General features: G+C 59.5%; 55 protein-coding genes (2 of these 55 only partly in view). 28 read left to right on the top strand and 27 right to left on the bottom strand.

Annotated elements, in window-relative coordinates; genetic code table 11:
* A protein-coding gene (gene carB / locus I9184_RS00575; protein ID WP_171634390.1) for a carbamoyl-phosphate synthase large subunit crosses the window boundary here: on the bottom strand, positions 1-3,299 show its 5' portion. It extends 46 nt beyond the left edge of the window; only the first 3,299 of its 3,345 coding nucleotides appear in the window; its start codon is at positions 3,297-3,299; its stop codon lies beyond the left edge, outside the window.
* A gap of 177 nt (positions 3,300-3,476) precedes the next feature.
* Here carB and I9184_RS00580 point away from each other — a divergent pair, with 177 nt between their 5' ends.
* The 4 genes from I9184_RS00580 to aspS all read left to right on the top strand — a co-directional run bounded on the left by I9184_RS00580 (position 3,477) and on the right by aspS (position 7,730).
* On the top strand, positions 3,477-4,604 hold the full coding sequence (locus tag I9184_RS00580) for an aminodeoxychorismate synthase component I (protein WP_171634384.1): 1,128 nt from the start codon (positions 3,477-3,479) through the stop codon (positions 4,602-4,604).
* Complete coding sequence (locus I9184_RS00585; RefSeq protein WP_209832288.1) at positions 4,559-5,206, top strand: aminotransferase class IV family protein; 648 nt, start codon at positions 4,559-4,561, stop codon at positions 5,204-5,206. The genes I9184_RS00580 and I9184_RS00585 overlap by 46 nt, the downstream gene beginning before the upstream one ends.
* The gene (locus I9184_RS00590) at positions 5,203-5,874 is read left to right on the top strand and encodes a CPBP family intramembrane glutamic endopeptidase (protein WP_348539495.1); all 672 of its coding nucleotides are present in this window, start codon (positions 5,203-5,205) and stop codon (positions 5,872-5,874) included. Before I9184_RS00585 ends, I9184_RS00590 begins: the two co-directional genes overlap by 4 nt.
* Before the next feature lie 77 nt (positions 5,875-5,951).
* On the top strand, positions 5,952-7,730 hold the full coding sequence (aspS, locus tag I9184_RS00595; protein WP_209832290.1) for an aspartate--tRNA ligase: 1,779 nt from the start codon (positions 5,952-5,954) through the stop codon (positions 7,728-7,730).
* Positions 7,731-7,902: 172 nt separating this feature from the next.
* Here the strand turns inward: aspS and I9184_RS00600 are convergent, their stop codons facing one another.
* A complete protein-coding gene (locus tag I9184_RS00600) occupies positions 7,903-8,622 on the bottom strand; it encodes a response regulator (protein WP_171634374.1) in 720 nt (239 codons plus the stop codon).
* Between the two features lie 136 nt (positions 8,623-8,758).
* On the opposite strand from I9184_RS00600, the gene mce reads away from it, so the two are divergent.
* On the top strand, positions 8,759-9,163 hold the full coding sequence (gene mce, locus I9184_RS00605) for a methylmalonyl-CoA epimerase (protein ID WP_170346086.1): 405 nt from the start codon (positions 8,759-8,761) through the stop codon (positions 9,161-9,163).
* Between the two features lie 24 nt (positions 9,164-9,187).
* A complete protein-coding gene (locus I9184_RS00610; protein ID WP_117867937.1) occupies positions 9,188-9,460 on the top strand; it encodes a DUF1467 family protein in 273 nt (90 codons plus the stop codon).
* A gap of 6 nt (positions 9,461-9,466) precedes the next feature.
* Here I9184_RS00610 and I9184_RS00615 read toward each other — a convergent pair whose 3' ends face one another.
* Together I9184_RS00615 and I9184_RS00620 are read right to left on the bottom strand one after the other, a co-directional pair.
* Complete coding sequence (locus I9184_RS00615) at positions 9,467-10,165, bottom strand: EI24 domain-containing protein (RefSeq protein ID WP_171634371.1); 699 nt, start codon at positions 10,163-10,165, stop codon at positions 9,467-9,469.
* Positions 10,162-10,740 (bottom strand): nitroreductase family protein, encoded by a 579-nt coding sequence (locus I9184_RS00620; protein WP_171722766.1) that lies wholly within the window; start codon positions 10,738-10,740, stop codon positions 10,162-10,164. Before I9184_RS00620 ends, I9184_RS00615 begins: the two co-directional genes overlap by 4 nt.
* Before the next feature lie 135 nt (positions 10,741-10,875).
* On the opposite strand from I9184_RS00620, the gene I9184_RS00625 reads away from it, so the two are divergent.
* Entirely contained in the window at positions 10,876-11,151 is a 276-nt protein-coding gene (locus I9184_RS00625) for a DUF167 domain-containing protein (RefSeq protein WP_209832292.1), read from the top strand.
* Here I9184_RS00625 and I9184_RS00630 read toward each other — a convergent pair.
* Positions 11,139-11,387, bottom strand: a complete 249-nt coding sequence (locus I9184_RS00630; RefSeq protein ID WP_170346090.1) for a hypothetical protein — start codon at positions 11,385-11,387, stop codon at positions 11,139-11,141. The genes I9184_RS00625 and I9184_RS00630 overlap by 13 nt on opposite strands.
* A gap of 120 nt (positions 11,388-11,507) precedes the next feature.
* On the opposite strand from I9184_RS00630, the gene I9184_RS00635 reads away from it, so the two are divergent.
* The 5 genes from I9184_RS00635 (at position 11,508) to I9184_RS00655 (ending at position 13,445) form a co-directional block, all read left to right on the top strand.
* On the top strand, positions 11,508-12,215 hold the full coding sequence (locus I9184_RS00635; RefSeq protein WP_209832293.1) for a M48 family metallopeptidase: 708 nt from the start codon (positions 11,508-11,510) through the stop codon (positions 12,213-12,215).
* Entirely contained in the window at positions 12,212-12,580 is a 369-nt protein-coding gene (locus I9184_RS00640) for a YigZ family protein (protein ID WP_171206242.1), read from the top strand. Before I9184_RS00635 ends, I9184_RS00640 begins: the two co-directional genes overlap by 4 nt.
* Before the next feature lie 69 nt (positions 12,581-12,649).
* Complete coding sequence (locus I9184_RS00645) at positions 12,650-12,901, top strand: DUF6455 family protein (RefSeq protein WP_171634356.1); 252 nt, start codon at positions 12,650-12,652, stop codon at positions 12,899-12,901.
* A gap of 14 nt (positions 12,902-12,915) precedes the next feature.
* A complete protein-coding gene (locus I9184_RS00650) occupies positions 12,916-13,185 on the top strand; it encodes a DUF6455 family protein (protein WP_171634354.1) in 270 nt (89 codons plus the stop codon).
* Positions 13,185-13,445 (top strand): DUF6455 family protein, encoded by a 261-nt coding sequence (locus I9184_RS00655; RefSeq protein ID WP_171634351.1) that lies wholly within the window; start codon positions 13,185-13,187, stop codon positions 13,443-13,445. The genes I9184_RS00650 and I9184_RS00655 overlap by 1 nt, the downstream gene beginning before the upstream one ends.
* Here the strand turns inward: I9184_RS00655 and I9184_RS00660 are convergent, their stop codons facing one another.
* Positions 13,446-13,688 (bottom strand): CDGSH iron-sulfur domain-containing protein, encoded by a 243-nt coding sequence (locus I9184_RS00660; RefSeq protein WP_209832295.1) that lies wholly within the window; start codon positions 13,686-13,688, stop codon positions 13,446-13,448.
* Between the two features lie 229 nt (positions 13,689-13,917).
* On the opposite strand from I9184_RS00660, the gene I9184_RS00665 reads away from it, so the two are divergent.
* On the top strand, positions 13,918-14,106 hold the full coding sequence (locus tag I9184_RS00665) for a hypothetical protein (RefSeq protein WP_050604769.1): 189 nt from the start codon (positions 13,918-13,920) through the stop codon (positions 14,104-14,106).
* A 136-nt stretch (positions 14,107-14,242) separates the two neighbouring features.
* Here the strand turns inward: I9184_RS00665 and I9184_RS00670 are convergent, their stop codons facing one another.
* Both I9184_RS00670 and rimO read right to left on the bottom strand, forming a co-directional pair.
* On the bottom strand, positions 14,243-14,614 hold the full coding sequence (locus tag I9184_RS00670; protein WP_209832296.1) for a hypothetical protein: 372 nt from the start codon (positions 14,612-14,614) through the stop codon (positions 14,243-14,245).
* A gap of 100 nt (positions 14,615-14,714) precedes the next feature.
* A complete protein-coding gene (gene rimO, locus I9184_RS00675) occupies positions 14,715-16,103 on the bottom strand; it encodes a 30S ribosomal protein S12 methylthiotransferase RimO (RefSeq protein ID WP_171634341.1) in 1,389 nt (462 codons plus the stop codon).
* A 40-nt stretch (positions 16,104-16,143) separates the two neighbouring features.
* Here rimO and I9184_RS00680 point away from each other — a divergent pair, with 40 nt between their 5' ends.
* A complete protein-coding gene (locus tag I9184_RS00680; protein ID WP_245217953.1) occupies positions 16,144-18,153 on the top strand; it encodes an AsmA family protein in 2,010 nt (669 codons plus the stop codon).
* 47 nt (positions 18,154-18,200) lie between these two features.
* Here the strand turns inward: I9184_RS00680 and I9184_RS00685 are convergent, their stop codons facing one another.
* From I9184_RS00685 to I9184_RS00700, 4 genes are read right to left on the bottom strand one after another with little or no spacing between them, the layout of a single operon-like run.
* On the bottom strand, positions 18,201-19,697 hold the full coding sequence (locus I9184_RS00685) for a phosphomannomutase/phosphoglucomutase (RefSeq protein ID WP_209832298.1): 1,497 nt from the start codon (positions 19,695-19,697) through the stop codon (positions 18,201-18,203).
* A gap of 15 nt (positions 19,698-19,712) precedes the next feature.
* Positions 19,713-20,546, bottom strand: a complete 834-nt coding sequence (kdsA, locus tag I9184_RS00690) for a 3-deoxy-8-phosphooctulonate synthase (protein ID WP_171634335.1) — start codon at positions 20,544-20,546, stop codon at positions 19,713-19,715.
* Positions 20,547-20,551: 5 nt separating this feature from the next.
* Positions 20,552-22,129 (bottom strand): capsule biosynthesis protein, encoded by a 1,578-nt coding sequence (locus I9184_RS00695; RefSeq protein ID WP_209832299.1) that lies wholly within the window; start codon positions 22,127-22,129, stop codon positions 20,552-20,554.
* Positions 22,107-22,766: an ATP-binding cassette domain-containing protein gene (locus I9184_RS00700; RefSeq protein ID WP_152458943.1), complete on the bottom strand. Its 660-nt coding sequence runs from the start codon at positions 22,764-22,766 to the stop codon at positions 22,107-22,109. Before I9184_RS00700 ends, I9184_RS00695 begins: the two co-directional genes overlap by 23 nt.
* 248 nt (positions 22,767-23,014) lie before the next feature.
* Here I9184_RS00700 and I9184_RS00705 point away from each other — a divergent pair, with 248 nt between their 5' ends.
* Together I9184_RS00705 and I9184_RS00710 are read left to right on the top strand one after the other, a co-directional pair.
* The gene (locus tag I9184_RS00705) at positions 23,015-23,602 is read left to right on the top strand and encodes a uracil-DNA glycosylase family protein (protein WP_171634328.1); all 588 of its coding nucleotides are present in this window, start codon (positions 23,015-23,017) and stop codon (positions 23,600-23,602) included.
* Complete coding sequence (locus tag I9184_RS00710; protein WP_209832302.1) at positions 23,595-24,383, top strand: SseB family protein; 789 nt, start codon at positions 23,595-23,597, stop codon at positions 24,381-24,383. Before I9184_RS00705 ends, I9184_RS00710 begins: the two co-directional genes overlap by 8 nt.
* Before the next feature lie 60 nt (positions 24,384-24,443).
* Here I9184_RS00710 and yghU read toward each other — a convergent pair whose 3' ends face one another.
* Positions 24,444-25,322, bottom strand: coding sequence for a glutathione-dependent disulfide-bond oxidoreductase (gene yghU, locus I9184_RS00715; protein WP_209832304.1), 879 nt, complete (start codon positions 25,320-25,322; stop codon positions 24,444-24,446).
* 235 nt (positions 25,323-25,557) lie between these two features.
* Between yghU and I9184_RS00720 the strand changes: the two genes are divergently transcribed.
* The gene (locus I9184_RS00720; protein ID WP_171634317.1) at positions 25,558-26,076 is read left to right on the top strand and encodes a YHS domain-containing (seleno)protein; all 519 of its coding nucleotides are present in this window, start codon (positions 25,558-25,560) and stop codon (positions 26,074-26,076) included.
* 49 nt (positions 26,077-26,125) lie between these two features.
* Here I9184_RS00720 and I9184_RS00725 read toward each other — a convergent pair whose 3' ends face one another.
* Positions 26,126-26,791 (bottom strand): J domain-containing protein, encoded by a 666-nt coding sequence (locus I9184_RS00725; RefSeq protein WP_209832305.1) that lies wholly within the window; start codon positions 26,789-26,791, stop codon positions 26,126-26,128.
* 230 nt (positions 26,792-27,021) lie between these two features.
* The gene (metF, locus tag I9184_RS00730; protein ID WP_171722776.1) at positions 27,022-27,888 is read right to left on the bottom strand and encodes a methylenetetrahydrofolate reductase [NAD(P)H]; all 867 of its coding nucleotides are present in this window, start codon (positions 27,886-27,888) and stop codon (positions 27,022-27,024) included.
* A gap of 94 nt (positions 27,889-27,982) precedes the next feature.
* Between metF and I9184_RS00735 the strand changes: the two genes are divergently transcribed.
* Both I9184_RS00735 and I9184_RS00740 read left to right on the top strand, forming a co-directional pair.
* A complete protein-coding gene (locus I9184_RS00735; protein WP_171723621.1) occupies positions 27,983-28,888 on the top strand; it encodes a LysR family transcriptional regulator in 906 nt (301 codons plus the stop codon).
* A 98-nt stretch (positions 28,889-28,986) separates the two neighbouring features.
* Entirely contained in the window at positions 28,987-29,772 is a 786-nt protein-coding gene (locus tag I9184_RS00740; RefSeq protein WP_171722777.1) for an inositol monophosphatase family protein, read from the top strand.
* A gap of 17 nt (positions 29,773-29,789) precedes the next feature.
* On the opposite strand, the gene I9184_RS00745 is transcribed toward I9184_RS00740, so the two are convergent.
* Both I9184_RS00745 and putA read right to left on the bottom strand, forming a co-directional pair.
* Positions 29,790-30,533, bottom strand: coding sequence for a rhomboid family intramembrane serine protease (locus I9184_RS00745; protein ID WP_171634305.1), 744 nt, complete (start codon positions 30,531-30,533; stop codon positions 29,790-29,792).
* Positions 30,534-30,575: 42 nt separating this feature from the next.
* Complete coding sequence (gene putA / locus I9184_RS00750) at positions 30,576-33,974, bottom strand: bifunctional proline dehydrogenase/L-glutamate gamma-semialdehyde dehydrogenase PutA (protein ID WP_209832307.1); 3,399 nt, start codon at positions 33,972-33,974, stop codon at positions 30,576-30,578.
* Between the two features lie 108 nt (positions 33,975-34,082).
* Between putA and I9184_RS00755 the strand changes: the two genes are divergently transcribed.
* Both I9184_RS00755 and I9184_RS00760 read left to right on the top strand, forming a co-directional pair.
* The gene (locus I9184_RS00755; protein ID WP_171634300.1) at positions 34,083-34,565 is read left to right on the top strand and encodes an Lrp/AsnC ligand binding domain-containing protein; all 483 of its coding nucleotides are present in this window, start codon (positions 34,083-34,085) and stop codon (positions 34,563-34,565) included.
* A gap of 33 nt (positions 34,566-34,598) precedes the next feature.
* Positions 34,599-35,162, top strand: coding sequence for a hypothetical protein (locus tag I9184_RS00760; protein ID WP_209833672.1), 564 nt, complete (start codon positions 34,599-34,601; stop codon positions 35,160-35,162).
* 114 nt (positions 35,163-35,276) lie between these two features.
* Here I9184_RS00760 and I9184_RS00765 read toward each other — a convergent pair whose 3' ends face one another.
* Entirely contained in the window at positions 35,277-36,050 is a 774-nt protein-coding gene (locus I9184_RS00765) for a FadR/GntR family transcriptional regulator (RefSeq protein WP_209832309.1), read from the bottom strand.
* 334 nt (positions 36,051-36,384) lie between these two features.
* On the opposite strand from I9184_RS00765, the gene I9184_RS00770 reads away from it, so the two are divergent.
* The 4 genes from I9184_RS00770 (at position 36,385) to dld (ending at position 42,480) form a co-directional block, all read left to right on the top strand.
* Positions 36,385-37,434, top strand: a complete 1,050-nt coding sequence (locus I9184_RS00770) for a TRAP transporter substrate-binding protein (RefSeq protein WP_171634294.1) — start codon at positions 36,385-36,387, stop codon at positions 37,432-37,434.
* Between the two features lie 120 nt (positions 37,435-37,554).
* Entirely contained in the window at positions 37,555-39,618 is a 2,064-nt protein-coding gene (locus I9184_RS00775; RefSeq protein ID WP_209832310.1) for a TRAP transporter large permease subunit, read from the top strand.
* 12 nt (positions 39,619-39,630) lie between these two features.
* Positions 39,631-40,782, top strand: a complete 1,152-nt coding sequence (locus I9184_RS00780) for an alpha-hydroxy acid oxidase (protein ID WP_209832313.1) — start codon at positions 39,631-39,633, stop codon at positions 40,780-40,782.
* Between the two features lie 18 nt (positions 40,783-40,800).
* Positions 40,801-42,480, top strand: coding sequence for a D-lactate dehydrogenase (gene dld, locus I9184_RS00785; RefSeq protein ID WP_209832315.1), 1,680 nt, complete (start codon positions 40,801-40,803; stop codon positions 42,478-42,480).
* Between the two features lie 722 nt (positions 42,481-43,202).
* Here dld and gph read toward each other — a convergent pair.
* On the bottom strand, positions 43,203-43,862 hold the full coding sequence (gene gph, locus I9184_RS00790) for a phosphoglycolate phosphatase (protein ID WP_171722783.1): 660 nt from the start codon (positions 43,860-43,862) through the stop codon (positions 43,203-43,205).
* Positions 43,863-44,068: 206 nt separating this feature from the next.
* On the opposite strand from gph, the gene I9184_RS00795 reads away from it, so the two are divergent.
* The gene (locus I9184_RS00795) at positions 44,069-44,236 is read left to right on the top strand and encodes a hemin uptake protein HemP (protein ID WP_083445319.1); all 168 of its coding nucleotides are present in this window, start codon (positions 44,069-44,071) and stop codon (positions 44,234-44,236) included.
* Entirely contained in the window at positions 44,233-44,709 is a 477-nt protein-coding gene (locus I9184_RS00800) for a hypothetical protein (RefSeq protein WP_171228953.1), read from the top strand. The genes I9184_RS00795 and I9184_RS00800 overlap by 4 nt, the downstream gene beginning before the upstream one ends.
* Positions 44,710-44,759: 50 nt before the next feature.
* Here I9184_RS00800 and I9184_RS00805 read toward each other — a convergent pair whose 3' ends face one another.
* The 8 genes from I9184_RS00805 to I9184_RS00840 form a co-directional block, all read right to left on the bottom strand.
* Complete coding sequence (locus tag I9184_RS00805) at positions 44,760-47,825, bottom strand: aminotransferase class III-fold pyridoxal phosphate-dependent enzyme (RefSeq protein WP_209832317.1); 3,066 nt, start codon at positions 47,823-47,825, stop codon at positions 44,760-44,762.
* 104 nt (positions 47,826-47,929) lie between these two features.
* Positions 47,930-48,802, bottom strand: coding sequence for an NAD(P)-dependent oxidoreductase (locus tag I9184_RS00810; protein ID WP_171634271.1), 873 nt, complete (start codon positions 48,800-48,802; stop codon positions 47,930-47,932).
* Between the two features lie 101 nt (positions 48,803-48,903).
* On the bottom strand, positions 48,904-49,293 hold the full coding sequence (gene cueR, locus I9184_RS00815; RefSeq protein ID WP_209832319.1) for a Cu(I)-responsive transcriptional regulator: 390 nt from the start codon (positions 49,291-49,293) through the stop codon (positions 48,904-48,906).
* On the bottom strand, positions 49,290-51,758 hold the full coding sequence (locus tag I9184_RS00820; protein ID WP_209832321.1) for a heavy metal translocating P-type ATPase: 2,469 nt from the start codon (positions 51,756-51,758) through the stop codon (positions 49,290-49,292). The genes cueR and I9184_RS00820 overlap by 4 nt, the downstream gene beginning before the upstream one ends.
* A gap of 79 nt (positions 51,759-51,837) precedes the next feature.
* Positions 51,838-52,602 carry an SDR family NAD(P)-dependent oxidoreductase gene (locus I9184_RS00825; RefSeq protein ID WP_171634261.1) on the bottom strand — a complete coding sequence of 255 codons (765 nt, stop codon included), beginning with the start codon at positions 52,600-52,602 and terminating at the stop codon, positions 51,838-51,840.
* Entirely contained in the window at positions 52,599-53,531 is a 933-nt protein-coding gene (locus I9184_RS00830; protein WP_209832323.1) for an SDR family oxidoreductase, read from the bottom strand. The genes I9184_RS00825 and I9184_RS00830 overlap by 4 nt, the downstream gene beginning before the upstream one ends.
* Complete coding sequence (locus I9184_RS00835) at positions 53,528-54,430, bottom strand: bile acid:sodium symporter family protein (protein WP_171722787.1); 903 nt, start codon at positions 54,428-54,430, stop codon at positions 53,528-53,530. Before I9184_RS00835 ends, I9184_RS00830 begins: the two co-directional genes overlap by 4 nt.
* Positions 54,427-55,743, bottom strand: a complete 1,317-nt coding sequence (locus I9184_RS00840) for an NAD(P)-binding domain-containing protein (RefSeq protein WP_209832324.1) — start codon at positions 55,741-55,743, stop codon at positions 54,427-54,429. Before I9184_RS00840 ends, I9184_RS00835 begins: the two co-directional genes overlap by 4 nt.
* Before the next feature lie 65 nt (positions 55,744-55,808).
* Here I9184_RS00840 and I9184_RS00845 point away from each other — a divergent pair, with 65 nt between their 5' ends.
* Positions 55,809-55,903: the 5' end (the start) of a TetR/AcrR family transcriptional regulator gene (locus I9184_RS00845; RefSeq protein ID WP_171722789.1), read on the top strand. Its footprint extends 565 nt past the window's final position; 95 of the gene's 660 nt are visible here — the first part of the coding sequence; it begins with the start codon at positions 55,809-55,811; the stop codon falls past the right edge of the window.

The raw sequence follows: 55,903 nt of genomic DNA on the forward strand, positions 1-55,903 counted from the left end.
TTGATCGCCAGAGCGGCAGCATGGCTTGCAGCGGCCGTAGTGTAATACGGGATCTTGTCATAAAGCGCGATGGACCGGATGGCCTTGCTGTCCTCGACCGCCTGCGCGCCTTCGGTGGTGTTCATCAGCAGTTGAACCTGACCGTCTTTCAGCATGTCGACCACGTCCGGGCGGCCCTCATAGACCTTGTTGACCACGTCGCATGGCACACCCTGTTCCGCCAGCCAGCTTTGCGTGCCGCGGGTGGCGACCAGCGTGAAGCCTTGTTCGACCAGAACCTGTGCGGCCTCGAGCATCGCCGCGCCCTTGTCGGCATCCTTGATCGAAATAAAGGCCCGGCCCGAAGTCGGCAGCACCATGCCCGCGCCCATCTGCGCCTTGAGGAAGGCGCGCGGGAAATCGCGGTCCCAGCCCATGACCTCGCCGGTCGAGCGCATTTCCGGGCCAAGGATGGTATCGACGCCCGGGAAACGGGCGAAGGGCAGGACCGCCTCTTTCACCGAGAACCATGGCATGTCCGGGTCGGCCAGCGTCATCTGATCCGCGATCTTTGTGTCGTCCACGGTCTTGTAGGGCGGACGCTGCGGGAAGCTCGCCAGCTTTTCGCCTGCCATGACGCGCGCGGCGATGGACGCAATCGCGCTGTCGGTGGCCTTTGCCACGAACGGCACGGTGCGCGAGGCGCGCGGGTTGACCTCGATCAGGTAGATCTCATCATCCTTGATCGCGAACTGAACATTCATCAGGCCGACAACGTTCAGCGCCTTGGCCAGCTTGAACGCCTGATCCTTGATCTGCGCGATGATCTCTTTCGACAGCGAATAGGGCGGCAGCGAACAGGCCGAGTCGCCCGAGTGCACGCCGGCCTCTTCGATATGCTGCATGATGCCTGCCACATGCACATCGGTGCCGTCGCACAGCGCGTCCACGTCCAGCTCGACCGCGCCAGCCAGATAGCTGTCCAGCAGAACGGGGCTGTCGCCCGAGACCACCACGGCCTCGTTGATGTAGCGTCGCAGCTGGTCCATGTCGCGAACGATCTCCATCGCGCGGCCGCCCAGAACGTAGGACGGGCGGATCACCAGCGGAAAACCGATTTCCTCGGCGATTTCCAGCGCCTGCGCGTCGGTCGAGGCGATGCCGTTCTTGGGCTGTTTCAGCCCCAGTTCATTGACCAGCGCCTGAAAACGCTCGCGGTCTTCGGCCAGGTCAATCGCGTCAGGCGTGGTGCCCAGGATCGGGATGCCCTCGGCCTCGAGCGCGTTGGCCAGTTTCAGCGGTGTCTGTCCACCGAACTGAACAATGACGCCGTGCAGCGTGCCGTTTTCCTGTTCCTTCGTCAGGATTTCCATGACGTGTTCAAAGGTCAGCGGCTCGAAATACAAGCGATCCGAAGTGTCATAATCGGTCGAAACCGTCTCGGGGTTGCAGTTGATCATGATGGTTTCATACCCCGCTTCGGTCAGCGCGAAGCAGGCGTGGCAGCAGCAATAGTCGAACTCGATGCCCTGACCAATGCGGTTTGGGCCGCCGCCAAGAATGACGACCTTTTTGCGGTCGCTCGGGCGCGCCTCGCATTCGACCTCGCCCATCATGGGCGCTTCGTAGGTTGAGTACATGTAAGGTGTCTGCGCCTCGAACTCTGCGGCGCAGGTGTCGATGCGTTTGAACACCGCTGAAACGCCCAGATTGCGGCGCGCGCGGCGGACGTTGTCTTCGTCACGGCCCGTCAGCTTGCCCAGACGCGCATCGGTGAATCCCAGCATTTTCAGCTTGCGGATACCATCCTCGGTGACGGGCAGACCGTCCTTGCGGAGCTGACGCTCGGCCTCGACGATCTCGCGGATGCGAGCCAGGAACCAGGGGTCGAACTTGGTGACGCCGAAAATCTCGTCATCGCTCAGGCCATGGCGCATCGCTTGTGCTATGGTGCGCAGGCGGTCGGGTGTCTGCTGGCTGATCGCCTTGATCACGGCGGCCTTGTCGTCGGCCTCGTCCCAGAGGCCTACGTTCAGGCCGGGGATTTCGACCTCATCAAAGCCGGTCAGGCCCGATTCCATCGAGGCCAGTGCCTTCTGCATCGATTCGTGGATCGTACGGCCAATCGACATCGCCTCGCCCACCGACTTCATCGCGGTGGTCAGATAGGGTTCGGAACCGGGGAATTTCTCAAACGCGAATTTCGGAATTTTTGTCACGACATAGTCGATTGTCGGCTCGAACGAGGCGGGGGTGACTTTGGTGATGTCGTTGTCCAGCTCGTCCAGCGTATAGCCCACGGCCAGTTTTGCGGCGATCTTGGCAATCGGGAAACCGGTCGCCTTCGACGCCAGCGCCGACGAGCGCGACACGCGCGGGTTCATCTCGATCACGACCATGCGACCATCGACCGGGTTGATCGCCCATTGCACGTTTGAACCGCCGGTTTCGACACCGATTTCGCGCAGCACGGCAATCGAGTGATTGCGCATGATCTGGTATTCTTTGTCAGTGAGCGTCAGGGCAGGGGCCACGGTGATCGAGTCACCCGTATGCACGCCCATCGGATCGACGTTTTCGATGGAACACACGATGATGGCGTTGTCGGCAGTGTCGCGCACCACCTCCATTTCGTATTCTTTCCAGCCCAGAAGGCTTTCGTCGATCAGGATTTGACCCACGGGCGAGGCATCCATACCCGAGCGGCAAATGTGGATGTAATCCTCACGGTTATACGCCACGCCGCCACCGGTGCCGCCCAGTGTAAAGGCCGGGCGGATGATGGCAGGAAGCCCCACGGTTTCAAGGGTTTCAAGCGCCAGCGCCACGCCAGCGTCCAGGTCTTTCTTGCCGCTCTCGTCCTTGGGGGCGGTCACAATCTCGGCCTTGGGGTTTTCGATGCCCAGCCGGTCCATCGCCTCGCGGAACAGGGCGCGGTCTTCGGCCATTTCGATGGCATCGCGCTTGGCGCCGATCATCTCGACGCCGAACTTGTCCAGCACGCCCATTTCTTCCAGTGCCAGCGAGGTGTTCAGGCCGGTCTGTCCGCCCATGGTGGGCAACAGGGCGTCAGGGCGTTCTTTCTCGATGATCTTGGCGACCACTTCGGGTGTAATCGGCTCGATATAGGTGGCGTCGGCCAGACCGGGGTCGGTCATGATCGTCGCCGGGTTCGAGTTCACCAGAATGACCCGGTATCCTTCCTCGCGCAGGGCCTTGCAGGCCTGAGCACCGGAATAGTCGAATTCACAGGCCTGACCGATAACAATGGGGCCCGCCCCAATGATCATGATCGACTGGATGTCGGTTCTTCTCGGCATGGCCTTGTTCCTTCGATTGTCCGCGAGTCAGGGCACCGCCCCAGCGCCCAAATTGTCCTGCGTTATAGGGACCGCGCAAAAAGGTGCAAGAGGTATCGGAAACAGGGACGAAATTGCCGCTTTCCCCTCTTTCACTTGGCAGAGTATTCTCTATATGGCCCCTCACGGCAAATGAGGATGCAAGTGCGTATTCGTTTCGATCAGGGACCGGCTGGGCGAGGAACCCGGTTTCAGCGTCCGTCTCAGGTGATCCGCGCGGATGTGGCGGAGGACGTGCCCCAGGCTCTGGCGGCGCTGGACGAGGCGCGCGCAGGCGGTGCCTGGCTGGCAGGGTATGCCAGTTACGAGCTGGGCTATGCGCTTGAACCCCGGCTCAATGGTCTATTGCCGGAAGAACGACGCCTGCCTTTGTTGTGCTTTGGGGTCTATGATGCACCGGATCGTGTCGCCCTTCCGTCGCCTGCGGGTGAAGTGGGCGCATTCCGGCCGCGCTGGGATGAAGCGCGCTACGGCAAGGCCTTCAGGGCCGTGCATGACGCCATCGGTGCCGGCGACATCTATCAGGCCAATCTGACATTTCCGATTGATCTGTCCGTCTCGGGCAACAGCGAAACGCTCTATGCCGCGCTGGCGGTGGGGCAGCCAGTGGGCCACGGAGCACTGGTGCAGCAGGATGGGCTGCCCGATCTGCTCAGCCGCTCGCCGGAGTTGTTTTTCCGCACCGATGAGGGTGGGCGGATCGAAACCCGGCCGATGAAGGGCACGCAACCGCGCAGTGAAGACCCGGATGAGGATGCGCGCCGCCGAGCTTTTCTGAGCGCGGACGAAAAGAATCGGGCCGAGAACCTGATGATTGTTGATTTGCTGCGCAACGATATCAGCCGCGTCGCGCTGCCCGGATCCGTTCATGTGCCTGACCTGTTCCGGGTGGAAACCTATGCCACCGTACATCAGATGGTCTCGCTGGTGCGGGCGCAGCTGCACAAATGCGTGGGGTTGGGTGAAATTCTGACGGCACTGTTTCCCTGCGGGTCGATCACCGGAGCCCCCAAGATTCGCGCGATGGAAATTCTTGCGGAACTGGAGCCATGGGCGCGCGACATCTATTGCGGGACGATTGGCTGGGCCGCGCCTGATGGTCGGTCCGAGTTCAACGTGGCCATCCGCACCTTGATGCTTGAGGATGATCAGGCCACTCTGAACGTAGGTGGCGGTGTCGTTTGGGACAGCACCGCCCCGTCAGAGTATGAGGAGGCGTTATGGAAAGCCCGCTTCGCCCGCCAGCTGAACCTGATTTCAGCCTGATTGAAACACTGGCCTTCCGCCCAGATCAGGGCTTTGTCAGGCTGGACCGCCATCTTGCACGAATGGCCCGTACTGCGCGGGTGTTCGAGATTCCTTTCAGCCCCGATGAAGCGACCGCCCGACTGAATGGCGCTGCTTGTGACACCCCGCTGCGTTGCCGCCTTACGCTGGATGTGTCGGGATCGTTCGATCTGTCGACCGGCGAACTGGTGGACAATCCCAGAATCTGGCGCGTCGCTCTGTCGGATCAGCGTCTGGCTTCGAATGACCTGTGGTTGCGTCACAAGACCACGCGCCGTGCGCTCTATGATGCCGCGCGCGCAGCGCTGCCCGAGGGGGTGGACGAACTGTTGTTTCTGAATGAACTGGATGAGCTTTGTGAAGGCACCATTACGAACCTGTTTCTGGAAATGCCTGATGGCCGGGTTCTGACGCCCGCTCTGTCCTGTGGGCTCTTGCCGGGGATACTGCGCGAAGAACTGTTGGAAAATAAAGCGGTCACCGAAGCTGTGCTGACCTTGACCGACCTGAAAAATGCGCAAACTGTGCGGATCGGAAATTCACTGCGCGGACTGATCGAGGTGGAGCTGATAGACGGGTGACAAAAAACAGCACGATGATCGGACCGCCGGTTTCACTGTTGCGGCTGCGGCTGGAATTTGGCCTGTTCTATATTGGCTTGCCGCTGCTGATCGCTGTTCTTTTCCCTCCGAACTGGATGTTTCCGGCGCTTTTTGCGCTGACCGGGCTTGGTATCGTGCTATTGCACCGGACGCCCGGGTTTCAATGGGCCGAACTTCGTTATGACTGGGCCAACTGGACCCTGCGCGAGGTGGCTTTGTTCTCTGCCATCGTGGCTGCCTTTTGTGTTGGGTTGATTCAGATCACGCGCCCGGAGGCCGCGTTCTTCCTGCTTGTGCACCGCCCCGAAATGCTGGCCTTCATCTGGGTCGGCTACCCACTTTTGTCAGCGCTGCCGCAAGAGCTGCTGTTCCGTCCTCTGTTTTTTCGCCGCTATCACGCGATCCTACCGGATGGGCGTGCGGCCTATCTGCTGAACGCGGCCATATTCTCGTTCGCGCACCTGATGTACTGGAGCTGGATCGTCGCGCTGATGACATTCGCCGGCGGCCTGCTGTTCACATGGGCCTACCGGCAGCGTGGGTCATTCTTCTATGCGGTGTTGTTGCACGCGATTGCGGGCAATATCATTTTTGCGGTGGGGCTGGGCGTATATTTCTACTCGGGCAATGTGCAAAGGCCGTTTTGAAGGGGCAACCCGCCTTGACTTTCCGGGGCTGACAGGGTGTATCGGCGCGACGAATTCTGCGCCCGAAGGGATATTCCATGCACGCCTATCGCAGCCACACCTGCGCCGCCTTGACCGCCGCCAATGTCGGAGAAACCGTTCGCCTGTCCGGTTGGGTGCATCGGGTTCGAGATCATGGGGGCGTGCTGTTCATCGATCTTCGCGACCATTTCGGCGTAACCCAGATCCTGTGCGACGGCGACAGCGCCGCCTTTGCCGAGCTGGAAAAGGTGCGGTCCGAATGGTGCATCCGTATCGACGGCACCGTCAAAGCCCGTGACCCGGACTTGGTGAACCCGAAACTGCCCACCGGCGAGATCGAGGTTTACGTGCGCGAACTGGAAGTTCTGGGGGCCGCCGACGAATTGCCGCTGATGGTCTTCGGCGATCAGGAATACCCCGAGGAAACGCGTCTGCGCTATCGCTATCTGGACCTGCGCCGCGAGGCGATGCAGCGGAACATGACCCTGCGCTCGGACGTGGTAGCCTCCATGCGCAAGCGTATGTGGGATCAGGGCTTCCGCGAGTATCAGACGCCGATCATCACCGCCTCGTCGCCCGAAGGCGCGCGTGACTTCTTGGTGCCGTCGCGTCTGCACCCGGGCAAATTCTACGCGCTGCCACAGGCACCTCAGCAGTTCAAACAGCTGATCATGGTGTCGGGCTTCGACAAATACTTCCAGATTGCACCATGCTTCCGTGACGAAGACCCGCGCGCCGACCGCTCGCCCACCGATTTCTATCAGCTCGACCTCGAGATGTCCTTTGTTGAACAGCAGGACGTTTTCGACACGATCCAGCCCGTTCTGACCGGCGTGTTCGAAGAGTTTGGCGGTGGCCGCAAGGTTGATCAGGACTGGCCGCAAATTTCCTACAAGGACGCGGCGCTGTGGTACGGCACCGACAAGCCGGACCTGCGGAACCCCATCAAGATGCAGGTGGTCTCCGAGCATTTCCGCGGTTCCGGTTTCGCGATCTTCGCCAAGCTGCTTGAACAGGAAGGCACCGAGATCCGCGCGATCCCCGCGCCGACCGGTGGCAGCCGGAAGTTCTGTGACCGCATGAACGCCTTTGCCCAGAAGGAAGGTCTGCCCGGCATGGGCTATATCTTCTGGCGCGATCAGGGTGAGGGGATGGAGGCTGCGGGACCGCTGGCCAAGAACATCGGCCCCGAACGCACCGAGGCAATCCGTCAGCAACTGGGTCTGGGCGTTGGCGATGCGGCGTTTTTCCTGGGCGGCAAGCCAAAAGCCTTTGAAAAGGTTGCCGGCAAGGCGCGTGACGTGATCGGTGAGGAATTGAACCTGACCGAAAAAGACCGTTTTGCCTTTGCCTGGATCGTCGATTTCCCGATCTATGAGCAAGACGAGGAAACCGGCGCGATCGATTTCGAACACAACCCGTTTTCGATGCCGCAGGGCGGTATGGAGGCGTTGCAGGGCAACCCGCTGGATGTGCGCGGCTACCAGTATGATCTGGCGTGCAACGGGTACGAGCTGGTTTCAGGCGCGATCCGGAACCACAAGCCGGAAATCATGCTGAAGGCCTTTGAACTGGCGGGCTATGGCGAGGATGAAGTGAAATCCCGCTTTGGTGCCCTGTTCAATGCCTTCCACTACGGCGCCCCGCCACACGGTGGATGCGCGGCTGGTATCGACCGGATCGTGATGCTGTTGGCAGATGAGGCCAATATCCGCGAAGTCATGATGTTCCCGATGAACCAGCGAGCCGAAGATCTGATGATGGACGCACCTTCGGACCCGACCTCGGATCAGTTGATGGAGCTGGGTCTTCGCATTATCCCTCAGGACCAGTAAAAAAACCGCCCGCTTGTCGCGGGCGGTTTTTTTGCACGCAGGCAGTCTGTGTCAGTCCAGCGGGTCTTTCAGATTGGTTCGGTTGACGCGGATGGAACGCGCGGCCTGCCGTGTTTGGCGGTACAGCCAAATGCACAAAAGGGTTGCAGTGATGAAATACGCTGTCACCATTTCAAATCGCCTCTCGCTGTTCCAGTCGGTTCTGCACCATCCCGGCAACCTGCGCCGCCTGCGCCATGATCGGCGTCCCATTCGCGCGTGACAATGCCAGCTTTCGCGCTGCTTCCGCCAAGGGCCTGTCATTTGCTTCGCGCGCGACGCCGTGCAGGAACTGTGCGGCGTAGTCCAATGTACGGTGATCGTTGGGACCTGCGAGCACATCGGCGATATGGGCCATGTCGTCCTGATAGGCCAGAGGGTCCGGGCGGATGATTTCATCGCGCACGGCATGAAGCCCGCTGGGGCGCCGGTCCTCTGGCAGGCGTTCCAGAATGGATTTCTGAAAATGGGACATTGATTTTAGCGGCTTGGACAAAAAACCATCCGCGCCGGCCGCAAGAGCCATGTCTTCGCTGCCGTCATCGCCCGAAAGGCCCATGATGACACTGATACGGGGCGTGGCCTCGGCCAATTCGGCGATCAGGTCGGCGCCGGAACCGTCCGGCAGGCCCATATCGACCAGGATAACCGAAGGCCGATAGATCTGTAGGTGCCTTCGGGCCGATTTCAGGCAATCCGCACGGCGAATGCGCGCGCCGCTGTGCAGGCACATCAGGCGGATGGCATCGCAAGCGTACCGGCTGTCTTCGACAACCAATATGGTCTGACCCAGCAAGGGTCGAGTCGCGGTAGGCGCGGCGGCGGTGGTGGCAAGTAGGCCCGAATCGTCCATGGCAGCTCTCCTATGCAGCAGATGCTTCACGCTAGGAACTTCTGGCTAACACGACGTTAACGCGCGATTTGGCGCACTTGTCCTTTGGCGGATCAGCCCCCATAACCCATGCAACGCAGGACAGCAGGAGTGAGACATGATTGGACGTCTGAACCACGTCGCCATCGCCGTACCGGATCTTGAGGCGGCGTCTGAGCAATACCGCAACGCGCTGGGCGCCAAAGTCGGCGCGCCGCAGGACGAGCCGGATCATGGTGTCACGGTCGTGTTCATCGAACTGCCCAACACCAAGATCGAACTTCTGTATCCACTGGGTGACGACAGCCCGATCAACGGGTTCTTGGAAAAGAACCCGGCCGGCGGCATCCACCATGTATGTTACGAGGTCGAGGATATCATCGCGGCCCGTGATCATCTGAAAGCGACCGGAGCCCGGGTTTTGGGATCAGGTGAGCCCAAGATCGGTGCGCATGGCAAACCGGTTCTGTTTCTGCACCCCAAGGATTTCAACGGCTGCCTGGTCGAGCTGGAGCAGGTATAACTCCCCAGCCCCGGAGGGCCTGAAATGACCATTACTGCCGCGCTGGTGTTGTTCGCCGTCATCTGGTTCATGACGTTATTGGTGGTGCTGCCCATTCGCATCAAAACCCAGGGCGATCTGGGCGACATCGTTCCCGGCACGCATGCGGGCGCGCCGGAAGTGCATCACATGAAAAGAAAGATGTGGATCACCACCGGTATCTCTGTGGTTCTGTGGGCGATCATCGCCGGGATCATCCTGTCGGGCGTGATCTCGGTGCGGGATTTCGATTGGCTGAACCAGTTGGAGCCAAGGTAATCCCCGTCAGGCCTTTTGGCCTGACAAGGCATGATAGATATGGGTGAACGTGGCGGCCCCGATGATCGGGATCACGAGGTTCACCAGCGGCACTGAAAGCGGAATGGCCATCAGTGTGCCCGCCACCCAGATCGTCGTTGAATGTTTGGCCCGCAGTTTGCGCGCGCCGTCGCGCCCGATCCTTCGCATCGCGGCAAGGGTAAAATATTCACGCCCCAGCAAAAATCCGTTCATCGCCCAGAAGATGAAAGGCGCAAGCGGGGTGAAAATCGCATAGAGGATCAGCGCCAGCAGGTTTGCCACAATCAGAAGGCCAAGGAAGCTGAGACCGTCCATAAGCGCCTCTGACACCGGGATGCGCCGTGCGGGCGGCAATGTCGGAAAATGTTTGTCCTCAACCGCCTGGGCCACCTCGTCCAGAAAGATCGAGGTGATGGCCGACGCGACCGGCACCATCAGGAAAACGGGCAGGATCAGAACGAGCACGATACCGGAATAGTTCAGAACGTCGTTCAGCCACGGCACAGCTCCCACAAACGGCAGTGAGATTTCGCTGCCGGACAGCCAGTTGATCAACCAAATCGCACCTGCACAGGCCAGAACCAGCAGCAGAATGGTCAGGCCCACGCCGCGCAGCAATACGGCGCGAAACCTAGGGTCTCCGGTCTGGCCAAGTGCGCTGAAAAAGGCGTTCAGGATGATCATTCCGAAACCCACTCTGTCAACGCGGCCACGTTGGGCCGCGGGCGTTCCGGCGGGGTCGCTCCCTCGGTGGCGATATGAATCAAACCGGCCACGCGTTCGTTTTCGGCAAGCCCGAAAGCATCGACACAGAATTCGCGATCATGTGTTTGCCAACCCGACAGCCAATTGGCGCCCCAGCCCGCAGCCAGCGCGGCATTCAGCAGCGCCAGACAGACCGCGCCAGCAGAGTAGGATTGTTCGATGGCCGGAATCTTTTCGGATTGTTTGCGAACCTCGATGACCGCGACGGCCAGATGCCCCATATCGAACTGGCTGCGCGCTTTGGCGATGTCTTCCGGGCTCTTGTTCAGCCTTTGTCCGCAGGCCTCGGTCAGGGTCGCCAGGCGTGACATGGCGCCCTTTTCCAGAACGATAAATCGCCAGGGCTCCAGTTTGCCGTGATCGGGGCTGCGGGCTGCGGCCGTCAGCAACGGCAGCAACTCTTCCCGGGTTGGGGCCGGAGCAACCAGTGTCTTGGCCGGCCGGGACCGGCGCGACTGCAAAAACTCCAGAGCGGCGGGGTTTTTCAGGGACATATGTTAACTTCCTTTACATCGGGACTCTGTATCTTGGTCGGTATTCTGCCCGTTTCAAGGGCACGCCAATGGATTGCGTGGATCAATTTCATTACGACGTGCTTCGTGCAAGACTTTGAGAAAAAAGAGGAGACAATGGCGAAAACCAAACTGCGCGATCTGCCGGATCTCAGCGCGATGGCGCAGGCCGGGGCCGTGTTCAAACTGAAGGTGGCGCCCAAGGCGGCCCGCGATCGGGTGAGCGTCGAAGACGGGCAGATCAAGGTATCCGTTACGGCCCCGCCGGAAAACGGCAAGGCCAACAGGGCCGTGCAGTTGCTGCTTGCAGAATGTCTTGGCGTCGCGCCCTCGACCCTGACGCTGAAGCAGGGGCCAGCCGCACGGATCAAGCTGTTTTCCTATGACCCCTGAGGTCCGGTTTCGCGAATTTGATAAACACCTTCGGGCAGATCCAGCGCGGCCGCCAGATCCCGCACCTGCTCGGGTGACAACGTGATCTTCTGTATTTGATCGGTGCGGGGATCAAGTTGTTCCAGCGTGACGCATTCCGCGAAATTGTTGATCACCACATCTTCCTGCAAAGGTTGTTCACCTTCGTCCACAAGCGTAATGACCGTCGAGTCGAATTCATGCTCAATCGTAAACATGAGGCCAGAGTGCAAGCCGCTGGGGCGCAATGCAAGCCGTTCGTTTAACCGGTGGTGTGGTTTCGCCGGCACGGGCGTACTATGTTGAAATCACGGCCATTCGGTCTCAAAGGATATGACATGCACAGATGGTTTGTTTTATTGCTGTCCCTGCTGCTTGCGGCATGTGGAGGGGGGGCCTTGCGCGTCCAACCCGCCGAGGAATGGCTGGGGGACGAGCCAGAGGCCGAACCGATGGTGCAAACCTTCCGAGAGGTCAGTCGCGCTGTTGGAGCGGAAGCCCGCAGCCAGTGTCTGAAACAGACGACCGGGCAGAATTGCGACTTTCGGATTCTTGTCGACCTGAACCCTCGGGCTTCGGTCAATGCATTCCAGACGCTGGATGAAAACAAGCAGCCGGTGATCATATTCACCCGCTCGATGATCGAATCCACCCAGAACGCGGATGAACTGGCGTTTGTCATGGGGCATGAAGCAGCCCACCACGTGTTAGGGCATATCGGCAGGCAGAGTGAAATCGCCAGCGCCAGCGCGGCTGAGTTCGGGCGGGTGGCAGAGTTGCGCGGCGGGGATGCCGCCGCCATTGAAGAGGCACAAAAGCTGGGCGCGCAGGTTGGCGTTCAGGCTTATGTGAAAGACTTTGAGCTGGAGGCAGACCAGTTGGGAACCATCATCACGTATAATGCGGGATACAATCCGTTGGTCGGGGCAAGATTCTTTGATCGCATCCCGGATCCTGGTAACAGGTTTTTGGGAACCCACCCACCAAATGCACAACGTGTGCAGATCGTGCGGGAAACAGCAGAGCAATTGGGTTTGTCCCAATGACCGAACTTACATGCTTGGGTGTTGTCATGACGGATCGCGGCTCGAAATACGCGGTGTCCGGGGCGCAGGTCACGACGCGGGCTGAAATCGATGCCGTTCTGAACGATTTGAAATCCGACAAGAGCTATGCCAAGGCCACCCACAACACCTGGGCTGCGGCTTTGCCGACCGGCGCGTTGAAAGCTGATGATGGGGAAAGCGGCGCGGGCATGGTGATCCTTCGGATGATCGAACGCGCCGGGCTGAAAAATCACGTAATAATCGTGACGCGCTGGTATGGCGGCAAGAAACTGGGCGGGGACCGCTTTCGCCGTGTTCAGGATGCCACGCGAGCCTATCTGGATCACATCGGCGTCCAATCTTGACCTGAGTCAAAGTTTGCCTTCGCAGATGCGCTACCCTTTGGACACAGCGTGAAAGCGAAAGGAAACAGCATGCCCTCCCACGAGACCCTGCGGCTGCATGCCGGATTGGTGGACGATATGGCCAGAATGCTGGACATTGATCTTGAGGAAGCCGCCATTGACGGGTCCGTTTCCGTGGACCAGATTTCTGATGCTGTTTTGCGCTGTACCGACTGCCCGAACCCAGATCACTGCAAGAGTTTGCTGAACAATCCCGGATCTGCCCGGCGGACGCCCGAATACTGCCGAAATCAGGAATTGCTTCACAATCTCCTGCCTTGACACAAAGGTCTGCCATGACACATCTGGGCGAAATCATGACCCATCTGCGCTTGGTGTTGCGTATGGGGCAAACAACCGGAACCGATTTGGCTGCGGCCTATCGGAAAGGTCATCTGAAACAGCAAGAATGGGCTGAAATCGTGCAGCAGTGTCGCGGCTGTTCCTGGGCCAGGGACTGCCCGGAATGGTTGGAACGGCGCGAGCAGGTTGAACAGGCACCGACGACATGCCCGAATCGCAAGTACTTTACTGCCCTCAAAACCAAGCAGGTGGAGAACGCTTGATGTCTCAGGTCACGTTGGGGGAAATCGAAAAGCACTTTTGGCTTACGCGCTCGGTGTCACGCTGTATGGGCATTTCAATGACCGAAGCGATGGCCGAAGGACGTCTTTCACCCGAAAAATACGCCGAGCTTGTCACGCGGTGCCGTGCTGCCGGATGTGACGTACAATGCGAGTTTTGGCTTGCCCGGCAACAGGGCACAGCGACCACTGCCCCGGATTTTTGCCCCAATGCCGAGATACTGAATGGGTTGAAAACCTGATCAAAGCCCGTTGTGCGTTCCGTCGCACAAAGGCGGTTTCGAGCTTTGCTTGCACCCACAAAAGAAGGCCTTTTTGCTGTTTTCCGCAGTATATTTCACAGGCTCTAACCCGGTGCCTTTGTGCGATCCGTCGCAAAACGGCTGGCGGCTGGATTTGCCGCAGGCGCACCAGAAATAGGTTTTCCCTTCGACGACCTCGACCGGAAAAGGCGATTTTCGGGCAATGATGGGTGCGTTTGACATATGGCTTCTCCGTCTTTGGATGAATTCGCTGCAACAGTTTAGGGCGCCGGAGTCAGAAGGATAGGTTTTACGCCTCAAAGAACGTCATTGCGCCATTGGATTGGCATGGATTCGCTGTGACTCACGAAGACGTGATCGATTCAGTTGCCAGATTGTCGTTCAGCCCGTATTCTTAACCTGGCCCCGAAAAGCTGGGCAATATCAGAAAAGTAATAAAGGATTGACGGACATGAAACTGAAACTCGCTGCCGTTGGCGCATTTGCACTGATCCTGACTGCCTGTGCGCAGCAGGAAGAACCGACACCTGTTTACGTTCAGCCCAGCTATGACAAAGCCGGCACACCCAGCTGTCCAGGTGGTTATCAATTGGCCACAACCGAGGCTGGCCAAACGGTCTGTGACCCAATCACTCAGTAAGCCATTCGCAGGCGGCCCGGACCCGGACCGCCTGTACGCTTTCGGGAAAAACCGCCACCAGTTGTGGCGGTTTTTTCTTGCCTGCGATTTCTCGGCTATCGGACAGGTTGCGTTCTTCGCGTTGCGTGAACCCTGTTTAGTGCCTTTTGAAGCCGTAGGTATGCTTGAACTTGAATGACTTGAATTTCTGTCGCTTGACCGACCCGTAGGGGATATGCCCGATGACACGCCGTTTGGGGGCGGTGTATCGATAAACCGGGGCCGGCTTTTTGATATGCGCCTTGGGCCGCTTGGCATGTGACTTGGCCTTCGGGGCCACGTAATACCAGTTTATCTTGTGATGGCCGTTTTTCTGAAAGCTCAGGTGTTTGCCGCCAACCGTAATGAATCCGGTAGAGCCGACCTGTGTAGGCTGGGCGTAACCGGGAGTGGCCACGAAATGCGCGGCCATCAGGAAAACCACGCAATTCAGGCCAAGCTTGAAGATACGAGATATGAAAACCTCCATGATTGGCTTTCAATCCAAGATCGGGTCTGACCGCGTGTTCGGCCAATAAACTCGGTTCACGCTTTGCCCATATGCCGTGTGCTCGACGCGGTGTCAGACCTTAGACGGGTTTGCCCCACAAATCGTATTCTCCGGCCTCGTCCACTTCGACCGTGACGATGTCACCGGGCCTGAGGTTTTCGAACCCCTCATCGATGAACAGGTTACCGTCGATCTCGGGCGCGTCTGCTTTGGTGCGGCAGGTGGCGGCCTCGTCGTCGACCTCGTCCACGATCACCTCAAGCGTCTGTCCGACCTTCGCCCGCAACTTGGCCTCCGAGATCGCCTGTGCCTTTTCCATGAAGCGATCCCAGCGTTCTTGCTTGATTTCGGCCGGAACGTGATCGGGCAGGTCATTTGACCGCGCGCCATCGACGTTTTCATACTGAAAACACCCGACCCGATCCAGTTGAGCCTCGTCCATCCAGTCCAGCAGGGTCTGGAATTCCGACTCCGTCTCACCCGGATAGCCGACGATAAAGGTCGACCGCAGGGTGATATCCGGACAGATCGCGCGCCAGGCCTTGATTTCATCCAACGTTCTGGCCGACGCGGCCGGGCGGGCCATGCGTTTTAGCACATCCGGGTGGGCGTGTTGAAACGGGATATCCAGATAAGGCAGCACGTTGCACCCGGCATCCGCCATCAGTGGGATCAGGTCCCGCACATGCGGATAAGGGTACACATAGTGCAGCCGCACCCAGGCATCGAGCTGCCCCAGCTCGCGCGCCAGATCGGTGATATGGCTGCGCACTTCACCGTCTTTCCACGGGTTGATGTCGTATTTCCGGTCCAGCCCATAGGCCGAAGTGTCCTGGCTGATGACCAGCAATTCGCGCACGCCGTTTTGCACCAGTTTTTCCGCCTCGCGCAGAACCGCATGCGCCGGGCGGCTGGCCAGTTTTCCGCGCATGTCGGGGATGATGCAGAACTTGCACTTGTGGTTGCAGCCCTCGGAAATTTTCAGATAGCTGTAGTGGCGCGGCGTCAACTGCACACTGCTGGCGGGCAACAGGTCCACGAACGGATCAGGATCGGGGGGCACGGCGGCGTGCACCGCATCCAGCACCTGCTCGTATTGGTGTGGGCCGGTGACAGCCATGATGCGGGGGTGATGCTCGCGAATGTAATCCGGCTCGGCCCCCAAACAGCCGGTCACGATGACCTTGCCGTTTTCCACCAGCGCCTCTCCAATCGCGTCCAGCGATTCCGCTTTGGCGCTGTCGAGGAACCCGCAGGTGTTCACAATGACGGCATCGGCCCCGGCATAATCTGGCGAAATGCCGTATCCTTCGGCACGTAGTCGGGTCAGAATGCGTTCACTGTCGACCAACGCCTTCGGGCAGCCCAAAGACACCATGCCGATGGTTGGCTGGTTCGATTGGGGTGTCTCGGTGATCCGGGCAGAAGGCGCCAGGTCGGGGCGGAGGTTCGGAGGGTTTGTCGTCATGCGCGGCATATAGTCGGGAAAGCTTCCCCTTGCAAATGTGATGCGTGATTTGAATGATCACGGCAATGACAAGCCAAAAGGCGGAGAGCAGAAAATGAAATGGCTGATGCGCATCCTGTTTATCGTTGTCGCCGTGATCGCGTTGATCATCGGCGCGCTGTTGCTGATGCCGGGGGAAAAGCTTGCCGCGATTCTGGCCGAGCAGGTCAAAGCCCAGACCGGGCGTGATCTGACGCTGACCGGTGATGTGCGCATTTCCTTCTGGCCGGTGGTCGGGATGGAAACCGGGCCGGTGCGTTTCGGCAACGCAAGCTGGGCTGGACCGGAGCCGATGCTCAGCGCGGATAGCCTGGCCGTCGGGGTGGACGCTGCCGGGCTGTTGAATGGGGATCTGCGGATCAAACGTGTTTTTGCAGACAATCCCGTGTTGCGGCTGGAACGATCAGATGGTCGCGGCAATTGGGAATTGAGCGTCCCGACAACCGCGACAACTGCGGTCGCGACCGGGGGCACGACGCCCGCTGAGCATTCGGGGCAGGTCACGCTGGATCAGCTGGAACTGACGAATGCACGGCTGATTTACGTGGAAAACGGTTCGACGCAGATGGATTTCTCGGGCGTGACACTATCTGCGAGCTGGCCCGAGGTGGCGGCCCCGTTGGTGATGGAGGCCGCCATGCCAGTGCCCGGAGGTGCGGTTCAGGTTGACCTGAAAATCCCGGACTTGCCGGCATTTGCCGCCGGGTCAGTGACTGATCTGGAATTGGCTTTGACGGCCCCGGGCGGAGAGATCGGATTTGACGGGCGCGTCAATCTTGCGGGTGAAATGGATGGAACCACCAAGGTCGTAACGCGTGACACTGAAGGGATGCTTGCCGCCTTCGGTCAGGCTGGCACATCCGTACCGCCCGGATTGGGCGAGATTGCCGACATTTCAGCGCATATGACGTATACGCAGGATGGGCGGGTTTCCATGCGGAACATGGTTGCGCAATTGGATGACAACCGGTTCGTGGGTGAGGCGGATATAACCATTTCGGACCCGCCGCGTATCGTGGCCCGTCTGGAAGCCGGTGATCTGGATCTGTCGCGGATTTCCGAAACTGCTTCTGCCTCAGGCGGCACGTCTCAGGCAAACGCTCCTGCACCTGAGGGGTGGTCGACGGCCCCTATTGACGCATCCGCTCTGGCGCTAGCGAATGGTAAGATCCGCCTGACGGCGAACTCGATCGCCGTGCCCGGGATGACGTTCGGCAAAAGCGATCTGACCCTGTCGCTGGATCGGTCGCGGGCCGTTCTGGAAATGCACCCGGCCACGCTGTTCGCGGGTCAGTTGCACGGTCAGGTGGTGGCCAACAACCGCAACGGCCTGTCTGTGGGCGGCAACGTGACCGCCACCGGGATCGATCTGAAACAGGCACTGACCACGATGGCCGGGGTCAAACGCCTGTCGGGAACCGCTGCGGGAGCGTTTGAGTTTCTGGGTGTCGGCCAGTCCGAGGATCAGATCATGCGGTCCCTCAGCGGCAAGGGAAACCTGGATGTCGGTCCCGGAGTGATTTCCGGGCTCGATCTGGACCGATTGATGGGGCAGGGTACCGGATCAGGCGGAACCACCGTGTTCAACAGCCTGACGGCCAGTTTCACCATCGACCAGGGCGTGTTGACGAACAGCGATCTGCTAATGTCACTGAAGAATTTCCGCGCAGATGGCACCGGCACCGTGGATCTGGGGGCTCGCAACATCGACTATCTGTTCACGCCCGTGGCGCTGCGGGCCAATTCCGGGCAGGGGATATCGGTTCCCGTTCGCATCAAAGGCCCCTGGAGCGACCCGTCGATCAAGCCGGACCTGACCAAGGTGATCGAGGCGGCGGCGGATGTGAAGGTCAAAGAACTGGAAGACGACGCCAAACAGAAGGTTTTTGAAAAGGTCGGAAACGAATTGGATACGACGATCACCGACAGTGACCAGATCGAAGACGCCATCAAGAACAAGCTTGAAGAAGAGGCAAAAAAAGGTCTGCTCAAATTATTCGGCGGCGACTGAGCAACCATCGTGCTTGGGGCATCGGGATATGCCCCAAGCAGTTGTTTTCAGATGGTTTGGTCGTAATCGCCGACACCGGGCTCGGTTCGGATGACGGCGTCAATGTCCGCGAAGATGGCGCGCATCTCAGCCTCGCTTTCGCTGCTTTCACAGACGACGACCAGATTGGGGGTATTGGACGAAGCCCGCACCAGACCCCAGCTGCCGTTGTCCAGAATCACACGTGCGCCGTTCACCGTAACCACTTCTTTGATTGCGCGGCCTGCGAGTGTTTCGCCCGCATCTCCCTTGGCGACCAGCTTGTCGACCAGCCGCTGAAGGATATCATATTTCTGGGTATCGGCGGCGTGGGGTGACATCGTGGGCGTGGACCAGGTCTTGGGCAGGGCCTTGCGCAGGTCCGACATGCTCTTGCCCGGGTTGCGGTCCATCAGTTTGCAGATTTCGACCGCGACACGCATCCCGCAGTCGTATCCACGCCCGATCGGTTCGGCCAAAAAGTAGTGGCCTGATTTTTCGAACCCTGCCAGTGCCCCGATTTCCTTGACGCGGCGCTTCATGTGGCTGTGGCCGGTCTTCCAGTAATCGGCTTTGACGCTCAGGGCCTGCAACTCGGGGTCGCTGGCGAACAGACCGGTGGATTTCACATCCGCAACAAAGGTCGATCCGGGGTGAAGCTTGGCTAGGTCGCGGGCCATGATGACGCCAACCTTGTCGGCAAAGATCTCCTCACCCTCATCATCGACGACGCCGCAGCGGTCTCCGTCACCGTCAAACCCCAACGCCAGATCGGCACCGCTGGATTTCACCGTGGCGGCCATGTCGTGCAGCATCTCCATGGCTTCCGGGTTCGGGTTGTAGTTGGGGAAGGTATAGTCCAGCCGGTTATGGCTGGGCACGACCTCAACCCCGATCCGTTCGAAAATCTCGGGCGCAAAGGCCGAAGCCGTACCATTCCCGGTCGCGCAGACCACTTTCAGTGGACGGGACATTTTGAAATCCCCGACCAGGTCGTCGATATAGGCCTCTTTGACGCCATCGACGAACTCGTACGAGCCGCCTTCGCGCGCGACGCCCTCGCCGTTCAGAACGATGTCACGCAGTTCCGACATCTCATCCGGGCCATGGGTCAGCGGGCGGTCAAAACCCATTTTGACCCCGGTCCAGCCGTTCGGGTTGTGGCTGGCGGTGACCATGGCCACCGCAGGCACATCCAGATGGAACTGCGCAAAATAGGCCATGGGGCTGAGCGCAGGGCCGATGTCTTTGACGCGGATACCAGCCTGCATCAGGCCCAGCATCAGGGCATTTTTGATCGCCAGTGAATAATCGCGATAGTCGTTTCCGACCGCGATCACAGGCTCTATCCCGCGCCTGTGCATCTGTGTGCCAAGTCCCAGCCCAAGCGCGGTCATGCCGGGCAGGTTGATCTCTTCAGGATATTTCCAACGGGCGTCGTATTCACGGAACCCGGTGGGCGTGATCATCGCGTCGCGCAGAAAGGTCCAGCTGTTGGGTGTTACCTCGGTGAGGGGTTTGATCATAAGAAATCTCAATCGTTAAATCTGAATCGGATTCTCTTTAGCAAGCGCATCAAATTGCATCAATGTGTCAACAAGTTGGGGCATCTGATCGAGCGGGATCATATTTGGCCCGTCCGATGGGGCCGAGTCCGGATCCTGATGGGTTTCAATGAACACGGCCCCGACACCCAGAGAAACCGCGGCGCGGGCCATCACGGGTGCAAATTCGCGTTGTCCGCCCGAAGACCCGCCCTTGCCTCCGGGTTGCTGCACGGAATGGGTGGCGTCCATCACCACCGGATACCCGGTCTTCGCCATTTGGGGCAGCGCACGCATATCGGCAACCAGCGTGTTGTAGCCAAATGAGGTGCCACGTTCGGTCAGTAGGATATTCTGATTCCCGGTGCTTTCGATTTTGTCGACGATGTTGGTCATTTCCCAAGGTGCAAGGAATTGCCCCTTTTTCACATTGACCGCTTTTCCGGTGTTACCGGCCGCCAGCAGCATGTCGGTCTGACGGCACAGGAATGCCGGAATTTGCAGAACGTCCACCGCCTCGGCGGCGATGGCGCATTGCGCTTCGGTATGAACATCGGTCAGAACCGGGATGCCCATCGTTTTGCGGATGTCATCCAGTACCTTCAGCCCCGCATCAATGCCCATGCCACGCTTGCCCGACAGAGATGTCCGGTTCGCCTTGTCATAAGACGCCTTGAAGACATATTGCGCACCGGCTGCATCGCAGGCTTCTTTCATCTTGCCCGCAATCATCTGCGCATGGTCTGCCGTTTCAAGCTGACATGGCCCAGCTATGATGGTCAGTGGAAGGTTGTTGCCGACTGTCAGGTCGGAGATTTTAACATGTTTCATGAGTTTTATGAGGATACCTGTTCACGAAGGACCGACGCGGTAAGCGAGATCATCAGGTAGATACCAGCAAACAACAGGAATGCCAAAATCGTATTTTCGAACTTGCGCGGATAGCTGGGTTCCTGACTGGGAACCGGGTTGACCGAGACGGTCAGATAGCGCACCTGCCGGTTGGCTTCTGACCGGGTCGATTCCATTTGCTGCATTGCCGTTTGCAGCATCATGTCACGCGCCGCCAGGTCCGCCTGCGCGATTTGGATACGCACGCTCAGCCGCGCCAGCGAGTTTTCGCCGTCCGAGGCATCCTGCATCTCGGCATTCAGTTCTTTGAGAACCTTTTCCAGACGGGTGATATCTGCCTTGACGCCATCAACTTTTGCCTTGTTCGGGCGCAGGTTGTCCTGAAGCGCGGCGAGCTCAAGCTCTTTGTCCTGAACCAGTATTTCAATTTCGTTGATGCGGGCACGCAGGCTGGCAATGACGTTTTCGGGGTCAAGAACAGCGCCCTGAAGCTGAAGCTCGATCAACTCTTCCTGAGCCTGCCTGCGCGCTTCCTGCGCCGCTTCGAAACTTTGCAGCGCGTCGCGCATCTGGTCTTCGCGTTTTTTTCCGGACAAGGCGTTCACCCGGTCTTCGGCATAAGAAATCAGGCGCTCGGAAAATTCGGTCGATGTCTGCGCGTCGGGGGCGGCAACCTCCATCCGAATGACCCCTTCGGTCGGGTCATAGCCGATGGTAATCATGCGTTTGAACAGCTTATAGGCGTTTTCAAGCGAGGCGTCTGGCGCCAGTCTTTGAATCGGGTCGATCCATTCCTGCTTGAAGACATCAGAAAACCCGGCATCGCGGTCCAGCAACAGCAAAGCTTCTTTCGATTCCAGAAAGGACTGAACCGAGATCGAATCCTGCGTGGTGGCGAATTGCGTGCCGGCAAGCAGACCGCCGATATTGCCCGGTCCGCCATCCGCTTGCAGAATCAGGAATTCGGAATCGCTGGCATACATCGGCGTGGCGATGCGATAGAAATAGAAGCCGACAATGAAGGTCGGCAGGAACACAAAGGCCGCCAGACGCGCAAACAGTCCAAACAATTTACGCTTGCGACGACGGGCGATGTCTTTTTGGATTTGGCCAATTTCAAAATTGCGCCGCTCAGCTGGGCTGAGCTCGGGCCCGGGCAGATTTGTTTTCTCGGCACCCATGGCCTGCGGCAGTTGAACGTTGATCCTGTCCATGGGTTTGTCACCCTCGTCCGATGGCCTTGCGGCGGCAAGGTCCAGAAGATTGGTGCGCTGGAAGGGGTCGATGCCCTTTTTGCGCAGCAATCGCACCGCGTCATAGTCCGACGTCGCGGCCAGACCGTGTTTCTGCGCCAGACGTCGTGCGATACGCAATTGACGGCCCGTCAGGCCTTCGCGCTTGATGTCGTCCAGCTGCGTCCCGGGCTGTGCTTCGTCGGCGGCCGCAGGGCCTTGTGTCGCGTTGCGAATACGCGAGATGGCGTCCGATCGCGCCTCGGCCGAGTTTTCCGTCTGGCGTCTGCGGCGCCAGTTGTATTTTCTAACCTTGGGTTTCGTAGTCATACAGCTGCTTTGCCTCTTCCAAGGAGTCAAACATATACAATTGCCCGTCCAGAAGTACGGCCGCTTTCTGGGCGAATTTCTCCAACACGGACGGGCTGTGCGATACGATTACCAAAGTCGTCGTGCGCAACCTTTCCTTCAGGATCGCCCCTGCCTTTTCGTTGAATTCGACATCTGTTGTCGCCGGCATCCCTTCGTCGATGAGATACATGTCAAAGTCCAGCGCCAGCATCAAAGAAAAGGTGAAACGCGCCCTCATCCCAGAGGAGTAAGTGGCAAGGGGCTGGTCGAAATATTCGCCCAGACCGCAGAGCCATTTGCAATAGGCCTCGATATAGTCGGGGTCCATACCGTAGATCTTGGCGATGTAGCGCGCGTTCTCAAGCGCTGACAGTTTTCCCGACACGCCACCGGTGAACCCCATGGGAAAGGACACCCGGCATTCGCGGCGGACCACGCCTTCGTCGGGTTTCTCCAGGCCGGCCATCATGTTGATCAACGTGGTTTTTCCGGTTCCGTTCGGGGCCAGAACACCCAGTGAGGTACCCAGTTCGACCCGAAACGAGACCCGATCCAGAATCACCTTGCGGCGCGTTCCGGTCCAGAAGGATTTGCTGACGTTGTCGAATTCTAGCATTCGCGGTCTGCTGCTCGTTTCGTTTGTGTTGTCGCACTTGCGGGCGGCCAGAAAGGGTATTTTTTACCGGCCCATGTTGGCTACATTATGTCGAATTATGAAACAAATGATCAATGCGGTCCGGCTGCGCGCATGAATGTCTGATTGGGTGCAGCAAAGGTTATCGGTCACTTGGTGCCGCGTCAGGTCGTTATTATCTGTTTTGGCAGCCGACAACAGACGGGATGGGCAGGGGCCTTCACGATCATATGAACGCTTTACGTCAGGAAATCCGCGCCTGCCGCTTGTGTGCCGACAGGTTCGCGCAAACAAAAACCGCACACGAGCCGCGCCCGGTGGTCTGGTTCCGCCCCGGAACACCGATCCTTGTCGCGGGGCAGGCACCGGGCGCCCGTGTGCACGAGTCGGGGCGGCCCTTCACCGACCCGTCCGGCGACAGGCTGCGGCACTGGCTGGGGATTGATGAGACGGTTTTTTACGATCGCGACCGTGTTTCGATTGTACCGATGGCGTTCTGCTTTCCGGGGTATGATGCGCGCAATGCTGATCTTCCGCCACCTGCGATTTGCCGCAAGACCTGGCATGACCGGGTGATGCAGGACCTGGGGCGTGTGCCGCTGACCGTGTTGGTCGGAGGTCATGCGCACAAGTTTCATCTTGGCGCGCGCGGGTCGGTTACGGACACCGTCCGCAACTGGCGGGACCATGCGCCGCGGGTCTTTGCCTTGCCTCACCCGTCCTGGCGCAATACGGCATGGTTGAAGAAAAACCCGTGGTTCGAGGCTGAACTGCTGCCTGTTTTGCGTGCACGGGTCCAAGAGGTGCTGAATGATTGAATCCACGGCGTTGGACACTGCGCATGCCGCGATGCAGGCGGACCCGACAAGTGATGCCGCTCGTCTGCGTTTCTTCGAACGGCTTGCGGATAGCGAGCTGTTTCTGATGCTGACCGAAGAAGCGCGGGACGAGAATATCTCGCCCGAATTGTTCGATGTGGCTGACGGGCGCTTTGTTCTGGCCTTTGATCGTGAGGACCGGCTGGCGCAGTTTGCCGGGCGGCCCGTGCCTTATGTGGCGCTGTCGGGGCGGGTGCTTTCGGGGATGCTTTCGGGGCAGGGCATCGGGCTTGGTCTGAACCTGGAGACTGCGCCATCTTCGATGCTGGTCCCGGCGGAAGCCCTGGAATGGTTGGCTGAAACGTTGCAGCACCGCCCGCAAAAGGTCGAGGAAGAGCTTGCCGAGTTTTTGCCCCCTGCCGGCCTGCCGCAGGCCCTGCTGACCGCGCTGGATGCGAAACTGGCGACGGCAGGCGGACTTGCAAGCGCGGCCTATCTGGTTGCCACCAAGTCCAAATCGGGCGCGCAGGGCCATCTGTTGGGATTTGTCGATGCCATCGAGGGGGCCGAGCCCGCTTTGGCCAAGGCCGCGTCCGAGGCGCTGACCTTTTCCGGGATCGAGGCAGGCGCGATGGATGTCGGGTTTTTCACCGCAAGCGAGGCCGCCGCCGCGCTTCTGGCCAAGGTGGGCCTTCGGTTTGATCTGCCCCAGCCGCAAATTGCCGAAGCGGTCCGCGAAGCCCCCGGCAGCAATCCGGACAACCCACCCATTCTGAAATAACCATCCAAACACAAACACGCGGCGCAAGCTGCACCGCGTGTCATAGCGCCTAAGATATGTTTATTCCGCTGCCGCTTCCAGCTTGTCCTGCGTGCGGGTTTCGAAATCGCTGGCGTCGTGGCGTTCGTGAAGCTGCGTGTGCGGCTCGCCAAAGGCGCGGTTGACCATGCGGCCGCGCTGAACCGCCGGGCGCGCGTCGATTGCCTTGGCCCATCGCATGACGTTCTTGTAGGATTCCACGTCCAGGAACTCTGCCGCGCTGTAAAGGCGGCCCAGAACCAACTGGCCATACCAGGGCCAAATCGCCATGTCGGCGATCGAATAGTCTTCGCCCGCGATGAAGGTTTTCTCCGCCAGTTCACGATCCAGAACATCCAGTTGGCGCTTGGTCTCCATGGCGAAACGGTTGATCGGGTATTCCCATTTCTCGGGTGCATAGGCGTAGAAATGCCCGAACCCACCGCCCAGGTAAGGCGCGCTGCCCATCTGCCAGAACACCCAGTTCATCACCTTGGTCCGCTCGGGGCCGGATGCGGGCAGAAACGCGCCGAACTTTTCAGCCAGATGGAACAGGATCGAGGCGCTTTCAAAAACACGAACAGGTTTGTCACCTGACCGATCCCAAAGCGCGGGGATTTTCGAGTTCGGGTTGGCCTCGACAAAGCCCGAGCTGAATTGATCGCCTTCTCCGATGTTGATCAGCCAGGCGTTGTATTCAGCGCCTTCATGACCAAGTGCCAACAGCTCTTCCAGCATCACCGTGACTTTTACGCCATTGGGTGTCGCGAGCGAGTAAAGCTGAAGAGGATGCTGTCCGACCGGCAGGTCCTTGTCATGGGTCGCTCCGGCGATCGGTCGGTTGATGTTGGCGAATTGTCCGCCACTTTTACTGTCCCAGGTCCAGACCGCTGGAGGGGTATACGAGGATTGGTCGCTCATCTCTTGCCTTTCTTGCCTATGTCAGGGCTGCCATACAGCTAATATTGCAAACCGCCGAGTCCAACCCCACTCAACTGGCGTATTCTGTAACAATCCGCCTCCAAACTCTCACGTTTTCTCGTGTCGGGTCACAGCGGCGTTAGGGGGACTACGCACCGCTTGGGAATCGCATATTGTCCTGTCAAACCTGCCGCAAGGCATCACGGATTTAGTTGACCCGAAAAGGATGAACGACATGAAACGCTTTGCATTGACACTCGCTGCGGCCATAGCTCTGGCGGTTCCGGCTTTTGCCGGCCCTCAATATATCGACGGCACAGGTTTTGCTGTTTCGGGTTATGATGTCGTTGCCTATCGCAGCCTGGATCAGATGCCTGTGGGCCAGTCGCAGCCCGAAGGTGTGCGCGGAAATGCCAACATCACCGCCGAGTACAACGGTGCGACCTGGGCATTTGCGACCGAGGAAAACCGCGACAAATTCCTTGAAAACCCAGCATACTACGCGCCGCAATATGATGGGCACTGCGCTTACGGCGTGTCGCGTGGTGGCAAGGTTCCTGCAAATCCAAACCTGTGGCGGATCGTGGATGACAAGCTGTATCTCAACATCACCGACGTGGTTGTCGGATTTTTCGAGGAAGACATTCCAGGCAATATCAATCTTGCCGAAGGAAACTGGCCCGGTATCGAACCAAGCGACGCTTCGACCAATGTGATCCCGAAATTCACGTCGGAAGGCCCGGTTTCGAACTGATCCGGCATCAAAAGACCCAAGCCCGGCTGGTCCAGCCGGGCAGAGGCCGTTACCTCGCAAGCCAGAATTGATCCCGAATATCCTGATCGACATCAAACCTGATCCGCACACTCTTGGCCCCCGGAAATTTCCGTTCGCGGATCGTATCGGGGATGATGACCTCTCCGGCGCCGGTATCTTTTGACTGAAAGCTCAAAATTTCAGCCTCGGTGTGGCGCGCGTTGGTCAGGACGGTCGTCGGCAAGGCCACGCGATTTGCCCCATGATGCACGGGCGTGGTGACAAAATAGGTCAGATGCCGCCCGTAACACCCGACCGCGTCGGGAACGTGATCCGAGACACATGCATCAGATCTGTCCTGAACATCCGCTTCATCGTGCATTTGAGGCAACCTCTGGTCGGGATTCAGCATCGCCTTGCAGGCGGCGATATCCTCCAGCGGAAGTTCGATGATGCGCTTCTTCAAACGGGGTCGGCGCGGTTGCGGAGGGCCGGAACTGGCACCACCTTTCATAACCAAACCTTCTTTGCGCAGAAAATCATAAGCCGCCTTGGCGCGCGAAAAACCGGAACTGTCCCCATCCTTGTGATCGGGGTGTGAATGGAATGCGATCTGCCTCCATGCGTCCCTGATCTCTTGGGAACCGGCGCAGGGGCTCAACCCCAGATCCGCCAACGCATCCGCGCGTGCCCGCACTTTATCGACAGGTTCCATACTCAAAACACTCTTTACAAACTACACAGTACCAGTGTGGTCACAGTCATAGTTTTGTCAATTTTCAAGAATGATTTGCGGGGCTGGTGACAACAATCGCGATGTTGAGATTCAATTGTCCCTCAAAGGCGCCGTTTTATAGGTGTGGTTGTGAAACAGTACACATCTTCCGAAACGACAAACGCCCGGGCGTAAACGTAACCCGGGCGAACCATTGGATTTTTTTAAAGTCAGGCGACGTTTTCCAGTTCAACGCGCGGTGTAATGCCCAGTGCAAAGCAGACATCGCGCGTCAATTCGGGACGGTTCAGGGTATAGAAATGCAGCTTGTCCACGCCGCCTTCGATCAGGTCTGAACACAGCTCTGTGCAGATTGCCGTGGCCAACAGATCCTCACGCTCGTCGCGCACCGCTTTTTCAAACGCCTGTTCGACCCACTGGGGAATATGCGTGCCACAGCGCTTGGCGAAGTTGCGGGCGCCTGCCCAGTTCTCGATCGGCAGGATGCCCGGCACGATCGGTTTGTCGATGCCGGCCTTGGCGCAAGCATCGCGGAACCGGAAAAAGGTTTCGGCTTCGAAGAAGAACTGCGTCAGCGCTTCGTCTGCACCTGCGTCCAGCTTGGCCTTCAGCCAGTCCACATCCGCAGCCATGTTTGCAGCCTCGGGGTGGGTGTCGGGATAGGCCCCGACACGAATGCTGAACATTTCGGTTTCGGCCAGTGCCTCGATCAGTTCAACAGAACTGGAAAACCCGTCGGGGTGCGGCACAAACTTGTCCTGACCCTTTGGCGGGTCGCCGCGCAGGGCGACGATGTCCTGCACGCCGGCGCGGGCAAAGGTGTCTGCGATCTCCAGCGTTTCCTGCCGCGAAGCATCGACACAGGTCAGATGAGCGGCCACGTTCAGGCCCGATGACTTGTGCAGAGTCGAAACCGCGTCGCGCGTAAGTTCACGCGTCGTGCCACCAGCGCCGTAGGTGACGGAAACAAAGCGGGGATCCAAAGGGGCCAATGTCTGGACCGTGTCCCAAAGGCGGAAAGAGGCTTCCAGAGTTTTGGGCGGAAAGAACTCAAAGGAAATTTCAGGTTTGGACATCGTGGCCTCACTGGATCAACTGAGCCTCTTGTGCCATGGCATGCATTGTGAAACAAACTCATATTACTCAACAACAACATGAATGCTGTTTGAAATGCATATTGAATTCCGGCACCTGCGCACTATCAAGGCGATCCATGAATGCGGCGGGCTGGCCCGCGCTGCGGATCAGTTGAACATCACCCAGTCCGCATTGAGCCATCAAATCAAAGGGTTGGAGGATCAGGCCGGGGTCGAGCTGTTTCTGCGCCGCTCCAAACCCATGAAACTGTCGGCTGCCGGTTTGCGGCTTTTGCGCCTGGCCGAGCAGATACTGCCGCAGGTCGAAGCCGCCCAGAATGAGTTTTCTTCGCTGCGGGACGGGCGCACGGGGCGGATGCATATAGCCATCGAATGCCACGCTTGTTTCGAATGGCTGTTCCCGGTGCTCGAATCCTTCAGGAAATCCTGGGGCGACGTGGATGTCGATATCCGCCCTGGTCTTGCCTTCGACGCGCTTCCGGCCTTGCAGAAGGAAGAGGTCGATCTGGTGGTCTCGTCCGATCCCGAAGACCTGCCGGGTGTCGAGTTTGTCGAACTTTTTGATTATAACGCGGTGTTTGTGGCCGCTTCGACCCATCCCCTGGCCAAGAAAGACTATGTCGAGGCCGAGGATTTTCGCGGCCAGACCCTGATCACCTATCCAGTGGAACGCACGCGTCTGGATGTGTTCAGCCAGCTGTTGATCCCGGCGCGGGTTGAGCCTGCCACGATCCGGCAGGTGGAACTGACCGCCGTCATCCTTCTGCTGGTGGCATCGAACCGGGGCATTTCAGTGCTGCCGGATTGGGTCGTGCGCGAGGTCAAATACAACTCGGACTACGTCACCCGACCCTTGACGAAAGAGGGCATTACACGGCGTCTCTATGCCGCGGTCCGTTCGGAAGATCTGGAGAAACCCTTTGTGCAGGAACTGGTGAAACTGGCCCGGGAAGAAGCGCGCAAGCTGCAATCCCAGTAACGGCGTTTCCTGCGGGTCTGTTATGCGCATCATTCCTCTTGGCAAGGGCGCATTGCGGCAGTATACGCGCGGTTTGACCGGACAGGAGCCTTTTGACAATGGTTGGCAGCGCAAATCTCAACATCATGATCAAGGCCGCGCGCAAGGCGGGGCGTTCTTTGGTCAAGGATTTCCGTGAAGTCGAGAATCTGCAGGTGTCGATGAAAGGCGCCGGTGATTTCGTCTCGAAGGCCGACATCGCCGCCGAAGCCATCCTGAAAGAAGAGCTGCTGGGCGCACGACCGACCTATGGCTGGCTGGCCGAAGAGGGCGGCTCCGTCGATGGTGAGGATCCGACCCGCCGCTGGATCGTCGATCCGCTGGACGGCACCACCAATTTCCTGCACGGCCTGCCGCATTGGGCGATTTCCATAGCACTGGAACACAAGGGCAAGATCGTTGCCGGCGTGATCTATGACGCCGCCAAGGACGAGATGTTCTTTGCTGAAAAAGGTGAAGGCGCTTGGATGAACGACACCCGTATTCGCGTGTCGGGTCGTCATCGCATGATTGAATCGGTCTTCGCGACCGGTCTGCCCTTTGGTGGCCGCTCGGATCTGCCTGCGACTTTGCAGGATCTGGCGCGTCTGATGCCCGCCTGCGCCGGTGTGCGTCGTTGGGGCGCCGCCGCGCTGGATATGGCATATGTGGCCGCAGGCCGGTACGAAGGCTTTTGGGAACGCCGCCTGAATGCGTGGGATCTGGCTGCCGGTGTGATCATCGTCAAAGAGGCTGGCGGCTTCGTGCAGGCGCTTAACCCTGAAGGCAACGTGCTGGAAGATGGTGAAGTGATCTGTTCGAACGAACCGATCTTCGATCAGTTCGCCAAGGTGATCCGGGGCTAGGCGCCCTTTGAACGGCTTTAGCGGCGCGGAACGCGCGGAATGCGGGATTGTGACAGCTTGTACCTCGCTTCCGGGTGGGGCGGATGTCCGTGGGTGCGATCCCAGAACTGAATTCCGCCGCGTCTCAGCCACAGCGGGATGCACAGGATCAGGCCAACGGCAAATCCCCCGGTATGGGCCCAATAGGCGATGCCGCCTTCGTCCGGATTGCTGGTGACGCTGCCAAAGAACTGTATCGCCAGCCAGACGCCCAGCATGATGAAGGCGGGGATGGTAAAGACCCTGAAATAGACGATCAGGATCAGCAGGATATCCACCCGTGCTTTCGGGAACAGCAGCAGATACCCGCCCATCACGCCCGCAATCGCGCCCGAGGCCCCAACAGTGGGAACTTGGGATTCGGGCCCGGTGATGACGTGAATCAGGCCCGCGCCGATTCCTGCCGCCATGTAAAACAGCAGGAAGGGCAGATGGCCCATCTCGTCTTCCAGATTGTCACCGAAGATCCACAGAAACAGCATGTTGCCGGCCAAGTGCATCCACCCCCCGTGCAGGAACATGGATGTCACCAGGGTTTCCAGCCCGAACCCGTCGCTGACCCGCGCCGGAATAATGGCGTAGTCGAAAAACAGCCTGCCGATCCGTGGCCCATCATTCATGATCCCCACATAGCTGAGGAAGATCAGGATATTGGCCGCCAGCAAGGCATAGACAACATAAGGTGTGCGCCCCGAAGGGTTATGGTCGCGGATCGGAAACATGCCGTGACGCTGGGCTTTTGTGCGCCCAGCGTCAAGGCAAGCTTATGCCGCACCTCCCAACAACACGGCGTTTCCACCCGCCGCGGTCGTGTCCACGCAGACATGGCGTTCACCCAGAACACGCGCGCGGTCGGGCTTGCCGGGAATAAGCGGCAGAATCGGGCCGTCGCGGCGCGCCAGATGGTGTTCGATCTGCCCCGCTGTTTCCTCGTCTCCCCACCACAACACGCCCGAAATGCCGGTCAGGTTTTCCAACCGGTGCAGGTCAAGCATCCCGGTCGCCTGAATGGCGGTGCCACCCAGCGCAGATACAGCATCGGCCTGCGCACGCGCTGCGGCCTCTCCGGGTCCCAAGCAAAGAAGAGGCGGACGGGGATACACGCTCAGGCGGTTCGATTCACCGGTCGGGCCGGGTAGGGACCGGGTTTTGACCGGCGCAGGTTGACCTTGTGCAGCAGGCAGATCAGCCACGGCGCCCCAGGTATCCGCCGTGCTTTGACGGTCGGGTGCGCAAAACCGGATCATGTAGTTCGGCCCACCCGCCTTGGGGCCGGTGCCTGACAATCCTTCGCCACCAAAGGGCTGAGACCCGACGATGGCGCCGATCTGGTTGCGGTTTACATAGATGTTGCCCGCATGGATTGCCTCGGTCACATGCTGCACGCGGTCGTCTATGCGGGTGTGCAGGCCGAAGGTCAGGCCGTATCCGGTGGCGTTGATATCGGCGATGATCTTGTCGATCTCTTGCGATTTGAACCGGGCGACGTGCAGCACCGGGCCGAACACCTCGCGTTCCAGCGCGGCGATGCCGGGGATCTCGATCAGCGTCGGAGAAACAAAGATGCCTTCGGGCGGCAACGGAAGCTCCTTCAGCACCCGCCCTTCGTTGCGCGCCTTGGTCACATGTTCGGCGATGCCCTGACGGGCCTGTTCGTCGATCACCGGTCCGCAATCCGTCGACAAAAGCCAGGGGTCGTCGACCGACAGCGCATCCATCGCCCCTTTGAGCATGGTCAGAACGTCATCGGCGATGTCTTCCTGCAAATACAGGCAGCGCAGGGCGGAACAGCGCTGGCCCGCCGACTGAAAGGCGCTTTCGATGATCGATTGCACGGCTTGTTCGGGAAGGGCGGTGCTGTCGACGATCATCGCATTCAGACCGCCGGTTTCCGCGATCAGCGGCGTACCGGGGCGCATGGATTCGGCCATCGCCGCACGGATTTTCAGCGCGGTGGCTGTTGACCCAGTGAAGGCCACGCCCGAGATGCGCGGATCCGACGTCAGCGCCGCACCCACGGCAGGCCCACCCGGCAACAGTTGCAGCACATCGCGTGGTACCCCCGCCTCGTGCATAAGCTGAATGGCACGATGTGCGATCAGGGGGGTCTGGGGCGCAGGCTTGGCCAGAACCGCGTTTCCGGTTGCCAGCGCAGCAGAGATCTGCCCAGAGAAAATCGCCAGCGGGAAGTTCCACGGACTGATGCAGGTGAAAATCCCCGCGGGTTCGGCATCGGGGATGTTGGCTGCATAGTAACGCAGGAAATCCACCGCCTCGCGCAGTTCGGCCACCGCATCGGGCAGCGACTTCCCGGCCTCGCGCGCCAGCAGGGCAAACAACTCACCATAATGAGCTTCGTAAAGATCGGCTGCGGCATTGAGGATGCGGGCGCGTTCGGCAGCGGGGGCATCCCAGGGGTTGGCCGAGGCCAATGCCATTTCCACATCCGCCGCGCTGGCTGGGGCCACCGCGCCGGGCTTGTCCTGAGGCCGTGCCGGATTGATCACCGGCTCATCCGCATCGGGTTTAGCCGCATCGGCCAGCAAGGGTTGCGCATACCAATGATGGGCGCGGAACTGATCCCGTGCCGCATCAATCTGATCCAGGGTTGGTGTGTGATGCAGGTCAAAACCCTTGGAATTCGGTCTTTCAGGCTGGAACAATTCCGGCCCGGTCGGCAGTGCGGGCGGAGGGGTCCGGACCGCAACAAACGGATCGGCGGCGACCACTTCCGGTGGCACATCTTCGTCCACAATCTGGTTGACGAAGGATGAATTCGCGCCGTTCTCCAACAAGCGCCGAACCAGATAAGCCAGCAAGTCGCGATGCGCCCCCACCGGTGCATAGATGCGGCACCGGGTGTTCTGCTTGTCCATCACGATCTGATGCAAGGTCTCACCCATGCCGTGCAGGCGCTGGAACTCGAACGGTTGATCCTTGGCCATGTGAAGGATGGCGCTGACCGTGTGCGCGTTGTGCGTGGCAAATTGCGGATAAATCCGATCGGTCATGCCCAGCAGTTTGCGTGCATTGGCGATATAGGAGATGTCGGTTGCCGCCTTGTGCGTGAAGACGGGAAAGCCATCCACACCTTCGACCTGCGCGCGTTTGATCTCGGTATCCCAATAGGCGCCTTTGACCAATCGCACCATAATCTGGCGATCGTGACGTTCGGCCATGCCATACAGCGTATCCAGTACCAGGCCTGCGCGCGGGCCATAGGCCTGAACCACGATGCCAAACCCGTACCAGCCGGCAAGGGCCGGGTCGGACATCACCGCCTCTATCACCTGCAACGACAGCGACAGGCGATCCGCCTCTTCTGCATCGACGTTCAGGCCCATTCCGGCCGCCTTGGCCAGCAGAGCCAGTGCCCGCAGCCGCGGCACCAGCTCGTCCATCACACGCTGTTCCTGTGCCAGCTCATAACGGGGGTGCAGGGCGGACAGTTTTACCGAAATGCCCGGGTTGGCGCGGATATCGTCATGGGTGCAGGCCTCGGCAATGGCCGAGATGGCGCGGGAATAGGACAGGTGATAGCGCGCCGCGTCCGCTTCGGTTCGGGCCGCTTCGCCCAGCATGTCGTAGGAATAGGTATAGCCCTTCTCCTCCATCCCGCGTGCGCGGTCCATGGCGGACTGAATGGTTTCCCCCAGAACGAACTGCCGGCCCATCTCTTTCATCGCGCGTGCCACGGCAGTGCGGATCACCGGCTCGCCCAACCGCTTGATCGCACCACGCAGCGCCCCGACCGGAGACGCCTTGCCCTCGTCCAGCACCTTTCCGGTCAACATCAGTGCCCATGTCGAGGCGTTCACCAACGAGGACGAGGATTGCCCCAGATGCTTGCCCCAATCGGAGGGCGCGATCTTGTCTTCGATCAGCGCATCAATTGTGTCGGCATCCGGCACACGCAGCAACGCCTCGGCCAGGCACATCAGGGCGATGCCTTCGTCGGTGGACAGGCCATATTCGGCCAGAAACACCTCCATCAACCCCGGAGAGGTGCTGGACCGGATATCGCGCACAAGCTGCGCAGCCGCGGCGCCGATGGCGCTGCGATCCGTGTCCGTCAGGCTGGCCTGAGAGATCAGTGTCTCAAGAACTGCCGACTGATCGGCATAGGTGGAAGTATCGATGAGGGTGCGCAGGCTGTGTGACATATGTCCTCCGGTCTTTGCGATAATATAATGCGGAAAAATCAGGACAACGGACTGAGTTTGATATATCTGAAGGAGGATGATCTGAATTTTTAGCAGCGGACAGTTCAAATGAGTTTTCCTGATCTTGATCGGTTTGACCGGTCGATTCTGAGGATTCTGGCTGAGGACGGCCGTATCTCGGTGGCCGATCTTGCGCGCGAGATCGGGCTGTCGAAATCTCCGACGCAAGCGCGGCTCAAACGGCTTGAGGCGAGCGGAGTGATCCAGGGCTATCGGGCGATGCTGGATCCGATCCGGCTGGGCCTGGATCACGTCGCGTTTGTCGAGGTGCGTTTGACCGATACCCGCGAAAAGGCGCTGGCCGAGTTCAACGCAGCCGTCCGCAAAACCGCCGAGGTCGAGCAGGCGCATATGATCGCGTCCAATTTTGACTATCTTCTGAAAGTGCGCACCGCCACGATGTCGGAATATCGCCGTGTATTGGCCGAGAAGATTTCGTCTCTGCCGCATGTCGCCAATACTTCAACTTTTGTTGCGATGGAGGCCGTGAAGGAAACCGGTATGCTGGGCGGTTTTGAACATCAGCCTTGACGCGGTGGAATTATGGTCCACCCTTGTTCCGTGATGCGAACCTGTGCTGCAACGTTTCTACTGATCGCGTGTTCATGCTCGGCCATGGCCGAGACATGCCCCGCGGCTCCGGATCATATCGAAGGTGTGGATGCGCTGATCAAGCAGGTCCAAAAGGCGCAATCGCAAAGCGACGCCCGGGTCATCTCGAATAAAATGTGGGAACTTTGGACAGACGCGCCGGATGCCCGATCGCAGACCCTGCTGGATCGTGGAATGGCGCGACGAGAGGCGTGGGATTTGTCGGGCGCATTGGACGATTTCAACCAACTTGTCGAATATTGCCCGGATTACGCCGAAGGCTACAATCAGCGGGCTTTTGTAAACTACCTGAGGCAGGATTTTGACGCGGCATTGCGCGACCTGAATGTCACGATCGAAATGTCGCCAAACCATATCGGTGCGCTAAGTGGGCGGGCTTTGTCCCTGATGGGGTTGAGACGTTTGGAAGACGCGCGTGCAGCACTGTCCGAGGCGCTTGAGCTCAACCCGTGGCTGTCCGAGCGGTCCTTGTTGGAGCCAGGCGGCCTTCTGGAACCGCCCGGAGAAGATATCTGACAGCCGGATCGGGCAAGTTTGGAAACCGGTCGCAAATCGCCAAACAGGTGCCTTTCGTGGCCACCTCGTGGACTATGGCCCCGCAATCAGAAGGGCAAATGGGTGACAAAGCCGTCAGCGTGACAGTATCCGGCGCTTTTCGGCCATGGCTTCGCGTCGCCTCTGCTCGATCCCGAGTTTGAAAGATTCTTCAACAAAGTCGATGTGATCCTTTGCCGCTTTTTCGGCCCGCCTTTCATCCCCTTCGATCACCGCGCGACCAAGTTCGAGATGTTGTTGCAGCAGCTTTTCGCCGGTCCCGTCAATCGTGCGCAGGAAGTCACGATTGTAGAAAACGCCCTTGCGGGTGAGTTCGTAGATCGACGCCATCATGTGGATCAGGGTCGCGTTCTGGCTGGCATCCACAATCGCGGAATGCAGCGCAAAGTCCGCCTCTTGCGAAGCCTTGGCGTCCTGCTCTTGCCAGGCACGCTCGTTTTCATCAAGGATCTCGGAAATCCGTTCCTTGTCTGCCTTGGTGGCGCGACGTGCGGCAAGCCGGGCCGCGAAACCTTCCTGCTCACGACGATACTCAAGATAGTCGAAGAAAGCCGGCTCGTGGCGTTCGTACAAAGCAAGAAGCGCGGGCATCATGGCTTGTCCGGTCAGGGCTGCGACGAATGTTCCCTCACCGTGTTGCGTTGTGACCAGACCGCGTTCTTCCAGCACCTGAAGGGCTTCGCGCAGCTTCGGGCGCGACACGCGCAACATCTCGGCCAGATCACGCTCGGAGGGCAGTTTCCGGCCCTGCTTCAGGATGCCCGAAGCGATCAGGTCCTCGACCTGTGAAACCACCGCATCAGCCAGCGATTCGTGTCCAACCGGTTCAAAAATCGCCGTGGTGTTCATGAGATGCTGCCCCGTGTGACGCTATAATAACCAGAATAACTGGTAAACAAAGATAACCATATCCGTTCAGATTTCAAGCGCGAGGCTGTTCTTCCCGGACGTGAATTACGTGTCTGTTTAAGAATGATTTTTGGAGAATCTGTTGGCTTTTTGAGGCAGTCGCATCGGGATTTTGCAGGGCTTGTCGAAGGCGAGCTTCCAGTTTCGGTTAGCCCAGTGGTAAACAAAGTTATTGACTGGTTTGAGCTGGTAAAGTTAGTTTACCACCGGAGCGGCGCTGGAAGAGCCTGCGCCACTGATCGGAGAAAACCCGACCAAACCTGGAGGAGATTTCATGAAGAAGACCCTGACAAGCCTGGCCGTGGCCGCCAGCCTGCTGGCGGCACCCGCAGTTGCGGCGGACAAGCTGCTGCTGAAAACACCGATTGCCTTTTCGACCGAACTGCCGGGCCTGGGTTCACCTATTCCACGTGTGGCTGATCAGCTGGAACTGATGTCCGGCGGCACGATGAAGATGAAGGTGTACGAGCCGGGAAAACTGGTGCCGCCCTTCGAAATTCTGGACGCCGTGTCCACCGGCAAGATCAACTCGGGCTACACCACGGCTGGTTACTGGGCCGGTAAAATCCCGGCTGCGCCGCTGTTCTCGGCCGTGCCGTTCGGCCCCGAGGCGGGCGAATACATGGCTTGGCTGTATTATGGCAACGGCATGACCCTGTATCAGGAGATGTATGATCAGGCCGGTTACAACGTAAAAGTACTGCCCTGCGCCATCATCGCGCCGGAAACCTCGGGCTGGTTCGCGTCCGAGATCAATTCGCCCGAAGACCTGAACGGGCTGAAGATGCGTTTCTTTGGTCTGGGCGGCAAGGTGATGCAGAAACTGGGTGTAGCGACCTCGCTACTGCCAGGTGGTGAGATCTTCCCCGCATTGGAAAAAGGCGCGATTGACGCGACCGAGTTTTCAATGCCTGCCATCGACGCGCGTCTGGGCTTCCACAAGCTGGTCAAGTTCAACTATTTCCCCGGCTGGCATCAGCAGGCGACCGTGTTTGAACTGCTGATCAACAAGGACGTCTGGAACGAAACCAGCGATCAGCACAAGGCAATCATCGAAAGCGCCTGCAAGGCTTCGATGGCGGACAGCTTTGCCGAAGGTGAAGCCATCCAGCACGCGGCCCTGATCGACAACGTTGAAAACAACGGCGTCACCATCAAGCAGTGGTCGCCCGAGATGCTGGATACCTTCCGCGCGACCTGGGAAGAGGTTGCCGCAGAAGAGGCCGCCAATGATGCCTTCTTTGCCAAGGTTCTGGCCGACATGAACGAATTCCGTGACGGCTATAACCTCTGGAAGACGAACGCCTTCCTCCCACGTCAGTAATCTCTCCCTCACTGACGTTGCCGGGGCGGCCCGATCCGCCGCTCCGGCCTCTGCTTTTCGATCTTCGGACTTTCTAACTTTTCACTGCCCGTATTCCGGGTTGCTGAGCGAGGAATGACCATGACCACCCAAAAGAAACTCAACGATCCAGTCGAAGCCTATGAAGGCATCCTGGAACACCCCGAGTCCGACCGCCAGAAAATCGCCGTCGCGATCGACGCCGGGGTCAAGGCTGTGGGTCATGTCGTCATGTGGGCCAATGTCCTGCTGATGGGCGCGATCTTCGCACAGGTCTCGTTGCGCTACCTGTTCAGCCAGAACTACCCGAAACTGGATGAGATCCAGTGGCATTTCTATGGAATCGTCACGATGATCGGCATCTCGTATGCCTTGATCACCGACAGCCATGTGCGTGTGGACGTCCTGCATATGCAGCTTTCGCGCCGCGCGCAGCGGATCATCGAGGTGATCGGCATCCTGACCCTGCTGACCCCGTTCATCTATCTGATGGTCGATCAGGGCTATGATTATTTCTACGAAAGCTTCCGCGTCAACGAACGCTCGGACAGCCCAACCGGCCTGCCTGCGCGTTGGGTTTTCAAGGCGGTCATTCCGATCAGCTTTTTACTGTTGGCGCTGGCCGCGTTGGCACGGTTGATCCATGACGGGCACGCGCTGATCTACGGGCCGGCCTCGGAACGTGAAGGCGCGCCGCTGCGCCGTGTTCTTCTGGTGCTGGCGGTATTCGCAGCCGTCTGTGTTGGCCTGACCTTCCTGGTCGAAACAACCGAGGAAAAGCTGGTCATCGCGATGTTCCTGACCTTTATCGCGCTTTTGTTCACCGGTTACCCGGTGGCGTGGGTGCTGGCCGGTGTCGGCGTCGCCTATTGCGGTCTGGCCTATCTGTTCGACAACGATCTGATGCTGTGGACCGGGTTGGAAAGCACCTTTACCGGGCTTGATTATCTGACGCTTGGCGCGGTGGTGAACCGGGTCTACGCGACCATGTCCAACGCGGTTCTGGTTGCCCTGCCGATGTTCATCTTCATGGGGCTGATGCTGGACGAATCCGGAGTGGCCGAGCGTCTGATGTCCTCGATGCAGCGTCTGTTCGGGACGGTGCGCGGAGGACTGGCCATCACCGTGACCCTGATCGGGATCATTCTGGCGGCTTCGACCGGCATCATTGGTGCCTCGGTTGTACTGCTGGGCGTGCTGTCGCTGCCGTCGATGATGCAGCAGAAGTACCAGCCGACGCTGGCTGCGGGCGTGGTTTCGGCCTCGGGGACCTTGGGCATTCTGATCCCACCCTCAATCATGTTGGTGATCATGGCCGACCAGATGGCGTTGTCCGTCGGAGACCTGTTCATGGCCGCGGTTTTCCCGGGCGTGATCATCGGCGCCTTGTACCTGACCTACATCTTTATTCTGGCTCTGGTGAAACGCGACGCGGCTCCCGTACCTGAAGGTGCGAAAGCCCCCGACTGGGCAGCCGTGAAGGACGTTCTCATTGCCGTCATCCCTACGCTGATGCTGATCCTTGCCGTGCTGGGGTCGATCTTTGCCGGTCTGACCACACCAACCGAAGCGTCCGGCATCGGTGCCTTGGGTGCGACCTTGCTGGCGCTGGGCTATCGCAAGCTGACCTTTGCCAAACTGTGGAACGTGCTGGTGTCGACCTTCAACACCACCGCCTATATCTTTGCGATCTTCCTTGGTGCGACTGTGTTTTCCTATGTGCTGCGCGAACTGGGCGGGGATGAACTGATCGAACATGTGGTGCAATCCACCGGCTTTGGTGCCAACGGAACAATTCTGTTCATCCTGTTCATCGTCTTCCTGCTGGGCTTCGTACTGGACTGGATCGAGATCACGCTGATCGTGCTGCCCCTGATGCGCCCCATCGTGAACGGTCTGGGCATCGACATCCCCGGCTTTGGCGTACTGGATGAACCGGCGCTGGTCTGGTTCGTGATCCTTGTCGCTGTGACGCTGCAAACCAGCTTCCTGACGCCGCCCGTTGGCTTCGCTTTGTTCTATCTCAAAGGTGTTTGCCCGCCCGAGATCAAGCTGACGCATATCTATAAGGGCATCATCCCATTTGTCCTGCTGCAATTGACCGGTTTGGCGCTAGTGTTCCTGTGGCCGACCCTTGCCACCTGGTTGCCGTCGGTCGCCTATTAAGGAGCTTATCGGATGCGTCTGAGCCAATGTCATAACTTCCACGACTTCCGGCGGCTGGCCAAACAGCGGCTGCCGGGGCCGATCTTCAACTATATCGACGGTGGCGCGGATGATGAGGTGACGTATCGGGAAAATACCAAGGCGTTCGACCGCTGCGATCTGTTGCCTTCGGTCCTGCGCGGGGTTTCGGACGTGGACATGTCCGTCACGGTGATGGGGCAGAAACTGGACATGCCGGTCTATTGCTCACCCACCGCGTTGCAGCGCCTGTTCCACCATCAGGGTGAGCGCGCGGTCGCGGCGGCGGCCGAGAAATACGGCACCATGTTCGGAGTTTCCTCTCTGGGAACCGTCTCGCTGGAGGAGCTGCGCCAAAAACACAAAAACCCGCAGGTCTATCAATTCTACTTTCACAAGGATCGCGGGTTGAACGCCGCCATGATGCAGCGCGCCAAAGAGGCGGGTGTTGAGGTCATGATGCTGACCGTCGACAGCATCACCGGCGGCAACCGCGAGCGTGATCTGCGCACGGGGTTCTCGATCCCGTTCCGCTTGACGCTGGGCGGCATGATCCAGTTCGCGATCAAGCCGATGTGGGGGATCAACTATGTCACTCATGAAAAGTTCCGGCTGCCTCAGCTTGAGGAACATGTGGATATGGGCGGTGGGGCCAGCTCGATCGGCGGGTATTTCACCGACATGCTCGACCCGTCGATGAACTGGGATGACGTGGCGCAGATGGTGCGCGACTGGGATGGTCAGTTCTGCCTGAAGGGGATCATGACCGTCGAAGATGCCAAACGCGCGGCTGAGATCGGTTGTACCGGCATCATCCTGTCGAACCACGGTGGCCGACAATTGGACGGATCGCGCACGCCGTTCGATCAACTGGCCGAGATTGTCGATGCCGTCGGCGACAAACTGGACGTGATGATGGACAGCGGCATTCAGCGTGGCACCCATGTGCTCAAGGCGCTGTCGATCGGGGCCAAAGCGGTGGGTATCGGGCGGCACTACCTGTATCCTCTGGCTGCCGCGGGGCAGGCTGGGGTCGAACGGGCCCTTGGGCTGATGCGTGCCGAGATCGAGCGCGACATGAAACTGATGGGTGTCACCAGTGTTGGCCTGCTCAGCCGCGAGAATATTCGTTTCCGCAATCCCTAACCCGAAACGGGGGCCGATATGACCAATGACGCGTTGATCAAACATTTCCGCTCTATCGTCGGTACGCGTCACGTGCTGATCGGAGCGCGCGCGACAGAGCGCTTTCGGCGCGGTTTCCGCTCGGGCGAGGGTGAGGCGCTGTGCGTCGTTCAGCCGGGGACCTTGCTGGAGCAATGGAAGATCCTGCAAGCCTGCGTTGCAGCCGACAAGATCGTCATCATGCAGGCGGCCAATACTGGTCTGACCGAAGGGTCTACGCCGTCCGGCACCTATGACCGTGACGTGGTTCTGATCAACACGCGCCGGATGGATACTCTGGTGCCCTTGAACGACGCAGAGCAGATCGTCAGCTTTCCGGGCGCCACGCTTTTTGCGCTGGAAAAACTGCTGGCCCCGTTCGGACGCGAGCCGCATTCGGTGATCGGTTCGTCCTGCATCGGCGCGTCGATCGTGGGTGGGGTATGCAACAATTCCGGCGGTTCTCTGGTAGAGCGCGGTCCGGTTTACACGGAACTTTCCGTCTATGCGCAAATCACCGAACAGGGTGAATTGGAACTGGTCAACCATCTGGGCATCGATCTGGGCAGCACGCCGGAAGAGATCCTTGCAAACCTCGATGCAGGCAGGTTCGAACGCAATCCCGGGGCAACCAACAAACGCGCATCGGCCAGCGACTACGCACAGATCGTGCGGGACGTGAATGCGCAAACGCCTGCGCGATTCAATGCGGACAAGACCAGGCTTTTCGAATCTTCGGGCTCGGCCGGGAAGCTGGCCGTTTTTGCGGTGCGCCTTGACACCTTTCCCAAGAACGAGGTTGAGAAGGTGTTCTATGTGGGCACCAACAATCCCGACGATCTGGCGGACCTGCGGCGCCACATATTGTCAGAGTTCAAATCGCTGCCGGTTTCGGCCGAATACATGCATCGCGAAGCGTTCGATATTGCAGCACGCTATGGCAAGGACACGGTCGTGATGATCGACAAGCTTGGCACGGACCGTCTGCCGATGTTCTTTGCGATGAAAGGCGCCGTGGATGCACGCCTGCGGCGCATTCCGTTTTTGCGAAATTTCACTGATCGTTTCATGCAGGCAGCTATAGCTTTGTGGCCACGTGTCCTGCCCAAACGTATGACGGATTTTCGCGACAAATACGAACATCACCTTATCCTGAAAATGAAGGATGAAGGTGTATCCGAGGCCGCTGAGTGGTTGCCGCGATTTCTGAGTGGCCGGGATGGCGGATTTTTCGAATGTGATGCGCGCGAGGCCAGAATCGCAGGCCTTCATCGGTTTGCGGCGGCGGGCGCGGCGGTGCGTTACATGGCGATCCATTCGGACGACGTCGAAGATATCATCGCACTGGACGTCGCACTGCGCCGCAACGACCAGGTCTGGCTGGAGAAGCTGCCGCCTGAGATCGAAGACCAGTTGGTTCACAAACTCTATTACGGGCACTTCATGTGCCACGTGATGCATCAGGACTACATAGTCAAAAAAGGAGCTGAACCAAAAGCTCTGAAGGCCGCAATGTTGAAACTGTTTGACGAACGCGGCGCGGAATACCCTGCTGAACATAACGTGGGGCACCTTTACAAGGCCAAGCCCGACCTGGCGGCACATTACAAATGCTGCGACCCGACCAACTCGTTCAATCCCGGTATCGGCAAAATGTCCAAGGCGAAGAATTACCAATAACCGGTTTTCCGGCGCGGCAGGGTGCTGTGAAAACGGCCGGCAGATACACCGGGTTCTGATGAAAAGGGTGTTGGTGCCCGACTGTCTGATATCCTGAGCGCAACCCCGCAAGCATCTGCCGCGCAGAAGGCTGCCAAAACCGAATGAGCGTCGCGTGTCAGGTATAGGGGAGATTCGGAAGGCGCAGTTGGGGTCGTCGGAATCGGCAGAGAATGTCGCGTTGAGACGCGGAATTCAGTAGCGTTTGACGCAAATCGTTTGGTTTTGAGTATCACAAACACGCATTTGACAGGCTGTCCGGGATCTGAACCGGCGGGTTCATGCGGTCAATTGACAGAGCACCTTTCTGTTCAGGTAATTTCAGGGTCGCGTGATTTCTGGCAGGTTTTCCTAGGGTTACCCTTGGCTTGCAATCGGCTGCAGATCACCCCTGTGAAGCTGCGGGCCGGAAGCCTGTCTTGCATGCGAAAATATGCAGATGACCGGGGCCGGGAAAGCGCCACTTATCCCTTATTTTTCGCGTTTTTTGGGGAACTACGGGAAACCCCCAATTTCGCGCCGCGACAAACAGGGGTAAACATATTTTACCGTACTTACCACACAAACACACACGGTACTAACTTTCCCCGATGAGGGGCTGGTCACACCCCCTCGGCCGGCCCCTCTTAACTTTTGGGGTCCATGGCAGTTGGGGTCAGTGGTCATGCGGATCGTTGCCGGTGTCAGCTTTTGATCAATTTGGCGACGAGGGCGGGCAAATCTTGTGATGCGCCATAGGCCACGGTGTGTGGAATTTCGGCGACCGGCGTCTTCCGGTATCCTTCAGTAAACAGCAAAAACGGGATCTTCGCACGCGCAGCCGTTTCCGCGTCAACTTCGCTGTCGCCGACGAACAGACGCGGGCCGGAAGCCTGAAGCGCATCAAAGCTTGCGAACAGATGGTTGGGATCCGGTTTTCGCGTCGAAAGGCTGTCGCCACCCAGAACCGCGTCGAAAAACCGGGACAGGTTCAGTGCCTCCAGCACATGCCGCGCCGGTGTTTCGGGTTTGTTGGTGCAGACGCCCAGAACGCATCCCATTTGCTGCAATTTGGCCAGTGCCTCCGGGATGCCGGGGTAGGGAACGGTCGTTTCGCTTGCAGCGGAATTGTAGTGTTTGAGGGTCAGTTGGGTCAGTTCCGCATGGCGATCCAGCGGCAGCCCGCAATGCCGGATCATGCGTTCGACCAGCTTGGGTAAACCGTTGCCGACGAATCCTTTGATGATATCCGTCGCCAATGGATCATGCCCAACGTCGTTCAGCGTGCGGTTGGCCGCCGCCGCCAGATCGCCCAGGCTGTCCACCAGCGTTCCGTCCAGATCGAATACAACTGCTGCGGTCATGTTTGCTTGCCCTTCATCGCCCGACCCAAGACCTAACCCGCCCTGTGCCGGGGGGCAATCGCCTGTTTCAAAACGACGCTTGACAATCCTTACTAAAATAATCAGATTAAACGGCAGGAACAGAAAGCCAACCCTTTCGGGGTCAGCCAAATCAAGTGAAACGCGATAGATATGGCACCATGCCGAAACGCTCTGGAGATGTCCCGATGAACGTACAGAACCCGACCCCAACCCAAGGTTACGCTGTCTCGATGCTTCCCGCGCACAAGGCCGAGGATCTGACCAAGGGCGGCAACCTGGCCCATATAGAACTTGGCGATCAACTCTATACCCTGCGCATCACCCGTGCAGGCAAACTGATCCTGACGAAATGAGCGCGCCTTTCAAGCGCGGCGGTGCAGCGGTTGGCCGCCTTGCCGATCTCGATCCCATCGAAGCGGGCGCCGTTATGTATCTGCGGATGTGGAGCGAAGGCGAGGGCGGTCGTGCCGACGCTGCCAGCGATTTCCAAGTCGCGCTGGGCGCGGATTGCGGGCGTGCGGCAATGCTGACTTTGGATCGTTTATGCTCTCTATGCGCCACCCATGGCCGCCGCCCGCTGATCCGGCATGGTCTTGGATGTGCATGCCTTGGCGCGGACGAGAATTGCTTTGCACAGATGATCGCGGCAGCGTCCGAAGGGGCGCGTGAAGATGCGATGATGCTGGCGTCTTTGATCGTACGTCCGGATTTTGCCCCCGCGCTGGCATCTCTGTCGGAAGAACTGGGGCTGACTCTCAGACGTATGACCGCAGGTTTCAAAATGCCGACCACCGGCCACCAGACCCCCTCGGCCGTGCTCCACTGACTCTGAGTGTGGAACGGTTGAACCCCGGCGCTGCGCCGGGGTTTTTTCGTTCAGCAGCACCCGCATCCGGCATGGTGATGGTCATGATCGCAAACAGGGGCAGGGGTAAAGTCGCCCACCTCGGACAACACATCCCGCAGCGCCCAGAGGATCATGTCAACATCCTCGGCCTCGATGGTCAGGGGCGGACGGATTTTCAGGATGTTGTCTTTGGGCCCTTCGCTGCCGATCAGGATGCGATGATCGCGCATCCGGTTTTTGACATAGCTGCAAATCTCGGTGCCTTCGCTTCCATCGGGGTTGATCAGCTCCACGCCGAGAAACAACCCCATACCCCGCACGTCGCCAACGCAACCAAAGTCGGCTTCGATCTGGCGCAGTCCCGCCATCAGACGATCCCCCATCCGGCGGGCATTGTCCTGCAACCCCTCGTCATCGACGATATCCAGCACCTCTTTGCCGATCCGGCAGGACAGGGTCGAGCCGCCAAAGGTCGAAAAGAACTCGATCCCGTTGTTGAAGCTGTCCGCGATCTCGCGGGTTGTCACCAGCACGCCCAGTGGGTGCCCGTTTCCGATTGGCTTGCCCATCACTACGATATCCGGAACCGCGCCCTGGTGTTCGAAGCCAAAGTAATACTCACCCAACCGTCCCAGACCTGTCTGCACCTCATCGGCGATGCAAACACCCCCCGCAGCACGTATTTTTTCGTAAACCGCAGGCAGATAGCCCTTGGGCGGAATGATCTGGCCGCCGACCGACGGGAAGGTTTCCGCGATGAACCCGGCCACGCCCTGTCCCCTGTTGCGAAGGGCGGCAATCGCCGGATCGACAAGATCAGCAAATTTCTGTGCCCGGTCCGCATCGTCTCGCCTGAATGACCCGCGATAGTCATCGGCAACCTCGACCAGTTCAACCCAGTCGGCTTTCCCGATGCCGCCCGGTTTGTTGAATTTGTAGGCCGAGATCGCCACCGCAGCGTTCGTGTTCCCGTGATAGCCGTGATCCGGCGTCACGATCCCCTTTGCGCCGGTATGGGCGCGGGCCAGCCGCAGGGCCAGTTCGTTTGCCTCGGTGCCCGAGTTGACGAAAAAGCAGACCTGTAGGTGATCCGGCATCTTCGACAGGATCTTGTCGGCAAATTCCACCTGTGCCGGATGCAGATAACGGGTGTTCGAATTCATCCGCTTCAGCTGATCCGCCGCCACGGCCTGAATGCGTGGATGCGCGTGCCCCACATGCGGCACGTTGTTGTAGGCGTCCAGATAGGGGCGTCCCCATTCGTCGAACAGGTGATGCTTCCAGCCGCGCACCAGCATGACCGGATCGTCATAGGTCAGGGATAGGTTGCCCCCGAACTGCGCCCGCCGTTTGTGCAGGATTTCCGCTTTGTCAGTTGGGTGATAGAACACCTTGTCATCCGGCAGGTTCAGCAACGCCGCCGGGTTCGGGCAGACCGCGTGCCACAGCTCCAGTTCGTCCGGGTCTCCGACACCGGGCCAGTCCGCTTCCATGCCATCGGTGGTCAGGGCCAGCTGGAAATGCACATGCGGGGCCCATCCGCCATTCTGGTCGGCATCGCCCAACCGCGCAAACGCGGCGCCCTGTGCCACCGGGTCGCCGGGTTTCAGCCGGTCACAGCATTCCGGATCCAGATGGCCATAGAGCGTATAGAACGGGTCGCCTTCGGGCGTTTCGTGATGGAGGATGATCACCCCGCCGTAGTCAAGGTGCTGGTCGCGGTTTTCGACCACTTCGATCCGCCCGCTCATCGGTGCATGCAGAACCGTCCCGGCAGGCGCAAACACATCCACGGCCAGATGAACCGTCCGCCTGTCCGAGGCTTTCCACGGGCCCTTGCGGAACCCCGGCTCGGCATAGATCAGGCGGGGCTCGTTATAGTAACCCAGCCACAGGTCCTGCCCGTATTCCTCGCCAACGCGCGCGGCCTCGGCCAAAGGCATGTGGAACGGGTTCCGGGGCCAGACGCAGTTTTCGACCGAAAGCGAGCCCATGGGCACATCGCCCAGGTCCTGGCCGAACATGTCGGTAAAATGCCCCCGGTGTTCCTGAAGATAGGCGTGGATGCGTTCAGCCCCATCAACCACGGGCAAGCCGCAAGCCGCCCGCAACCGCGCCGACATCAGCCCGCCATTGACTGACGTGTTCTCAAGGAACCGCCAAGCAGGCGCCTGAGAGATCGTCACATAGGGATCATCCGGATTCTCGGCCGCCATCAGGGTCGAGTTGACGACCGATACGGCAAGCCGCATCCTCAGCAACGGCCAGATCAGGTCAACCTCATCCGCCCGCAGCCGGTTGGCCGCGTGATAGCCCTTTACCAACGCAGCCAGTGCCCGTTCCGGCTTGGGGTGATCCAGCACGACATACGCGCCGGCAATCGCCAGATCGCAGATGCGCGGCGCGGCGCACATGTCGCCCAGATCAATCAGGCCCGAGATCCGCCGCCGCTCGCCCAGTTCCCCTTCGACCAGAATGTTGTAGTCATTGGCGTCATTGTGGATGGCCTGTTTCGGCAGGTCCGCAAGGACATCCGCGATTGCAGCGAACCCCTCACAGATTTCCGTCAGCAGTGCCTGCCGCGCGGGGTCAGAGATCGCGTTTAACTTGTCAGCAATCCAGCCCGCCTGCATCAGGTCCCATTTGAAACCGATCCGGTGCAACCCTTCATGCTCAAACCCTTCCAGGGCCCGGTCGGTTGCCCCCAATACGCGGCCAAGTTTCAGGATCAGCTCTTCGGATTTTGGGGCGGCCTTCGCGTAACATTGGCCCGGCAGGCACTCCAACAGCCAAACCAGCCTGCGCTGTCCTTCAGAATCGGCAATCTCGGGCAGCATTGCTCTGGTCAAATCAGGGAACACCTTGGGAAACGGCAACCCCGGTGCCTCAGAAGCGATATGCGCCAGCGCCTTGATTTGCAAATCAACCAGATCCGCATCGCATCCGGCCCGCATGGCCTTAAGCACATAATCCTGACCATTGGTGGCGTGCACCAGAAAGTTCAGATCATATTCACCATCCAACCGCGTCAAGCGGGCGTCCAGCCCCCAGAGCTGCCGCAGCGCGGCCGTCCAAAAAGCACTTAAATCGTCCATTCCCGTCTCCGCTCCGATCGCGCCGGAGCCCTCTTCATCTGGCCAAAAATATCCTCGGGGGGAATCGCGCCTTGGCGCGATGGGGGGCAGACAGCCTCCGCGCGTTACCCCAGGGCCCGCAGGCGCTTGATCAACGACGAGGTGTCCCAGCGGCCACCGCCCAGTTTCTGAACATCCTTGTAAAACTGATCGACCAGAGCGGTAACAGGCAGGGACGCACCGGTTTCATTGGCGGTATCCAGACAGATACCCAAATCTTTGCGCATCCAGTCGACGGCAAAGCCATGTTCGAACTGATCATCCAGCATGGTCTCATACCGGTTTGCCATCTGCCAGCTGCCAGCGGCGCCCTGGCTGATCACCTCGACCACGGCCCTTCCGTCCAGCCCGGCCTTCTCGGCGAAGTGCAACGCTTCGCTCAGGCCCTGAACCAACCCTGCGATGGCGATCTGGTTGCACATCTTGGTCATCTGGCCCGCGCCGCTGTCCCCGATGCGACGGCAGATCTTCGCATAGACCTGCATCACCGGTTCAGCCGCATCATAAGCCGCCTGATCTCCGCCGCACATGATTGACAGAACACCGTTTTCGGCGCCTGCCTGGCCGCCCGAGATCGGCGCGTCCACAAAGGCGATACCCTGTGATTGGCCGGCAGCGTACAATTCCCGCGTGACCTTTGCAGAAACCGTGGTGTGGTCGACGAAAACAGCCCCGCTGGACATGCCGTGAAATGCGCCGTCCTCGCCCGTGCAAACCATGCGCAGATCGTCGTCATTGCCGACGCAGGCCATCACAAACTCGGCGCCTTCAGCCGCGTCTTTCGGGGTGGCTGCCATCGATCCGCCATGCTGCTTTACCCAGGCTTCGGCCTTGGCAGCCGTGCGGTTGTAGACAGTGACGTCATGGCCTGCGGCCTGAAGATGCCCAGCCATGGGATAGCCCATGACGCCCAGGCCAAGGAACGCGACTTTTGCCATTTTGTGATCCTCTCCGCTGTTCGGTCGGCTTCAGCGGTGCGTGCCTGGCCGAAATGTTTGGCGAAGACAAAGCAAAGCTGCGCCCAAAGGGCAACCCCAAGTCAGCCCTTCCCGCCCAGATCCTGCAGGATCGGGCAATCCGGCCTGTCATCCCCTGCGCAGGCGTCGATCAGGTGGCTCAGCGTTTCGCGCATCGCGTTCAGGTCGGCGATCTTGGCTTCGATCTGCGCCAGATGGTCCCGCGCGACCTGTTTCACATCTGCGCTGGCGCGGGTTTCATCCTCGTAAAGCGCCAGCAATGTCCGGCAATCCCCGATGGTGAATCCCAAAGCCCGGGCACGGCCCAGAAAGTTCAGCTTGTGCACATCCTGATCGCGAAATCGGCGATAGCCGTTGTCGTCGCGCAGCGGTTTGATCAGGTCGATGTCTTCATAGTACCGGATCGTCTTTGCAGGCAGGCCGGTGCGGGAGGACACATCTCCGATATTCATGCGTGCACCTCTTTGGCGGGCGGGATCGGGGTTTCCGGCACGCTGGCTTGAACGCGACGCAGACGCAGCGCGTTCGAGACGACAAAGACACTCGAAAGCGCCATCGCGCCGGCGGCCAGCGCCGGAGACAACAGATGGCCTCCGTACGGGTACAGCGCACCAGCGGCGACCGGGATCAGCAGGACATTGTAACCGAATGCCCATCCCAGGTTCTGGCGAATGTTTCGCATCGTTCTACGGCTGATCTCGGTTGCATTTGCAACCCCGCGCAGATCGCCGGACATCAGAACGACATCAGCCGTTTCGATGGCCACATCGGTGCCCGTCCCGATGGCGATGCCGATGTCAGCCGTTGCCAGCGCCGGGGCGTCGTTTATGCCGTCGCCGACGAAAGCCAGCGTTCCGAACTGGTCCCGCAAGGCGGTGATCGCATCCACCTTGCCGTCGGGCAGCACTTCGGAGGTGACGTGATCGATCCCCAGCCGATCAGCCAAGGCTTGCGCAGTGCGCGCGTTGTCTCCGGTGACCATGGCCACGGTCAGACCCATTTGGTGGAGCCGCTCCAGCGCCTCTTCGGTGCCGGGTTTGACCGGGTCGGACACAGACAACGTGGCTGCGGCCTGCCCATCCAATGCGACGAACAATGGTGTTGCCCCTTCGGCGGCGCGGGCCTCTGCCTCGCTTGCCAGGGGACCAAGGTCGATCCCGCGTTGTTGCATAAGACGGTGCGACCCGATCAACACGTTCCGGCCTTCAACCAGCCCCTGCATGCCAAGCCCGGTAAGCGACAGGACGTCCGTCGCCTGTGGCAGCGTCGCAGGCCCGGCCCGGGTGATCGCCGAAGCTATCGGGTGTTCCGACCGCGCCTCGAGGGCGGCGGCCAGCCGCACAACCTCATTCCTGTCAAACCCGTTCGCCGTCAGAACATTGTCCAGTTCCGGGCGGCCCAGTGTCAGGGTCCCGGTCTTGTCCAGCGCGATGACGCGTGCCTGCTGAAGCTGTTGCAAGGCATCGCCCTTGCGGAACAACACCCCCAGTTCGGCCGCGCGCCCGGTGCCGACCATGATCGAGGTCGGAGTGGCCAGACCCATGGCGCAGGGGCAGGCTATGATCAGCACGGAAACCCCGGCGACAAGCGCCAGCGGCAGGGCGGGGCTTGGGCCGAAGATCAGCCAGGCTGCGACGGTGATCACGGCGACCAGGATGACCGCCGGGACAAAGCGATATGTAATCCGATCGACCAGACCCTGGATCGGCAGTTTGGCCCCCTGCGCCTGCTGCACCATGCGAATGACCTGGGCCAGCACCGTGTCGCCCCCCACGCGCGTCGCCCGAACCCGCAAGGCGCCAGTGCCATTCACGGTGCCGCCGACAACAGCCGCGCCGGCTGATTTTCCAACGGGTATCGGCTCGCCCGTGATCATGCTTTCATCGACGTAAGAGGTGCCCTCGAGCACTTCGGCATCCACCGGCACGCGTTCGCCCGGGCGGATGTGCAGGATGTCGCCCACAGCAATCTCGGCGATAGGGCGGTCTTCAATCCGACCATCAACTTCGACCCGCGCGCTTTTGGGCTGAAGGCCCGCCAGTTTACGGATCGCAGCCCCGGTTTTGCCCTTGGCGCGCGCCTCCATCAGACGGCCCAGAAGGATCAGAACGACAATCACAGCCGCCGCCTCGTAATAGACGTTGTCAGTTCCCATCGGTAACGCGCCGGGGGCGAATGTGGCCACCACCGAATACAGATAGGCCGCCCCGGTTCCCAGTGCGACCAGCGCGTTCATATCCGGCGTGCCCCTCAGCAACGACGGGATGCCCTTGCGATAAAACACGCGACCGGGCCCCAGCAGCAGGGCCGTTGTCAGGGCGAACTGAATCAACTGGCTGGTCTGCGTGCCGATGGTGGCGTGTACCCAATGGTGGAAGGCGGGGATCATGTGCCCGCCCATCTCAAGAATGAACACGGGCAGGGCAAGAGCGGCCGCCAGCAGAGTGGCCCGGGTCAGCCCTGCTGTTTCAGTGTCTGCGCGATCTTCGGGTGTCGAAACGGCTTGAGGCCGCGCCGGGTAACCGGTGTCGGTGACCACCTGTGCCAGCGCCTGTGGCGATGTTGCCCCCGCAGCGTAGGTCACCGCGGCAGTTTGTGTCGCCAGATTGACCTGCGCTTCGATCACACCGGGGCTGGCCGTCAGCGCGCGCTCGATCTTGGCCACGCACGAGGCGCAGTTCATACTTTCAATGCTCAGATCCGCCCGGCTGGTCTCGGCCGGATACCCTGCCGCGTCCAATGCCTTGGTCAGCGCCGAAGCCGGCCCGTCAAAAGCCACCTGTGCGGACTTGGTTGCAAAGTTGACCGAGGCCGTTTCAACCCCGGGCACATCACGCAGCGCCTCTTCAACGCGTCCCACGCAGGATGCGCATCCCATGCCCGTGATTTTCAGCTCTGTCAGTGATTTTTGCGCCATGCGACTCGCCCATGAAGTTTCCTTACCCACCAGATGGGGGTTCCAGTGACGGGAAGGTCAAGAGCCTGGGGCAGCTTTTTTAGTGCCCCGAGCCGCGCATGTTTCGTTCCATCATGCGCTGATAGAGGCGCGGTGACAGACGGTTGAGCCACCAGGACAGGCGCGCCACGCGGCCAACCGGGATCATGGGCTGCGATTTGTCCAGCCCGCGCAGGATCGTTTCAGCGGCGGCCTCGGGGCTCATTTCGTCCATCCCGTCCTTCGCCGATCCGGGGCGCGCTGTGCCATCCGCCTGCTCTTGTGCGTTGCCGGGGTTGGTGGCCACAAAGGAGGGCGCAGCGATCAGAACGTCAACGCCATGAGGGGCTTCTTCCGAGCGCAGCGATTTGAAGAACCCCTCCAGCGCGTGTTTCGAGGCAGCATAGGCCGTCCGATGGTAAAGCGGTGCAAACCCGGCCACCGATGAGATGGCCAGATGTGTCCCCTTTGACGCCCGAACCGGGTGCAAGAACGCGCGGGCCATTTCAACGGCCGCAAAATAGTTGATGTCAAACAGAGTTCGGTGGCTGGCCGCGTCGGACTTTTCAAAGCCCCTGATTTGCGTGACGCCGGCGTTGTAGATGACCAGATCGATACTGTCGCTGGTCGCGATCACCTTTTGAGTTGCCCTGGCAAGCTGGTCGGGATCCGTTAGATCGCAGCCAACAGGCAACTGGTTCGGCCCGGTGTCCAGACCTGAAACATCGCGATCCAGCAGCACCACCCGCCACCCACGACTTTGCAGAGCATGGCTGAGGGCCCGCCCCAAACCGCCCGCCCCGCCGGATATGACAGCCGTCTTCATAGCCCCGCCTGCTTTTGCCAGAGCGAGAATACCTGGGCGCTGGTTTTTTTCGGAGTGTAACCGAAGTCGGATTTCAGGGCGGTGTTGTCCAATACCGGTCGATATTGCAGAAATCGCACCTGTTCCGGCCCATAGCGGGACAGACCCAGCGGACGTGCAGCGGCCAAAGCCGATTTCAGCGCCCAAGCGGGCAGGCGCAGAACCGGCTTCCCCATCGCACGCGCCAGATCGGTCACGCCCATCGCGCCGTCCCCGGCGACGTTGTAAACGCCAACCGGCCCGTCGGTTGCCGCGCGCTTCAGGATGCGTGCCAGATCATGCGTCCAAATGAACACAAACGGGCTTTCGCTGCCGACGACCGCCAGCAGGCGGGGTTTGCGAAACAGGGCGGTGATCTGGTTTTCGGACCCGGCCCCCAGAACCGTGCCCACGCGCAGCACGACCTGTTCCAGATCGGGGGCGGCACTGCGAACCTCGGCCAGCATCTCTTCGACCTGCCTTTTGTGATCGGAATACGGAAACTCGGGGTTGCCGCGCAACGGATCATCCTCGCGCAGGGGCACGGGGTTGTCCGGGTGATAGCCGTAGGCTGCACCCGAGGATGTGACCACCAATCTTCGCACTCCGTTGGCAAGGGCCGCGTTCACCACCTTGCGGGTGCCCTCGACATCAACCGCATATGCCGCCGCCCGTTCCATTTTTGGCGCAGGCGTCACGATGGAGGCCAGATGCACTATGACATCAGGCTTCACGTTGGAGATCACGCGCGCGGGCGCGTCGGTCGTCACATCCAAGGGCAGATAGTGGACGTTTTCCGGCATGCTGTCGGGGCGTTTGATATCCGTTGCAAAAACATCGTGCCCCTTGAGTTCGGGCAACAGTGCCTGCCCGACCATACCGGCGGCGCCCGTGATCAGGATACGGCTCATCGCGCGGCCTCGGTTCGGGCCATGAACGACGCCAGGGCAATCCCCGAGATCGCGTGCCAGATGCCCCAGAACGCGGCCACCACGGCCATGCCGCCCAGCCCGTGAAAAAAGGCAAAGATCAGCACCAGCCCAAGGCCGGAATTCTGAATGCCGGTTTCGATGGTGATGGCGCGGCGATCGAAAGGGGACAGCCGGGTCAGAGTGGCCACAACCCAACCGCCCCCCAGCGCCAGAGCGTTGTGAAGGATCACAAGCCCGGCAACAGCCCCGGCAAAGCTGAGGAAGAACCCCCAGTTCGCGCCCAGGGCAAGTAAGATGAAAGCCGAAAAAATACCCATCGACAGGTATTGCAGCGGCGCACGCAACCGTGCGGTCAGGGCCGGGCGGCGCTGGTTCAGAGCGATGCCCAGGACCAGAGGCAGGATCAACATCAACCCGACAAGGATTGCGATTTGCACCGGGTCAATCTGGGTCTGTTGCAGGATCGCGCGTGTTGGCGGATACAACCCGCCCCAAAGCGCAATGTTGAAGGGCGTCATGAAAATCGCGCCGATGGTGGCAAAGGCGGTCATTGACACCGACAGCGCCGCATTGCCACCGGCGCGGTGCGTAATGAAGTTCGAGATATTGCCCCCCGGACAGGCTGCGACAAGGATCAGCCCAAGCGCAATAGACGGTCGAGGGGCCGTCACCCACACAAGCGCAAAAGTCAGCGCCGGCAGGACCAGGAATTGGGATACCAGCCCGACGATCACTGGCTTCGGCGCGCGCCTGAGGCGATCAAAATCCCTTGGTGTCAGATCGATCGCAATCGAGAACATCACGATCGCCAGTATCGCATTCAACAGCGTCAGAGAGGCCGGGCTGAAATTCAGCGTAATTTCGTCGATACCGCTCATACGGCGGCTTTCCGCAGCCGTTCGATCCATCCGGTGACAGCCTTTCTGTAGGTGGCCTTGTCCACGTAGTAAGCCATTCGCGGCAGATCGATATAGCTCATGCCTCCGGTGGCGCGCGTATAGTCTTTTTGTTTTTTGGATTTCAGATCGGCCGCCACCGGGCAGCCCTTTTGAAGACCTTTGATATAGCGCGCCACCATTTCGGCCTGCTCGTGCCTGCCCTGCCAGCCCAGACCCGTGGCCTCGACCATGCCCAGCACAAAAAGATCGTCCCGTTCGGGGTGCATCGCGTTCAGGTACAGATGTGGAGCATCGCCCTGCCAGTTCAGCAGGCCCTGGTCGATGAACGGATAGTGCAGCTTGTATCCGGTCGCGGCGAGAATCATGTCATAGTCTGCGCGCGTGCCGTCCTTGAAATGCACGGTCTTGCCTTCCAGGCGGTTGATATCGGGGCGAATGCGCAGGTCGCCATGGCCCGCGTGATACAGGACAAGCGAATTCACCACCGGGTGGCTTTCGTAAAGCTGATAATCGGGCTTGGGAAAGCCGTATTTCTGCGGATCACCGACAAACCAACTGAGGATGAGGCTGTCCACCTTGCGCTTCAGCCACATCGGCAGGCGGATCTTGCCGCCCATCGTGTCGGCCGGTTTGCCGAAAACGTATTTCGGCACGAAGTAATAGCCGCGCCGCATCGACAGATCGCAGCGTTCTGCGTGATGGATTGCGTCAACCGCAATGTCACAGCCGGAATTGCCCGCGCCCACGACCAACACACGCTTGCCGTCGAACTGGCTGGGGTACCGATATTGCGAGGCATGGATCAACTCGCCGTCAAACGTGCCGGGAAAGCTGGGCATATTCGGTTCCGACAAGGTGCCGTTTGCAATCAGAACCCCTGCGAATTCGGCCTGATGTTCACCTTGGGCGTCCCGCCAGCCAACACGCCAACCATCACCGGATTTGCCTAGCGGAGTGATCCGGGTGACTTCTGCATTGAACCTGTAGGTTTCACGCAGGCCGAAACGATCGGCAAAGGACCGGAAATAGTCGCGCATCGCTTGGTGCGAGGGGTACTCGGCCACCGCCTCATCCATCGGGAAATCCTCGAATTCGGTCATGCGCTTTGAGGAGATCAGATGCGCCGATTCATACATGGTTGATCTGGGGGCATCGATATCCCACAGACCGCCCACATCCGAATGCAATTCGAACCCCTGAAAGGCGATGCCCTGTTCCTTCAGCACCTTGGCTGCGGCCAAACCCATCGGCCCCGCCCCGATCAGGGCGAATGCGTTGCGCGTCTGTGTCATGAACCCTCCCGAAGTTCGTGACGCTTAACTTGAACGAACGACCAAAATAAGGCAAGATGAAATTCATGAGTCCAAAAAACATCGAAAAACCAAGGCAAAGAGCCCCGTCCAGGCGATCGCTTGAAACCAAGGCGCGGATCATGGATGCGGCTGAAACCGT

This window comes from Ruegeria sp. HKCCE3926, from assembly GCF_017872515.1.
Lineage (GTDB): Bacteria > Pseudomonadota > Alphaproteobacteria > Rhodobacterales > Rhodobacteraceae > Ruegeria.

What these genes read in the sequence shown, in the direction of transcription:
- I9184_RS00580 (WP_171634384.1), top strand. Translation starts at nt 3,477, where the DNA reads ATGCAAGTGCGTATTCGTTTCGATCAGGGACCGGCTGGGCGAGGAACC.
- I9184_RS00585 (WP_209832288.1), top strand. Translation starts at nt 4,559, where the DNA reads ATGGAAAGCCCGCTTCGCCCGCCAGCTGAACCTGATTTCAGCCTGATT.
- aspS (WP_209832290.1), top strand. Translation starts at nt 5,952, where the DNA reads ATGCACGCCTATCGCAGCCACACCTGCGCCGCCTTGACCGCCGCCAAT.
- I9184_RS00600 (WP_171634374.1), bottom strand. Translation starts at nt 8,622, where the DNA reads ATGGACGATTCGGGCCTACTTGCCACCACCGCCGCCGCGCCTACCGCG.
- mce (WP_170346086.1), top strand. Translation starts at nt 8,759, where the DNA reads ATGATTGGACGTCTGAACCACGTCGCCATCGCCGTACCGGATCTTGAG.
- I9184_RS00610 (WP_117867937.1), top strand. Translation starts at nt 9,188, where the DNA reads ATGACCATTACTGCCGCGCTGGTGTTGTTCGCCGTCATCTGGTTCATG.
- I9184_RS00615 (WP_171634371.1), bottom strand. Translation starts at nt 10,165, where the DNA reads ATGATCATCCTGAACGCCTTTTTCAGCGCACTTGGCCAGACCGGAGAC.
- I9184_RS00620 (WP_171722766.1), bottom strand. Translation starts at nt 10,740, where the DNA reads ATGTCCCTGAAAAACCCCGCCGCTCTGGAGTTTTTGCAGTCGCGCCGG.
- I9184_RS00625 (WP_209832292.1), top strand. Translation starts at nt 10,876, where the DNA reads ATGGCGAAAACCAAACTGCGCGATCTGCCGGATCTCAGCGCGATGGCG.
- I9184_RS00630 (WP_170346090.1), bottom strand. Translation starts at nt 11,387, where the DNA reads ATGTTTACGATTGAGCATGAATTCGACTCGACGGTCATTACGCTTGTG.
- I9184_RS00635 (WP_209832293.1), top strand. Translation starts at nt 11,508, where the DNA reads ATGCACAGATGGTTTGTTTTATTGCTGTCCCTGCTGCTTGCGGCATGT.
- I9184_RS00640 (WP_171206242.1), top strand. Translation starts at nt 12,212, where the DNA reads ATGACCGAACTTACATGCTTGGGTGTTGTCATGACGGATCGCGGCTCG.
- I9184_RS00645 (WP_171634356.1), top strand. Translation starts at nt 12,650, where the DNA reads ATGCCCTCCCACGAGACCCTGCGGCTGCATGCCGGATTGGTGGACGAT.
- I9184_RS00650 (WP_171634354.1), top strand. Translation starts at nt 12,916, where the DNA reads ATGACACATCTGGGCGAAATCATGACCCATCTGCGCTTGGTGTTGCGT.
- I9184_RS00655 (WP_171634351.1), top strand. Translation starts at nt 13,185, where the DNA reads ATGTCTCAGGTCACGTTGGGGGAAATCGAAAAGCACTTTTGGCTTACG.
- I9184_RS00660 (WP_209832295.1), bottom strand. Translation starts at nt 13,688, where the DNA reads ATGTCAAACGCACCCATCATTGCCCGAAAATCGCCTTTTCCGGTCGAG.
- I9184_RS00665 (WP_050604769.1), top strand. Translation starts at nt 13,918, where the DNA reads ATGAAACTGAAACTCGCTGCCGTTGGCGCATTTGCACTGATCCTGACT.
- I9184_RS00670 (WP_209832296.1), bottom strand. Translation starts at nt 14,614, where the DNA reads ATGGAGGTTTTCATATCTCGTATCTTCAAGCTTGGCCTGAATTGCGTG.
- rimO (WP_171634341.1), bottom strand. Translation starts at nt 16,103, where the DNA reads ATGACGACAAACCCTCCGAACCTCCGCCCCGACCTGGCGCCTTCTGCC.
- I9184_RS00680 (WP_245217953.1), top strand. Translation starts at nt 16,144, where the DNA reads ATGCGTGATTTGAATGATCACGGCAATGACAAGCCAAAAGGCGGAGAG.
- I9184_RS00685 (WP_209832298.1), bottom strand. Translation starts at nt 19,697, where the DNA reads ATGATCAAACCCCTCACCGAGGTAACACCCAACAGCTGGACCTTTCTG.
- kdsA (WP_171634335.1), bottom strand. Translation starts at nt 20,546, where the DNA reads ATGAAACATGTTAAAATCTCCGACCTGACAGTCGGCAACAACCTTCCA.
- I9184_RS00695 (WP_209832299.1), bottom strand. Translation starts at nt 22,129, where the DNA reads ATGACTACGAAACCCAAGGTTAGAAAATACAACTGGCGCCGCAGACGC.
- I9184_RS00700 (WP_152458943.1), bottom strand. Translation starts at nt 22,766, where the DNA reads ATGCTAGAATTCGACAACGTCAGCAAATCCTTCTGGACCGGAACGCGC.
- I9184_RS00705 (WP_171634328.1), top strand. Translation starts at nt 23,015, where the DNA reads ATGAACGCTTTACGTCAGGAAATCCGCGCCTGCCGCTTGTGTGCCGAC.
- I9184_RS00710 (WP_209832302.1), top strand. Translation starts at nt 23,595, where the DNA reads ATGATTGAATCCACGGCGTTGGACACTGCGCATGCCGCGATGCAGGCG.
- yghU (WP_209832304.1), bottom strand. Translation starts at nt 25,322, where the DNA reads ATGAGCGACCAATCCTCGTATACCCCTCCAGCGGTCTGGACCTGGGAC.
- I9184_RS00720 (WP_171634317.1), top strand. Translation starts at nt 25,558, where the DNA reads ATGAAACGCTTTGCATTGACACTCGCTGCGGCCATAGCTCTGGCGGTT.
- I9184_RS00725 (WP_209832305.1), bottom strand. Translation starts at nt 26,791, where the DNA reads ATGGAACCTGTCGATAAAGTGCGGGCACGCGCGGATGCGTTGGCGGAT.
- metF (WP_171722776.1), bottom strand. Translation starts at nt 27,888, where the DNA reads ATGTCCAAACCTGAAATTTCCTTTGAGTTCTTTCCGCCCAAAACTCTG.
- I9184_RS00735 (WP_171723621.1), top strand. Translation starts at nt 27,983, where the DNA reads ATGCATATTGAATTCCGGCACCTGCGCACTATCAAGGCGATCCATGAA.
- I9184_RS00740 (WP_171722777.1), top strand. Translation starts at nt 28,987, where the DNA reads ATGGTTGGCAGCGCAAATCTCAACATCATGATCAAGGCCGCGCGCAAG.
- I9184_RS00745 (WP_171634305.1), bottom strand. Translation starts at nt 30,533, where the DNA reads ATGTTTCCGATCCGCGACCATAACCCTTCGGGGCGCACACCTTATGTT.
- putA (WP_209832307.1), bottom strand. Translation starts at nt 33,974, where the DNA reads ATGTCACACAGCCTGCGCACCCTCATCGATACTTCCACCTATGCCGAT.
- I9184_RS00755 (WP_171634300.1), top strand. Translation starts at nt 34,083, where the DNA reads ATGAGTTTTCCTGATCTTGATCGGTTTGACCGGTCGATTCTGAGGATT.
- I9184_RS00760 (WP_209833672.1), top strand. Translation starts at nt 34,599, where the DNA reads ATGCGAACCTGTGCTGCAACGTTTCTACTGATCGCGTGTTCATGCTCG.
- I9184_RS00765 (WP_209832309.1), bottom strand. Translation starts at nt 36,050, where the DNA reads ATGAACACCACGGCGATTTTTGAACCGGTTGGACACGAATCGCTGGCT.
- I9184_RS00770 (WP_171634294.1), top strand. Translation starts at nt 36,385, where the DNA reads ATGAAGAAGACCCTGACAAGCCTGGCCGTGGCCGCCAGCCTGCTGGCG.
- I9184_RS00775 (WP_209832310.1), top strand. Translation starts at nt 37,555, where the DNA reads ATGACCACCCAAAAGAAACTCAACGATCCAGTCGAAGCCTATGAAGGC.
- I9184_RS00780 (WP_209832313.1), top strand. Translation starts at nt 39,631, where the DNA reads ATGCGTCTGAGCCAATGTCATAACTTCCACGACTTCCGGCGGCTGGCC.
- dld (WP_209832315.1), top strand. Translation starts at nt 40,801, where the DNA reads ATGACCAATGACGCGTTGATCAAACATTTCCGCTCTATCGTCGGTACG.
- gph (WP_171722783.1), bottom strand. Translation starts at nt 43,862, where the DNA reads ATGACCGCAGCAGTTGTATTCGATCTGGACGGAACGCTGGTGGACAGC.
- I9184_RS00795 (WP_083445319.1), top strand. Translation starts at nt 44,069, where the DNA reads ATGAACGTACAGAACCCGACCCCAACCCAAGGTTACGCTGTCTCGATG.
- I9184_RS00800 (WP_171228953.1), top strand. Translation starts at nt 44,233, where the DNA reads ATGAGCGCGCCTTTCAAGCGCGGCGGTGCAGCGGTTGGCCGCCTTGCC.
- I9184_RS00805 (WP_209832317.1), bottom strand. Translation starts at nt 47,825, where the DNA reads ATGGACGATTTAAGTGCTTTTTGGACGGCCGCGCTGCGGCAGCTCTGG.
- I9184_RS00810 (WP_171634271.1), bottom strand. Translation starts at nt 48,802, where the DNA reads ATGGCAAAAGTCGCGTTCCTTGGCCTGGGCGTCATGGGCTATCCCATG.
- cueR (WP_209832319.1), bottom strand. Translation starts at nt 49,293, where the DNA reads ATGAATATCGGAGATGTGTCCTCCCGCACCGGCCTGCCTGCAAAGACG.
- I9184_RS00820 (WP_209832321.1), bottom strand. Translation starts at nt 51,758, where the DNA reads ATGGCGCAAAAATCACTGACAGAGCTGAAAATCACGGGCATGGGATGC.
- I9184_RS00825 (WP_171634261.1), bottom strand. Translation starts at nt 52,602, where the DNA reads ATGAAGACGGCTGTCATATCCGGCGGGGCGGGCGGTTTGGGGCGGGCC.
- I9184_RS00830 (WP_209832323.1), bottom strand. Translation starts at nt 53,531, where the DNA reads ATGAGCCGTATCCTGATCACGGGCGCCGCCGGTATGGTCGGGCAGGCA.
- I9184_RS00835 (WP_171722787.1), bottom strand. Translation starts at nt 54,430, where the DNA reads ATGAGCGGTATCGACGAAATTACGCTGAATTTCAGCCCGGCCTCTCTG.
- I9184_RS00840 (WP_209832324.1), bottom strand. Translation starts at nt 55,743, where the DNA reads ATGACACAGACGCGCAACGCATTCGCCCTGATCGGGGCGGGGCCGATG.